Source organism: Vibrio sp. V12_P9A6T4, assembly GCF_963874835.1.
Classification (GTDB): domain Bacteria; phylum Pseudomonadota; class Gammaproteobacteria; order Enterobacterales; family Vibrionaceae; genus Vibrio; species Vibrio anguillarum.
The window spans coordinates 1-57,671 of the sequence record NZ_CAWNJO010000033.1; the positions used below are offsets into that span (position 1 = coordinate 1).

48 protein-coding genes and 1 pseudogene (1 of these 49 running past the window's edge) are annotated in these 57,671 nt (G+C 45.7%); 23 read left to right on the top strand and 26 right to left on the bottom strand.

What is annotated here, in order from left to right; genetic code table 11:
• The 7 genes from nqrF to bolA form a co-directional block, all read right to left on the bottom strand.
• Positions 1-1,130: NADH:ubiquinone reductase (Na(+)-transporting) subunit F (nqrF, locus tag AACQ42_RS02550; protein ID WP_094165949.1), on the bottom strand; the 1,130-nt coding region annotated here is incomplete at its 3' end.
• A gap of 33 nt (positions 1,131-1,163) precedes the next feature.
• Positions 1,164-1,760, bottom strand: coding sequence for an NADH:ubiquinone reductase (Na(+)-transporting) subunit E (gene nqrE / locus AACQ42_RS02555; protein WP_013856175.1), 597 nt, complete (start codon positions 1,758-1,760; stop codon positions 1,164-1,166).
• A 7-nt stretch (positions 1,761-1,767) separates the two neighbouring features.
• The gene (locus tag AACQ42_RS02560) at positions 1,768-2,400 is read right to left on the bottom strand and encodes an NADH:ubiquinone reductase (Na(+)-transporting) subunit D (protein ID WP_013856174.1); all 633 of its coding nucleotides are present in this window, start codon (positions 2,398-2,400) and stop codon (positions 1,768-1,770) included.
• A complete protein-coding gene (locus AACQ42_RS02565; RefSeq protein ID WP_013856173.1) occupies positions 2,400-3,167 on the bottom strand; it encodes a Na(+)-translocating NADH-quinone reductase subunit C in 768 nt (255 codons plus the stop codon). The genes AACQ42_RS02560 and AACQ42_RS02565 overlap by 1 nt, the downstream gene beginning before the upstream one ends.
• Complete coding sequence (locus AACQ42_RS02570; RefSeq protein WP_094165950.1) at positions 3,157-4,401, bottom strand: NADH:ubiquinone reductase (Na(+)-transporting) subunit B; 1,245 nt, start codon at positions 4,399-4,401, stop codon at positions 3,157-3,159. Before AACQ42_RS02570 ends, AACQ42_RS02565 begins: the two co-directional genes overlap by 11 nt.
• Positions 4,402-4,406: 5 nt before the next feature.
• Positions 4,407-5,747, bottom strand: a complete 1,341-nt coding sequence (locus AACQ42_RS02575; RefSeq protein WP_026027642.1) for a Na(+)-translocating NADH-quinone reductase subunit A — start codon at positions 5,745-5,747, stop codon at positions 4,407-4,409.
• Positions 5,748-6,242: 495 nt separating this feature from the next.
• Positions 6,243-6,551 (bottom strand): transcriptional regulator BolA, encoded by a 309-nt coding sequence (gene bolA / locus AACQ42_RS02580; RefSeq protein WP_026028533.1) that lies wholly within the window; start codon positions 6,549-6,551, stop codon positions 6,243-6,245.
• Positions 6,552-6,712: 161 nt separating this feature from the next.
• Here bolA and AACQ42_RS02585 point away from each other — a divergent pair, with 161 nt between their 5' ends.
• The 4 genes from AACQ42_RS02585 to AACQ42_RS02600 all read left to right on the top strand — a co-directional run bounded on the left by AACQ42_RS02585 (position 6,713) and on the right by AACQ42_RS02600 (position 10,457).
• Positions 6,713-7,843, top strand: coding sequence for a methyltransferase (locus tag AACQ42_RS02585; protein WP_094165951.1), 1,131 nt, complete (start codon positions 6,713-6,715; stop codon positions 7,841-7,843).
• Between the two features lie 24 nt (positions 7,844-7,867).
• Entirely contained in the window at positions 7,868-8,437 is a 570-nt protein-coding gene (locus AACQ42_RS02590) for a YajG family lipoprotein (RefSeq protein ID WP_094132491.1), read from the top strand.
• On the top strand, positions 8,437-8,982 hold the full coding sequence (locus tag AACQ42_RS02595) for a peptidylprolyl isomerase (protein ID WP_013856167.1): 546 nt from the start codon (positions 8,437-8,439) through the stop codon (positions 8,980-8,982). Before AACQ42_RS02590 ends, AACQ42_RS02595 begins: the two co-directional genes overlap by 1 nt.
• Positions 8,983-9,065: 83 nt before the next feature.
• On the top strand, positions 9,066-10,457 hold the full coding sequence (locus tag AACQ42_RS02600) for an AmpG family muropeptide MFS transporter (protein WP_094165952.1): 1,392 nt from the start codon (positions 9,066-9,068) through the stop codon (positions 10,455-10,457).
• A 55-nt stretch (positions 10,458-10,512) separates the two neighbouring features.
• Here the strand turns inward: AACQ42_RS02600 and AACQ42_RS02605 are convergent, their stop codons facing one another.
• The 3 genes from AACQ42_RS02605 to AACQ42_RS02615 form a co-directional block, all read right to left on the bottom strand.
• Positions 10,513-11,196, bottom strand: a complete 684-nt coding sequence (locus AACQ42_RS02605; RefSeq protein WP_017044032.1) for a ChrR family anti-sigma-E factor — start codon at positions 11,194-11,196, stop codon at positions 10,513-10,515.
• On the bottom strand, positions 11,193-11,795 hold the full coding sequence (locus AACQ42_RS02610; protein WP_013856164.1) for an RNA polymerase sigma factor: 603 nt from the start codon (positions 11,793-11,795) through the stop codon (positions 11,193-11,195). The genes AACQ42_RS02605 and AACQ42_RS02610 overlap by 4 nt, the downstream gene beginning before the upstream one ends.
• Before the next feature lie 180 nt (positions 11,796-11,975).
• Positions 11,976-12,551 carry an LON peptidase substrate-binding domain-containing protein gene (locus tag AACQ42_RS02615; RefSeq protein WP_026029151.1) on the bottom strand — a complete coding sequence of 192 codons (576 nt, stop codon included), beginning with the start codon at positions 12,549-12,551 and terminating at the stop codon, positions 11,976-11,978.
• A gap of 329 nt (positions 12,552-12,880) precedes the next feature.
• Here AACQ42_RS02615 and AACQ42_RS02620 point away from each other — a divergent pair, with 329 nt between their 5' ends.
• The 4 genes from AACQ42_RS02620 to csdA all read left to right on the top strand — a co-directional run bounded on the left by AACQ42_RS02620 (position 12,881) and on the right by csdA (position 16,471).
• Positions 12,881-13,669 carry a nucleoside-specific channel-forming Tsx family protein gene (locus AACQ42_RS02620; RefSeq protein ID WP_094165953.1) on the top strand — a complete coding sequence of 263 codons (789 nt, stop codon included), beginning with the start codon at positions 12,881-12,883 and terminating at the stop codon, positions 13,667-13,669.
• A 104-nt stretch (positions 13,670-13,773) separates the two neighbouring features.
• Complete coding sequence (gene panE, locus AACQ42_RS02625) at positions 13,774-14,664, top strand: 2-dehydropantoate 2-reductase (protein ID WP_094165954.1); 891 nt, start codon at positions 13,774-13,776, stop codon at positions 14,662-14,664.
• Positions 14,661-15,260, top strand: a complete 600-nt coding sequence (locus AACQ42_RS02630) for a DJ-1 family glyoxalase III (RefSeq protein WP_094165955.1) — start codon at positions 14,661-14,663, stop codon at positions 15,258-15,260. The genes panE and AACQ42_RS02630 overlap by 4 nt, the downstream gene beginning before the upstream one ends.
• Positions 15,260-16,471, top strand: coding sequence for a cysteine desulfurase CsdA (gene csdA / locus AACQ42_RS02635; protein ID WP_094165956.1), 1,212 nt, complete (start codon positions 15,260-15,262; stop codon positions 16,469-16,471). Before AACQ42_RS02630 ends, csdA begins: the two co-directional genes overlap by 1 nt.
• Before the next feature lie 32 nt (positions 16,472-16,503).
• Here the strand turns inward: csdA and csdE are convergent, their stop codons facing one another.
• From csdE to AACQ42_RS02655, 4 genes are all read right to left on the bottom strand, one after another.
• Positions 16,504-16,935, bottom strand: a complete 432-nt coding sequence (csdE, locus tag AACQ42_RS02640; protein ID WP_094165957.1) for a cysteine desulfurase sulfur acceptor subunit CsdE — start codon at positions 16,933-16,935, stop codon at positions 16,504-16,506.
• Between the two features lie 5 nt (positions 16,936-16,940).
• A complete protein-coding gene (gene tcdA, locus AACQ42_RS02645) occupies positions 16,941-17,750 on the bottom strand; it encodes a tRNA cyclic N6-threonylcarbamoyladenosine(37) synthase TcdA (RefSeq protein WP_017049732.1) in 810 nt (269 codons plus the stop codon).
• Positions 17,751-17,840: 90 nt separating this feature from the next.
• Positions 17,841-18,944 (bottom strand): murein transglycosylase A, encoded by a 1,104-nt coding sequence (mltA, locus tag AACQ42_RS02650; protein WP_013856156.1) that lies wholly within the window; start codon positions 18,942-18,944, stop codon positions 17,841-17,843.
• Between the two features lie 69 nt (positions 18,945-19,013).
• Entirely contained in the window at positions 19,014-19,481 is a 468-nt protein-coding gene (locus AACQ42_RS02655) for a DUF2850 domain-containing protein (protein WP_064625834.1), read from the bottom strand.
• Between the two features lie 151 nt (positions 19,482-19,632).
• Between AACQ42_RS02655 and argA the strand changes: the two genes are divergently transcribed.
• Positions 19,633-20,970 carry an amino-acid N-acetyltransferase gene (gene argA / locus AACQ42_RS02660; RefSeq protein ID WP_026027647.1) on the top strand — a complete coding sequence of 446 codons (1,338 nt, stop codon included), beginning with the start codon at positions 19,633-19,635 and terminating at the stop codon, positions 20,968-20,970.
• A 257-nt stretch (positions 20,971-21,227) separates the two neighbouring features.
• Entirely contained in the window at positions 21,228-21,407 is a 180-nt protein-coding gene (locus AACQ42_RS02665) for a hypothetical protein (protein ID WP_013856153.1), read from the top strand.
• 114 nt (positions 21,408-21,521) lie between these two features.
• On the opposite strand, the gene recD is transcribed toward AACQ42_RS02665, so the two are convergent.
• The 4 genes from recD to AACQ42_RS02685 all read right to left on the bottom strand — a co-directional run bounded on the left by recD (position 21,522) and on the right by AACQ42_RS02685 (position 32,094).
• Positions 21,522-23,648 (bottom strand): exodeoxyribonuclease V subunit alpha, encoded by a 2,127-nt coding sequence (recD, locus tag AACQ42_RS02670; protein WP_094165958.1) that lies wholly within the window; start codon positions 23,646-23,648, stop codon positions 21,522-21,524.
• Positions 23,645-27,262 carry an exodeoxyribonuclease V subunit beta gene (gene recB, locus AACQ42_RS02675; protein WP_094165959.1) on the bottom strand — a complete coding sequence of 1,206 codons (3,618 nt, stop codon included), beginning with the start codon at positions 27,260-27,262 and terminating at the stop codon, positions 23,645-23,647. Before recB ends, recD begins: the two co-directional genes overlap by 4 nt.
• A gap of 273 nt (positions 27,263-27,535) precedes the next feature.
• A complete protein-coding gene (recC, locus tag AACQ42_RS02680) occupies positions 27,536-30,979 on the bottom strand; it encodes an exodeoxyribonuclease V subunit gamma (RefSeq protein WP_094165960.1) in 3,444 nt (1,147 codons plus the stop codon).
• Between the two features lie 98 nt (positions 30,980-31,077).
• A complete protein-coding gene (locus AACQ42_RS02685; RefSeq protein WP_094165961.1) occupies positions 31,078-32,094 on the bottom strand; it encodes a TDT family transporter in 1,017 nt (338 codons plus the stop codon).
• 117 nt (positions 32,095-32,211) lie between these two features.
• Between AACQ42_RS02685 and AACQ42_RS02690 the strand changes: the two genes are divergently transcribed.
• The 3 genes from AACQ42_RS02690 to dapD all read left to right on the top strand — a co-directional run bounded on the left by AACQ42_RS02690 (position 32,212) and on the right by dapD (position 34,782).
• Positions 32,212-33,105, top strand: a complete 894-nt coding sequence (locus AACQ42_RS02690) for a LysR family transcriptional regulator (RefSeq protein WP_013856148.1) — start codon at positions 32,212-32,214, stop codon at positions 33,103-33,105.
• Between the two features lie 97 nt (positions 33,106-33,202).
• Entirely contained in the window at positions 33,203-33,502 is a 300-nt protein-coding gene (locus AACQ42_RS02695; RefSeq protein ID WP_010318120.1) for a YebG family protein, read from the top strand.
• Between the two features lie 248 nt (positions 33,503-33,750).
• A complete protein-coding gene (gene dapD, locus AACQ42_RS02700) occupies positions 33,751-34,782 on the top strand; it encodes a 2,3,4,5-tetrahydropyridine-2,6-dicarboxylate N-succinyltransferase (RefSeq protein WP_047690990.1) in 1,032 nt (343 codons plus the stop codon).
• Between the two features lie 120 nt (positions 34,783-34,902).
• On the opposite strand, the gene AACQ42_RS02705 is transcribed toward dapD, so the two are convergent.
• A complete protein-coding gene (locus AACQ42_RS02705) occupies positions 34,903-36,087 on the bottom strand; it encodes an NnrS family protein (RefSeq protein WP_094165962.1) in 1,185 nt (394 codons plus the stop codon).
• A 180-nt stretch (positions 36,088-36,267) separates the two neighbouring features.
• Positions 36,268-37,383: a GNAT family N-acetyltransferase/peptidase C39 family protein gene (locus tag AACQ42_RS02710; RefSeq protein WP_094165963.1), complete on the bottom strand. Its 1,116-nt coding sequence runs from the start codon at positions 37,381-37,383 to the stop codon at positions 36,268-36,270.
• 70 nt (positions 37,384-37,453) lie between these two features.
• Here AACQ42_RS02710 and AACQ42_RS02715 point away from each other — a divergent pair, with 70 nt between their 5' ends.
• From AACQ42_RS02715 to AACQ42_RS02730, 4 genes are all read left to right on the top strand, one after another.
• Complete coding sequence (locus AACQ42_RS02715) at positions 37,454-38,905, top strand: RimK family protein (RefSeq protein WP_094165964.1); 1,452 nt, start codon at positions 37,454-37,456, stop codon at positions 38,903-38,905.
• 66 nt (positions 38,906-38,971) lie between these two features.
• Complete coding sequence (locus AACQ42_RS02720) at positions 38,972-39,913, top strand: zinc transporter ZntB (RefSeq protein WP_017046560.1); 942 nt, start codon at positions 38,972-38,974, stop codon at positions 39,911-39,913.
• A gap of 10 nt (positions 39,914-39,923) precedes the next feature.
• Positions 39,924-40,475, top strand: a complete 552-nt coding sequence (locus AACQ42_RS02725) for a gamma-glutamylcyclotransferase family protein (RefSeq protein WP_176429700.1) — start codon at positions 39,924-39,926, stop codon at positions 40,473-40,475.
• Between the two features lie 156 nt (positions 40,476-40,631).
• Positions 40,632-41,630 carry a substrate-binding domain-containing protein gene (locus AACQ42_RS02730; RefSeq protein WP_026027964.1) on the top strand — a complete coding sequence of 333 codons (999 nt, stop codon included), beginning with the start codon at positions 40,632-40,634 and terminating at the stop codon, positions 41,628-41,630.
• A gap of 69 nt (positions 41,631-41,699) precedes the next feature.
• Here AACQ42_RS02730 and galM read toward each other — a convergent pair whose 3' ends face one another.
• The 4 genes and pseudogenes from galM to galE all read right to left on the bottom strand — a co-directional run bounded on the left by galM (position 41,700) and on the right by galE (position 46,225).
• Entirely contained in the window at positions 41,700-42,734 is a 1,035-nt protein-coding gene (gene galM / locus AACQ42_RS02735; protein WP_228209076.1) for a galactose-1-epimerase, read from the bottom strand.
• Positions 42,735-42,764: 30 nt separating this feature from the next.
• Positions 42,765-43,916: pseudogene (gene galK, locus AACQ42_RS02740) on the bottom strand (galactokinase); the annotation flags it as partial.
• A 188-nt stretch (positions 43,917-44,104) separates the two neighbouring features.
• The gene (locus tag AACQ42_RS02745; protein ID WP_094150821.1) at positions 44,105-45,157 is read right to left on the bottom strand and encodes a UDP-glucose--hexose-1-phosphate uridylyltransferase; all 1,053 of its coding nucleotides are present in this window, start codon (positions 45,155-45,157) and stop codon (positions 44,105-44,107) included.
• Positions 45,158-45,211: 54 nt separating this feature from the next.
• Positions 45,212-46,225, bottom strand: a complete 1,014-nt coding sequence (galE, locus tag AACQ42_RS02750; RefSeq protein WP_013856138.1) for a UDP-glucose 4-epimerase GalE — start codon at positions 46,223-46,225, stop codon at positions 45,212-45,214.
• A gap of 292 nt (positions 46,226-46,517) precedes the next feature.
• On the opposite strand from galE, the gene AACQ42_RS02755 reads away from it, so the two are divergent.
• The 5 genes from AACQ42_RS02755 to AACQ42_RS02775 all read left to right on the top strand — a co-directional run bounded on the left by AACQ42_RS02755 (position 46,518) and on the right by AACQ42_RS02775 (position 52,696).
• Complete coding sequence (locus AACQ42_RS02755) at positions 46,518-47,828, top strand: MATE family efflux transporter (RefSeq protein ID WP_094165966.1); 1,311 nt, start codon at positions 46,518-46,520, stop codon at positions 47,826-47,828.
• Between the two features lie 114 nt (positions 47,829-47,942).
• A complete protein-coding gene (chrA, locus tag AACQ42_RS02760) occupies positions 47,943-49,091 on the top strand; it encodes a chromate efflux transporter (protein ID WP_094165967.1) in 1,149 nt (382 codons plus the stop codon).
• 224 nt (positions 49,092-49,315) lie between these two features.
• Entirely contained in the window at positions 49,316-50,464 is a 1,149-nt protein-coding gene (locus tag AACQ42_RS02765) for an HD-GYP domain-containing protein (RefSeq protein WP_088721265.1), read from the top strand.
• A 176-nt stretch (positions 50,465-50,640) separates the two neighbouring features.
• On the top strand, positions 50,641-52,329 hold the full coding sequence (locus AACQ42_RS02770) for an AMP-binding protein (protein ID WP_013856134.1): 1,689 nt from the start codon (positions 50,641-50,643) through the stop codon (positions 52,327-52,329).
• A gap of 154 nt (positions 52,330-52,483) precedes the next feature.
• The gene (locus tag AACQ42_RS02775) at positions 52,484-52,696 is read left to right on the top strand and encodes a VF530 family protein (protein WP_013856133.1); all 213 of its coding nucleotides are present in this window, start codon (positions 52,484-52,486) and stop codon (positions 52,694-52,696) included.
• A 168-nt stretch (positions 52,697-52,864) separates the two neighbouring features.
• On the opposite strand, the gene fusA is transcribed toward AACQ42_RS02775, so the two are convergent.
• Positions 52,865-54,958, bottom strand: a complete 2,094-nt coding sequence (gene fusA / locus AACQ42_RS02780; RefSeq protein WP_017043055.1) for an elongation factor G — start codon at positions 54,956-54,958, stop codon at positions 52,865-52,867.
• Between the two features lie 162 nt (positions 54,959-55,120).
• A complete protein-coding gene (radA, locus tag AACQ42_RS02785) occupies positions 55,121-56,500 on the bottom strand; it encodes a DNA repair protein RadA (RefSeq protein ID WP_013856131.1) in 1,380 nt (459 codons plus the stop codon).
• A gap of 191 nt (positions 56,501-56,691) precedes the next feature.
• On the opposite strand from radA, the gene AACQ42_RS02790 reads away from it, so the two are divergent.
• Positions 56,692-57,671, top strand: partial view of a PilZ domain-containing protein gene (locus tag AACQ42_RS02790; RefSeq protein WP_094165968.1) — the 5' end (the start) only. It continues 1,366 nt past the right edge of the window; the window shows 980 of its 2,346 coding nt (coding positions 1-980); it begins with the start codon at positions 56,692-56,694; its stop codon lies off the right edge, out of view.

Below are 57,671 nucleotides of genomic sequence, written 5' to 3' on the forward strand. Positions count from 1 at the left end.
CACATGTAGTATTCACAATCTTCAGGCGCTTCATGGTCTTTCAGATAGTTTTCATACAATACATTGTGGATGAAACCTGTGTATCCATCCCAGTTATCTTCAGGCATTGGATCAGAAAGAGCACAGTGCCATACGAAATTCGAGTTTTCAGCTGCAAGGCCGTCAAAATCTTCAACGTAGAACATCTCACGCTTAGAGCGCGCACCATACCAATAAGACATCTTACGGGTAGATTTTAAACGCTTAAGCTGATCGAAGATGTGTGAGCGCATTGGAGCCATGCCCGCACCACCACCGATAAAGACCATTTCTGCATCCGTATCTTTGGCAAAGAACTCACCAAATGGACCAGAAATAGTACATTTATCACCTTCTTTCAGTGACCAAATGTAAGAAGACATCTGACCCGGTGGCACATTGGGATTATTAGGCGGCGGCGTAGCAATACGCACGTTTAGCATAATAATACCGAACTCTTCAGGGTAATTCGCCATTGAGTAAGCACGAATAATGTCTTCATCAACTTTTGACTCGTAGCGGAACAGGTTAAATTTGTCCCAATCGCCACGATACTCTTCTGGCACGTCAAAATCTGAATATTTGATGTGGTGTGCTGGCGCTTCGATCTGAATGTAACCACCAGCACGGAAAGGTACTGACTCGCCATCAGGGATCTGAAGTTTAAGCTCTTTAATGAAGGTGGCTTTGTTGTCGTTAGAGATAACGGTACATTCCCACTTTTTAACACCAAAAATTTCTTCAGGAAGTTCAATATCCATGTCTGTTTTCACAGCCACTTGACACGCTAAACGTTCACCCTCACGAGCTTCACCTTTAGTAATGTGATCAAGTTCAGTAGGAAGAATATCACCACCGCCAGATTTCACTTTTACACGGCATTGACCACAAGAGCCGCCGCCACCACATGCCGATGATACAAAGACACCAGAACCTGCAAGTACGCTCAGTAGCTTGCCACCTGGATTAGTCACAATAGACTTATCTGCATCACCGTTAATTGAAATTGTAATGTCGCCTGTTGGAACTAGCTTAGATTTAGCAAATAAAATTACCAAAACGAGTGCTAGAACAATCAGGGTAAACATCACTACACCAAGAATAATGTCCATTGACTATTCCTTAATTGTTGCGGTTTACCCGACTTACAGTTGAACACCAGAGAAAGACATAAAGCCTAACGCCATTAGACCCGCCGTGATGAAGGTAATCCCTAAACCACGTAAACCCGGAGGTACATCTGAATATTTCATTTTCTCACGGATACCGGCAAGAGCGACAATCGCTAACATCCAACCCACACCCGAACCGAAACCGTAAACGACGGATTCAGCAAAGTTATAATCACGCTGAACCATGAAAGATACACCACCAAAAATGGCGCAGTTCACTGTGATTAAAGGTAAGAAAATGCCCAGCGCGTTATACAAAGGTGGGAAAAAACGATCCAATATCATCTCTAAGATCTGTACCAATGCGGCAATAACACCGATAAAGGTAATGAAATTTAGAAATGTAAGATCAATATTTTCACCCAATGCACCTGGTTTAAGTAACAAGTTATAAACCAAGTTATTCACTGGTACTGAAATGGTCAGAACAACAGTAACCGCAATCCCTAAACCAAACGATGTCTTTACTTTCTTAGATACAGCAAGAAATGTACACATACCCAAGAAGAAAGAGAGTGCCATGTTTTCGATAAAAATCGATCGAACAAGCAAACTGATATAATGTTCCATAACGCCCTTACTCCTTCGCTTCTAGTTGTTCAGGTTTGAACGTGCGAATCGCCCAAATCATGAAGCCAATTAGGAAGAATGCCGAAGGTGCTAGCAGCATCAAACCGTTAGGTTGATACCAGCCACCATCTTTTACAAGAGGTAGAACTTCCATTCCAAATAGCTTGCCTGAACCAAGAAGTTCGCGGAAGAAACCAACAGTGATCAAGACAAAACCATAACCCAAACCATTACCGATACCATCGATAAAGGAAGGAATCGGTGCCGACTTCATTGCAAATGCTTCAGCACGGCCCATTACGATACAGTTAGTAATGATCAACCCTACGAACACCGATAGCTGTTTCGAGATATCGTATAAGTAAGCACGTAGGATCTGGTCAACAACAATAACCAATGAAGCAATGATCGCCATCTGAACGATGATACGCACACTGTTAGGTATGTGGTGACGAATTAACGAAACGAATAAGTTAGAGAAAGCCGTTACAAACATAACGGCTAGCGTCATAACAAACGCCGTTTCCAATTTAGTGGTTACCGCAAGGGCAGAACAGACACCAAGCACTTGAAGTGCGATTGGGTTGTTATCCAACACTGGCGCTAGAATGCTCTTTTTAATCTCTTTTGCGCTAGACATTAGTTCAAACCTCCGTCACGTACTTTTGCTAGGAATGGACCAAAGCCCATATCACCTAACCAGAAGTCGAAAGTGTGTTGAACACCGTTACTGGTCAGTGTTGCGCCAGAAAGTCCATCAACGCCATGCTCAGATCCGGCAGGAGCGCCACCTTTCACAACTTTAATTGCAGGTTGGTGGTTGTCATCAAACAATTTCTTGCCAACAAATTGAGCACGCCATGATGGGTTTTCAACTTCACCACCCAATCCCGGAGTTTCACCTTGTTCGTAGTAAGTAATGCCGGAAACGGTATTACCATCGGTTTCTACAGCCACAAATGCGTACATCATTGACCACAAACCATTACCGTGAACGGGAACAATCACTTTAGAAATTTCGTCGCCACTTTTCACTAGGTAAACAACCCCAGTATTAGCACGACGAATAATCTTCGCTTTATCTTGTTCCGCTGTTAGCTTGATAGATTGAGCTGGGTCTTTAGAAGCTTTGCGTTGATCATAGGCCGTTGCATCGCCATCAACAAAGTTCCCGGTTTTAAAATCAATCAAACGAGGTTCAATGTATTTAGCAAAAAGCTCTGGCACGCTACCAGACTCGTTAATGCCTGCAACTTCAACAATCTTGCTTTGCTTATCAAGTACTGCGTTAACTTTTTGCTTGTCACGCAGGCCAACCGCTGCTGTCGATACGATGATTGAGCACACTAAGCTCAATGCGATAACAACAAACAGCGTTTTTTTAATGCTATCGTTATTACTTGCCATAGCGTGCTAGTCTCCGCTTGATGTTCTTCTCAATCACAATATGGTCAAACAAAGGTGCAAATAGGTTCGCAAATAAGATCGCCAGCATCATACCTTCTGGATAAGCTGGGTTAACCACACGAATCATCACACACATTGCACCAATCAAAATACCGTATGCCCATTTACCTTTGTTAGTAAATGAAGCCGATACTGGGTCGGTTGCCATGAAGAACATACCAAACGCAAAGCCACCAAGTACCAGGTGCCAATGCCAAGGCATATTAAACATTGCATTTGTGTCTGAACCAATAACATTGAACAGCGTTGATATGGCAATCATACCCACCATAACACCCGCAATAATGCGCCATGAAGCAATGCCCATGTAGACAATAAATGCCGCACCAATCGCCAGTGCTAACGTCGACACTTCACCGATAGAGCCAGGAATGTTACCAACAAATGCATCCATCCAAGTAATGGCTTCGCCAGTGACCTTATTGATCAGAGCACCGTTACCACCTTGAGCCCATTGGCTTAGCGCCGTTGCACCAGAAAAACCATCTGCAGCTGTCCAAACAACGTCACCAGAGATCTGTGCTGGGTAGGCGAAGAATAGAAAAGCACGGCCGGCTAATGCTGGGTTTAGGAAGTTACGCCCGGTACCACCAAAGATTTCTTTGGCAACAACCACGCCAAAGGTAATCCCTAAAGCGGCTTGCCATAAAGGCAGTGTGGGTGGAACAATCAGAGCAAACAAAATTGAAGTTACAAAGAAACCTTCGTTAACTTCATGCTTACGCACCATACAAAACAGCACTTCCCAAAAACCACCGACCAAGAATACCGTGGCGTAGATAGGTAGGAAGTAAGTCGCACCGAGCAGCATCATACTTGCCCAACCGGCTTGCGTACTTAATGTACCGCCAAGCATTTCAGTTAGCCAATAGTGCCAGTTACCACTGATGACTGTCGCCAATTCAGCGCTAGAATACAGATGGTTAAGTGCAGTAATCGATTGGTGACCAACGTTATACATACCCCAGAACATCGCTGGGAATACCGCTAGCCAAACCATGATCATGATGCGTTTGAGGTCAACGCTATCACGAACGTGTGAGCTTCGTTTTGTAACTAAACCAGGCGTATAAAAAAGCGTTGCGGCTGCTTCATACAAGGCAAACCATTTTTCATGTTTGCCGCCAGGTTCAAAATGATGCTCGATGTCTTCAAGAAACTTTTTAAGGCCCATGAAAATTACCCTTCCTTCTCAATCTTGTCTAGGCACTCACGAAGTAGCTGACCATATTCGTATTTACCAGGACATACAAAGGTACACAATGCGAGATCTTCTTCGTCCAGTTCAAGGGCACCGAGACGTTGAGCGCTATCGATGTCACCTGCACATAGGTCACGAAGTAGGAGCGTTGGTTCCATATCTAGTGGCAACACTTTTTCATAGTTACCAATAGGTACCATCGCACGATCACTACCATTGGTTGTGGTTGTCATGTTGAACAACTGACCTGTGAATAGATGACCAAGGAAAGAGCGAGTGACTGAAAATTTGTTCTTGCCAGGCATTGCCCAACCAAGAAAATCTTTGTCACGACCTTCACGCAGAACCGATACTTGGAGGTGGTAACGACCAAGATAAGCTACAGGCCCCGCCGCTTTCACACCAGAAAGTACAGAACCAGAGATGACACGAACTTCGCCCGGCATCAATTCGTTATCCGTTAACTCTTCGAGGCTAGCACCAATCTGAGTACGGACAAGACGAGGTTTGTTGACTACGGGTCCTGCAAGCGACACCACTCGCTGTGTGTATAGCTCACCGGTTAAGAACAATTGACCAAACGCAATCACGTCTTGGTAATTGATGCTCCACGCCACATTGACTGCATTTACTGGATAGAGGAAATGCATGTGAGTCCCTACAAGACCTGCAGGGTGTGGGCCATCAAACACATGTTCTTCAACGTTTGGCTGTGAAGAGCGTGGCAAGCTAGTACCAGATTTACAGACGTAAACCTTGCCCTCAGTCAGAGTTGAAAGGATATCGAGACCAGCGACGAATGCTTCAGATTGCTCATTAATGATCGTCTCAGGTTTTGCCGCTAATGGATTGGTATCCATTGCTGTCACAAAAATAGCCTGAGTTGAAGACTCAATTGCTGGAACCTTGCTAAACGGACGAGTACGCAACGCAGTCCAAAGACCAGACTCAACTAACTGAGTTTTAACCGTTTGACGGTCAATACTTGCTAGTTGGCTAGCTTCAAAGCTATCGAACGTGATTTGCTCATCACCTGCCACTTCAATCACAACGGATTGTAGGACACGTTTGGCGCCACGATTGACTTCGATAACCTTACCGCTTGCTGGTGAAGTAAATTTAACACCCGGATTCTTTTTATCTTCAAAAAGAATTTGAGCTTTCTTTACTTCATCGCCTACGCGAACATGCATGGTAGGACGCATGCCAACGTACTCTTCGCCAAGCAAGGCGACTTTAGTGATGGTCTTACCATCATTAATCACCTGGGAAGGAGTTCCTGCAATAGGAAGGTCCAAACCCCTTTTTATTGTAATCATACGCACTTGCACTATTTTATCGGGAAAAAGATTCTTTTAATTGCGTAAGTTCAAGGCTTGTTTATCTTTCATGGTCGTTCTTGATAAGAGGCCAAATGAAAGTTAAACCAGCCTTAGACACGACATTTCTGTGTCCGATTTTGGCTTGTTTTAAACGCCAGAACCGCAACATCCTTTTAATAACCTCATCACAAGTATGGTATGAGATCCATTAGGTGCAATAGTCTAGCATTTTTTCGGAACCTGATGCCATGACCAATCCTCTGATAAGTCGTTTTATTTGGAAGGATTTGAATCATAAAGGCTAGCGAATAGTCATAACTTTGAAGCATCGCACAAATAACCTATTCCTTACCCCTTATGAGTATTTATTTTTATTCACTACCTAAAACAATTTCTCTCAACTTGTTCATCTCGTCAATTTGTTTAAATACTGTTAACATTCCGCTCAAAAACAGAACAAGAGAACGGCATATTCAGACGGTTCTGAACGAGTTATTTTCCACCGCCCATACACATAGGACTATCAGGTACGCCACTAATTTGCGCCTGCCACTCTTGTGGTGTGTAGGTATGAATCGAGAGTGCATGAATGTGGTTCGCTAACTCTTCTGCCAACACTTGGTTAACCTGTCGGTGACGGCCAATCAAACGCATTCCTTCAAAACGGTCACTCACCACAATGACTTTAAAATGGCTTTCCGATCCTGAAGGCACATTGTGCATATAGCTTTCATTTTCGACTTTCAAATAATCAGGGTGAAATGCTTGATGCAATTTTTGTTCGATTATGGGTTGGATCATACCGTTGCCTTTCTTCCTCAAATAAGAGCATGAGAACATATACGAGTGTAAAGAGATTTAAGTTTAACTAGCCTTATAGAATAGCGAAAGGTTTTGGTTCCTTGTTTCTACGCCATTTGAGACAATGCATCCGTAATTCTCACTACGACCTATAAAAAATTATGAAAACAGAGTTGGCACTGCATGATCGAACGTTGAGCTTGCACCGTTTCCCACATCGTTCAAACGAAACATTACAAGCTTGGGATGCGGGCGATGAATATGTGATTAATCATATTGAAGCGTTGAATTTAGCAATAGGCAAACGCATCCTTATTTTAAACGATCACTTTGGCGCTCTATCGTGTTGGTTTGCAGATAAGCATCACGTCACCATGATGAGCGACTCTTTTATTTCGCAACAAGGTACGTTAAACAATCTTCAGCGCAATCAGTGCCGCAACGTGCAATTGCTCTCAACAATGGATGCCATCCCTGAATCGGTCGATCTGGTGCTTTTTCAATTGCCCAAGAGCAATCGCCACTTGGTTTGGCAATTAAGCCAACTCCGTCAGTCCCTTGCCCAAGATTGCCCTGTGATAGCGGTCAACAAAGCGAAAGAGATCCACACATCAACCTTAAACTTATTTGAAAAGTATTTAGGTTCAACAAGCACTTCTCTTGCATGGAAAAAACACCGCCTCGTTTTTTCAGTACCGAACGTATCACCGATTGAAACGGTGGAACCCATAACTGAATGGGCCGTAGAAAGCGAATCCATCCGTCTAAAAAACCTGCCGAATGTCTACTCAGGTGAGGGATTGGATCTCGGCGCACGCTTTTTTCTACAGCATCTTCCACAAGATCCTAAGTTACAGCACATCATCGACCTTGGATGCGGCAACGGGGTGTTATCAATCAAGATGGGCCAACTCAATCCTCAAGTACGAATGACCTGCGTTGATGAAAGCTTGATGGCCGTCGAGTCTGCAAAGCTAAATTTGCTGGAGAATTTAGGAGAAGATCGCAATATTCAATGCATTGCGAATAACTGCTTAGATGGTTTTCAACAAGAGAGTAGCTGTTTAGTATTGTGTAACCCACCATTCCATCAACAACAAGCTATCACGGATCACATTGCTTGGCAGATGTTCTGTGATGCAAAGCATGTTCTTAAAAAAGGGGGACGATTATTAGTGATCGGCAATCGCCACCTCGGCTACGATGTAAAACTAGCAAGATTATTTGGCCAAGGGCAGGTAAAAACTGTCGCGACCAACCATAAATTTGTTATCTTACAAGCAACTAAATAGGCAAGGATAAGAAAGGAAATGACCATGAAAAAACTGGTTCTCGCAGCCTCAATCGCATTACTCACCGCTTGTGCCGCACCTCAGCAACAGCAAATCAACTTTATGCCTACTGCAACGACCAGCAAAAATACGGTCGTCAACAATAAAGCCTTTACTCTGGTTAGCAAAGATATTCGATCGGCGCAATATGTGGCTTTAGTCGATAGTGGCCGCTCTAATATTGAGCCAATTCATGCCAAACAAAATGTTCGCATTGCGGTTGAGAATGCGTTGGCAGAACAATTTAGCTCTCAAGGCTATCGCTTAACAGTGAACAGCGAAAACAATGTCACCGTTGAAATTGCAGAAGCACTAGTGACGGTAAAACACAGCGTCATGTCGAATGAAATGGATGGCAGTGTCACGCTTGAAATCACCGCGGAAACACCAAAAGGCAAATTGGTGAAAACGTTCAACGGAACGGCAAAACGTTCCGGTACACTCAGCGCTTCAAATGATGAGATTGAAATGGTACTCAACGATGTCATGAACTTGGTACTTAAAGAAATTGCCAATGACAGCGAACTTAATGGTTATTTACAGGAGCGCTTTTAATGTTACGTTCTCTCGTTACGACATTAGCGCTCGTCAGTTGCACTGCGTTTTCGGCGCCCAACGTCCTAATTGAGACGAACTTAGGGTCATTTACTGTTGAACTTAATACAGAGAAAGCGCCAACGACTGTCGCAAACTTCGTAAAATATGTTGAAGATGGCAGTTATGTTGGCAGCCAGTTCCACCGCGTTATCCCAGGCTTTATGGCACAAGGCGGCGGATTTGATGCGGATTTAAAACAACTCACCACTTACGCTCCCATCAAAAATGAAGCGAGCAATGGGTTGACTAATGACACCGCGACGATCGCAATGGCCCGTACCAATGATCCTAACTCAGCTACTCGCCAATTCTTTATTAACTTGGTCGATAATGATTTTCTCAACTACAACGCTCGCCCACCGGGTTATGCAGTCTTTGGTAAAGTCACGCAAGGGTTTGATGTTGTGCAAAAAATGGCTCAACAGCCGACCAGCACGAAAGGGCGAATGCAAGACGTCCCCATCGAACCAATCGTTATTACGAATGTCACACTAGAACAATAACCATACCAACGCCGATTTATCGGCGTTTGATTTTATTGGGTCGCCTTTCGACCTAAGCTGCTTTACTGACAAGGATTCGCTGTATGCCATCAACCTCCTCCTCTCTCACTTGGATGGAAACTATCCGTAGCTATCTTGATAAACGCCTATTGTGGGTATTTATGATGGGGTGTTCGAGCGGTTTTCCGTGGGTTTTGATTGGTTCGAATATGTCAGGATGGCTAAAAGATGCAGGCTTAACCACCGCTGCAATTGGTTATTTTGGCAGTGTCTTCGCAGTTTACGCGATTAATTTTCTATGGGCCCCATTGGTGGATCGCGTCAAATTACCCATTCTGACGCCATTATTAGGTCAACGCCGCAGTTGGGTATTTTTGTGCCAATCGATCATTGTGATCTGTACGTTGCTGATTGCGGGTGTCAATCCAGCCCAAAATTTGATGTTTACCTCAATGCTTGCCTTGGGCATTGCGATCGCTTCTGCCACTCAAGATATCGCGATTGATGCTTTTCGTATCGATACTTTCCCCAAATCACAAGCCAATAAGCTGCCACAAGCCTCCGCCATGGCCATCATGGGGTGGTGGACTGGATATTCTCTGCCGGGCTATCTCGCTTTTGTAAACGCCGATAGTATCGGTTGGAATGCCGTTTATTATGGCATGGCACTCTGTGTCGGCCTGTTAATGCTTTTCACGCTCTTGGTGGGCGAACCAAAAACACATCGCGAAGCACTACAGCATCAAGCGGAGCTGCGACACAATCAGGTAGTTGGTTCGAAAGTCGTCGCGTGGTTCACCGTTACCGTAATCGAACCATTTCTCGATTTCTTCAAACGCAATGGCGCGCAAGTAGCACTAACCCTGCTGTTGTTTGTCTTTTTATTCAAGATTGGCGAAGCTTTTCTTGGCCGAATGTCGATTCCATTTTACAAAGAAATTGGCTTTAGCAACGAACAAATTGGCCACTACTCGAAGTTAATTGGTTGGGGAGCAACCCTATTCTTCACTTTGATTGGCAGTATGTTTAACGTGCGATTTGGTATTGTTCGCGGCTTGATGATTGGCGGCATCGCGATGTCTGCCAGTAATTTGATGTTTTCGTGGATCGCTCAAGTTGGCCCTAATGAGCATCTGTTCTTGGCGACCATTATTGTCGATAACTTTACCACTGCGTTTTCCACCGTGGCCTTTGTTTCGTTTCTTACTGTGTTAACAGGGCAGGCATTTTCAGCAACGCAATATGCGCTATTGGCCTCTCTAGGAAACTTTGGCCGCACCACGCTGGCTTCCTTTAGCGGGGAGTTGGTCGACTATCTCAATAATTGGTCACTATTCTTTATTATTACCGCACTGATGGTAGTACCAAGCCTTATCATGCTCTACTCACTGCGCCATTATTTTGCTGATTTACTGCAAAAAGCTCGGCAGAGAGACATCGATGATATTGCCAAGCAAGGCGTTGATAAGCGTTAGATGAAAAAAAGGTCGTACAATACGACCTTTTTTAATTTGATGTGCCCGCTATAGACTACGGATAGAGACCTTTACCAAATAAGTTAAACACTCTCGCAACACCTTGCGTAAACAGCATCGGTTCAGTTAGCACCGTTAAGCATAAACAATCTTCATCCACTTTGGTAAAAGGGCTGTGTTTAATACTCGCATCTCTTTGAATGAAATCACCCACTTGATAATGTCCATCTTCATCACTGAAACCACCATGGAGCACCAAGGTCGACTCAACCCCTTTGTGTGTATGCTGAGGGATCTGCACGTTGTGATTGATGTACATCAGGTTCATGCGAGAGTCTTCAGCAATATCTAGGTGGGCACTAAAAACTTTACCACCATAGCTGCGCCACTCGCCTTTGAAACGAATCAGTTGGCTCAGCGTACTAGGCAGCATCACAACGCGATCATTGACTTTAATTTCTATCGGCTCAGGCTTACGCAAGGTCGATGGGTGTAGAGTATCCAGTGCTGTGATCGTTTCAAACATCTGGTTTAAATGATCATCATTAGAAACGGCCATTCTTTGTTGCGGCAACGATTGGCTCAGCAATGCTTCGGCGGCCCGAGTTTCTAAGTATTGAACCTGTTGACGACACTGAGTACAAAGTTCAAGGTGAGTGGCAATCATAATGCCATGCGCCGCATCAATTGAACCATTGGCATACTGCTGCAGTACTTCGTTGCTTGGATGGTGGCTCATAATTGCTCCGCTTGAATAGAATGTCTAAGTTTTTCAACGGCTAGTCGTAAACGCGATTTGACAGTACCGAGAGGAATATTGAACATCTCCGCAACCTGCTGCTGGGGCAGTTCTTCAAGATACACCGCCTTCACGATGGCTTGCTGAGCTTCAGGCAACAACGCCACAAACTTTAATATTTGCTCTTTTAACATGTCATGTTCAGGACAATAATGTTCAACCAAATCAGGTGGGCAGTAGTCAGTTGGCCAAATATCATCGGCATAAACATGTAACTCTCGTCCGCGCTGCTTACGCAGGAGATCAAAACACAAATTGCGTGCAATCGTGTAAACCCACGTCGAAAGCGAACTTTTTCGGTTATCGAATAGATGCGATTTCTGCCACACCGTGGTCATGGTTTCTTGCACCATTTCTAACGCCACTTGCTCACTGCCTACATGCTTAAACGCAAACTGTTGTAAACGAGGAGAGAAATAACGAAACACTAAGGCAAACGCCTGCTTATCACGTTGCTTGACACGTTCCATGCATTCAGCCCAGTCTTGCTTAGTGTAGCTTGGGCTTAGCGACACACTATGCTGAGAATCACTGCTCATGCTGCGCTCTTCCTTTAGGAGTAACCGTTGTTATTGGCATACAGTAGCCATAAACCTTTATACGTGAGTAAACCTTTATACGTGAGTAATGCATACATCGATCACTCGTCGTATTCTTTTTTATGCAGAGCCACTACTACAGAGCGACTTCTCGTTTAAGTTTACTGCACGCTTTCAAAGTTAGTGTGAGACTTCGATTACCTGCAATAAAAAGTCAACCGCACTGTGCGCGTCATCCTGCCTCATTAAATCATCAAATTGTTGAATCGAGATAGGGAGCAGCTCTAGCCATCGCTGCGCCACCCAACTGGCATCATCAAAAAAACAGTGCGAATAGAGCTCGCCAAGCTGAGGGAATTGCTGATAAACCGCTTGTAGCTGGTGGCTTAAATACCATTCGTGAGGTTCTAAATCTCTTACTGGCCAACTGGGCAATGACGTGACCTGAGCAACTCGCAGGCCATCAAATTCGCTCACTACTGACTCTATTTTAAAGCGCTCCATTCCCATCACGGTTAATCCTAACATCCCATTGTCGAGCGCTTCAAAATCAACAATCTTAACCAACATCCCAAATTTAGATAACTGATTTGCTTTATTGCCTTTTTTGTTATCAATCAAACAAATCCCAAATGTAGAGTCAGACTGGCTGGATTGAGTGACCATCCTCTTATACCTTGATTCAAAGATCCGTAGCTTCATTTTCCCTTCTGGTAAAACGATTGAAGCTAAAGGAAACAGCATCAATTTCTTCATCATTCATCACTCTTCATCATACCCGTCAATAAATACGTTGAAGATTACAAAACGATCACTAACTAAAAATGTTGGTTTATCGATTTGCATAAAACAATACCAAAGCAAACGTTTAAGTGATTAAAATCACATTAAAGATGCAAGCGAACGAAATATTAATTTAGTTCCGAGCAAATATTCATTAACGTGACCGTAGTCACTAAGTTTGTTCACTTTTGCATTCGCAATCACTTTTAATTGAGATTTTTATCGTTATTATTCGGGCCAATTGAACGCACATCAGAAATATACGTGTGCTGAATTATGACAAAACATAGAGAGTCCCCCTTATGCGTAAATCACTTCTAGCTCTAGGCCTAATGGCTGCAACTTCTGCTCCAGTTATGGCCGCTGACTATTCAGATGGCGACATCCATAAAAACGATTACAAATGGATGCAATTTAACCTAATGGCTGCAATCGATGAATTACCAGGTGAGTCATCGCATGATTACCTAGAGATGGAATTTGGCGGCCGCTCAGGGATTTTTGATCTGTACGGTTACGTTGATATCTTTAACCTGCTAAGCAACCCAAGCAGTGATAAAGAAGGCGCCGAAAAAATCTTTATGAAATTTGCACCTCGTATGTCACTAGATGCACTTACAGGTAAAGATTTGTCTTTCGGGCCAGTGCAAGAGTTGTATGTCTCTACGCTAATGGAATGGGGTGGTAAGTCTGGCGTTAACACTCAAAAAGTGGGCCTTGGCTCTGATGTGAATGTGCCTTGGTTCGGTAAAGTTGGTTTAAACCTGTACGGTACTTACGATTCAAATAAGAAAGATTGGAATGGTTTCCAAATCTCAACCAACTGGTTCAAGCCTTTCTACTTCTTTGAAAACGGCTCATTTATCTCTTACCAAGGTTACATCGATTACCAATTTGGTATGGAAACAGACAAAGGATACGCAACATCTAGCAATGGCGGCGCTATGTTTAACGGTATCTACTGGCACTCAGACCGCTTTGCTGTGGGTTACGGCCTAAAAGGCTACAAAGATATCTACGGTATCAAAGATACTGATGGATTCAAATCAACTGGCTTTGGTCACTACCTAGCTGTGACTTACAAGTTCTAATCGAACCTAAGTTTTTGGCTAAATGGCGCTCTCAAGCGCCATTTTTATTGCTTTCCATTTCTACCTCATTATCCTTGGCGCAAAGTTAACAATGGAGAGGTGTTATGAATATCGTCGTGCTTGGGCCGGGCGCGGTTGGGTTGCTTTGGGCGACAAAGCTGCATGCTGCTGGACACCGCGTTTCATTATGGGGCAGACAACCTCAATCTTCACTTTCCATTGCTTTAGATAAACAGGCGTCTATTACCCTGCCCTGCAATGATCACAGCGCGCTCTGCCATGCTGATCTCTTACTGATTACCGTTAAGGCTTGGCAAGTCGAGCAGGCGCTCACTCCGCTGCTAAATACTCTAAATCGTGACACCATTTTGCTATTTATGCACAACGGCATGGGCGCGCTTGATTCGATGCAAGATCCACTGAATGACTTTCCTATTGTGCTTTCAACCACCACGCACGGTGCACTCAAGCCGTCAATGAACCAAGTGTTGCATACTGGCAAAGGCGTAACTCAATTAGGGGCTTACAACGCCCAAGGCAAGCAGTGTCAATTTCTAGTGGATGTACTTCAGCATGCATTGCCAGACGTAATGTGGAATAACACGATTGAAGAAGCACTGTGGCATAAGCTTGCAATTAACTGCACGATTAACCCGCTCACCGCGTTAGAGCAATGTCGCAATGGTGAGTTAGCCGATGAACGCTTCCAACGGCCGCTGGAAAATATTGTTGCAGAAGTCGCCGATGTCATGAGCGCTGAAGGCTTTGCGATCACTCAATCATCACTGCTTGCTAAGGTTAAGCAGGTGATTCAAGCCACAGCAGAGAATTATTCGTCAATGCATCAAGATATTTTCTATCAACGTAAGACTGAGATAGACTTTATTACGGGCTATTTACTGAAGAAAGCAGAGCAACATCAGCTCGCAACACCAGAAAATAGTAAGCTATATCACGCCATTCAACAGATAGAACACCGCTGGAAAAGCCAATGAGTAAACGAATTTTAGTCCCGATAGCAACGGGCTGCGAAGAGATGGAAGCGATCACCGTGATTGATATGATGGTCAGAGCTGGCTATCAAGTCGTGGTTGCCAGTGCTAATCTCGACGGGCAATTGATGATGAAAGCCTCACGCGGAGTGACATTAACCGCAGACTGTAAACTGCAGGATGTGATCGATGAAGAGTTTGACGTGATTGCGCTGCCCGGTGGCGTTGGAGGCGCTGAGATCTTTCGTGACAATCCAGTGCTAATCGAAATGCTCAAGCAACAGCATAACCATGGTCGATGGTTGGCGGCTATTTGTGCCACGCCAGCCTTAGTTTTGCAACATCATCAGCTTTTCCCGCAAGCGATCATGACAGGGCACCCGGCTTTTCGCGATCATATCCCCACTGATTTATGGCGAGATCAACGCGTAACCATCGATACAAACCATCAATTAATCACCAGCCAAGGGCCGGGAACAGCACTTGAGTTCGCGATGGAGATCATCATATCACTCTCAGGTAAAGCACACGCATGGTCAGTTGCACAGCCAATGGTGACACAGGCAGCATTGAATTATCACAAGTTAGGTGAGCAATAATGTTTGACGTGCAGACCATTCGCGACCAATTCCCCGCGCTCAATCAAGCCGTGGATGGCGAGACTCTGATTTATCTAGACAGCGCCGCTACCACGCAAAAGCCGCAAGTGGTGATAGATGCCATTAGCCATTACTACAGTACGCAAAATGCCAATGTACATCGTGGTAGCCATCGCTTAACGGCCAAAGCGACCAGCGATTTTGAAGCGGCGCGTGACGCTATGGCTCAATTTATTGGCGCATCATCTCGCAAAGAGATTATTTGGACTCGCGGAGCGACCGAAGCGATCAACCTGATCGCGCAGACTTACGCACGTAATACATTGCAAGCCGGTGATGAGATTCTGGTCAGTGAAATGGAACACCACGCCAATATAGTGCCTTGGCAAATCGTCGCGGCTCAAACCGGAGCAAGCGTCGTCAAAGTCCCCATCACGCCAGAGTGCCACTTTGATCTTGAGGCTTTTCAAACACGATTATCGAGTAAAACCAAAATTGTCGCCCTAGCCCATACCACCAACGTAACGGGTACGCGCCAACCGATTGAAACTGTGATTAAACTAGCGCACCAAGTCGGCGCGGTGGTCGTGATTGATGGCGCGCAAGGAATTGTGCATGAAACTGTCAACGTGCGCGAACTCGACGCCGACTTTTATCTCTTTTCTGGGCACAAGCTTTACGCTCCCGCTGGCATTGGCGTTCTGTACGGAAAATTAGCGCTGCTTGAAACAATGCCTCCATGGCATGGCGGCGGCAAGATGGTAGAAAAAGTGTCGTTTGAAGGCACAACATTTGCCGAACTGCCGGGGAAATTTGAAGCAGGCACACCGAATGTCGCAGGAGCGATAGCCCTTGCCAAAGCAATCGAATGGTTACAAAACTGCAATCGGACGACCGTAGAAACTCACCTGCATAGATTGCAAGCACGTACTTATCAAGCCCTGCAACAGCTCGATGATATTCGCGTAATCGGCTATCAACCGAATGCCAGTATTCTCAGTTTTGTGATGGATGGCGTTCATCATCAAGACATAGCCACCTTACTCGATCAGCAAGGCATCGCGGTTCGCTCTGGCCATCACTGCGCTCACCCATTAATGGATGCGCTCGGATTAACTGGCACCGTGAGAATTTCGTTTGGTATTTACAATACCGAACAAGAGGTTGAACAGTTGATCGCCGCCATCACTAAAGCGGTTGATATGCTGTAATAATTCCCCCTTTCATCAAAAGGGGGAGATGCTCAGCTTGGATCGATATTTTTTATCTTATCGACAATGGCTTTAAGGCCATTACCACGTGAAGGACTTAAATGGGCAATCAAGCCTATTTTTTCAAAATAAGCATCCACATCAAACGCTTGAATTTGTGCGTAGGTCTTGCCGTTGTACGCAGCAAGGACTAAAGCAATTAAACCACGCACAATCCGCGCATCCGAATCGGCACAGAAAGACCATATTCCTTGGTGCTCCTGCCCCACTAACCATACTTGACTCTCGCAGCCTGCAACACTGACTTGCTGCGATTTCAAAGCATCAGGCATCGTGGGCAATAACTTCCCCCACTGGATCACTTGTCGATAGCGATCTTCCCAGCCAGTAAAATTTTGCATGGTCGCCACAATGTCATCAGCGCTAATCTCACGATCAAAGGGGGAGGCAGGAAAAGGAGTCATTAACGTTACACCTTATGTTTCTGAATTAACTTTTCAACAATGCGCGCTACGGCAACAAAACCAAAGGTTGCGGTAACAACCGTCGCAGCGCCAAATCCGCTGGCGCAATCCATCCGCTTTGGCCCTTCTGCGGTTGATTTCACCGCGCACACACTGCCATCGGCTTGCGGATATTTGAGCTGCTCTGTCGAGAACACGCAATCAATACCAAACTTACGCGCAGGGTTTACAGGGAAATTATGGCGATGACGAAGCGTATCTTTGAGTTTTTTTGCCAATGGGTCTTGAATCGTTTTGGTTAAATCCGCGACCTTGATTTGAGTTGGATCAACTTGACCACCCGCACCACCGACGGTAATCACTTTAATTTTATTGCTACGGCAATAAGCCAGTAGTGAAGCTTTCGCTTTTAAACTGTCTATCGCATCAAGCACGTAATCGAACGTTTGACTCAAATAGCGGTGCTGGTTATCTGGCGTGATAAAGTCATCAATTAAGTGCACCACACACTCAGGGTTGATGAGCTTGACCCGCTCGGCCATCACTTCAATCTTACTTTGCCCAACCGTACCGCTCATCGCATGGATTTGACGGTTGATGTTGGTGACGCACACATCGTCCATATCAATCAGCGTTAACTCGCCAATGCCGGTGCGCGCCAATGCTTCGACTGCCCACGAGCCAACGCCACCGATACCAATCACACACACATGCGCAGCACGCAGTATTTCAACCTCACGATTTCCATAAAGGCGACGAGTGCCTCCGAAGCGTTGGTTGTAGCTATCTGAAGCGGGGGTATCGAGTTCACGCATAATTAAAAGTCCGATTGAAAGCGATAGAAAAATAAAGAGTGCGATTTATACGCACTCTTTATTTAAAAGTCTAGGTCGAAACCTGTGTCACTATTGTAGCTTTTCAGGCGGCAATGCCCAAGGCGCTTGTGTGGCTGAGTTTTCTAACCCCAGTTTCCAAACGCGACCAAAATGTTTGTAATGCCCAGCTTCCGTTCCGGCGCGCTCGCCCATGCCATGGTACAGATCGAGGTGGTTATCTTTTACCGCGCCGCCCGTATCTAGCACAATCAACATTCTCAACTGATGAGCGCCACTCCATGTACCATCTGCATTGAGCAGCGGCACTTCTGCTAAAATAGGTGTGCCCATTGGAAAGATGGAACGATCTCCGGCCACCGATGCCATCGGCAGGAGTGGAATACCAGCAGAGCCAGTGACAGGGGCTGCCGCTTTGGGCGCAAAAAAGACATAGGAAGGATTTTGCTCTAGCAGCTCTCTCACCGTCGGTTCATCATTGGCTAGCACCCATTCCTTGATCGCTTTGAGTGACATTTTCTCTCGTGTCACTTCACCTCGTTCAATCAAGACTTTGCCAATACTGATGTAGGCTTTGTTATTCTTACCTGCGTAAGCGAAGTACTCAAGCGTATCGTCATCTTCAAAATGCACAAAACCACTGCCTTGCACCTCCATAATGAAAGGGTCAATCAGGTTCGCCGCATAACCTAACTCAAGCCCTTTTTCAGCTAACGCACCATCATAAATTTGCGCACGCGTTGGGCAATCGGCCGAACATTCAGGCAAACCAAATACGGGATATTTGAATATTTCATCCGGTTGATGGCGAAGCTCCATCACCGGAGAAAAATAGCCAGTGAAAAGCACATTACCTTTTTTATCGCCACCACCAAGCTGCGCCGCTTGTATTCCAAAATTCGCCAAATCTTGTGGATCACCACTTTGCAAAATCCATTCACTGATCTGTTGATACAAAGGTTGATAAATCGCTGCCATCGACGCCGAGCGAGTCACCACTTGTTCGCTCTGTTTGGAAAATTGCGTAAAGTCACGTGGCGTATTGGACTGCACCGTGTCTACTTTGTTGAGCGCTTTAGAGAAATCACCATCCAAATATTGCTGAGCACGGTCGGTCGGTTGAGCACAACCAAACAGCAGCAGTACTGCCGCAAGAGGAAAAATTTGCTTAATCACAGAAGTTATCCGTTATTTGAGTTGCTAAAAGCATGACAAACTCGCGCCTAAACCGCAATCAGCGAATTGTTAACGGAGGTTTTTTTGGTATTTTCCTGACAATCGGAAGGTTGGATTGTAGTGCGACGACGACATTTGTGTCATTTCGGTATTGTTATCATCACGCATTTTGTAACGATAGCTCGTATCACCAATCTGGTATTCTAAAAAATGACCATCAAACTCAAATGAAGTGGTGAGTACTCGGCCACTACTGATCACGCCTGCTTTCCCCAATTCAATTCGTTTGGCTGAATAAGGGGCAACATACTGCTCAACCCAAACCCCATACACCTCATCTTTTGGCGAAAAATAGTTTTCCAACCGAGTAAAGAGATCACCGTATAGCGACGCTACGGAAAACAAGCCAATCATCACAACCAGCATCAAGCCTCGTTCAATGTACTTACGTCTTCGCAAGTTTGTGAACTGAGGCGTAGCCGTAAGGCCTACGTTTTTTGTCATTTTCATGCGACTCAACTCGTTGGTTTTGGCCATATTTCGCCTTTATTGGCAAGCAGTCTAACGTGTCCTAAATCAGAGATAAAATCGGCGATTGAATAATTGCACCAAACTCAAAAAACCACTTGCCGACACGTGAATAAAAAGTCATTATTTGAACATATTTAAACACCAAGGTGCTCTCAGAGTGAAAATTCGCAGTACAGCTCTCGTTAAAGGATTTAGACAATCTGCTCCCTATGTTAACGCTCACCGTGGTAAAACCATGGTGATCATGCTCGGCGGTGAAGCGATTGCCGATAAAAATTTCGCTAATATCATCAGCGATCTCGCACTGCTGCATAGCCTTGGTGTCAAAATTGTTTTGGTGCACGGTGCTCGCCCACAAATCAATCAAATTCTGGCGACACATCATTGCTCCACTCCTTATCACAAAGGCATTCGGGTCACTGATGAGGAAGCGCTCAGCTTAGTCATGCAAGCCGCGGGGCAGCTCCAACTCGCTATCACAGCACGCCTTTCAATGAGCTTAAATAACACGCCAATGGCAGGAACTCAGCTCAATATCGTTAGTGGTAATTTTGTTATCTCTCAACCATTAGGTATAGATGATGGTGTCGATTATTGCCACAGTGGCCGCATTCGCCGTATTGATATTGAAGGCATCAACCGTATGCTTGACCAAGGTTCGATCGTGCTACTGGGGCCTATTGCGAGTTCCGTCACTGGCGAATGTTTTAATTTGCTCTCTGAAGAAGTAGCCACACAAGTCGCAATACGCCTAAAAGCAGATAAGCTGATCGGTTTTTGCTCAGAGCAAGGCATTATCGATGAGCAAGGCAACGCAATTGCTGAACTGTTCCCATCTGATGTTGAACGGATAATGCAGCGTATTGAAGCAGATACCGACCAAGTTCAGGATAATAGCTCAGGTACCTCACGCTTTCTGCGAGCCGCCGTTTCAGCGTGCCGCGCAGGTGTGCCACGTAGTCACTTAGTCAGTTACAAACAAGATGGTGCTTTGATCCAAGAGTTGTTCTCTTTTGACGGGATCGGTACTCAGATTGTCATGGCAAGTGCCGAACAAGTCCGTCAGGCACAGATCGATGATATCGGCGGAATTTTCGATTTAATCCGCCCGTTAGAAGAACAAGGAATATTAGTACGGCGTTCACGTGAGCAGTTAGAGCAAGAGATCCACAAATTCACGATTATTGATAAAGATGGCTTATTGATTGGTTGCGCCGCGCTTTACCCTTACCCAGAAGAGGGCATGGCAGAAATGGCGTGTGTCGCTATTCACCAGGAGTATCGGGACGGCAACCGCGGTTTATTGTTACTCAATCACATGAAGCAACAAGCAAAATCGATGCGTTTAGATCGCCTCTTTGTTTTGACAACGCACAGTTTGCATTGGTTTAGAGAACAAGGTTTTTATGAAGTCGGTGTGGAATCGTTACCGATAACTAAACAGAGTTTGTACAACTATCAACGCCGTTCAAAAATTTTAGTACTGACGCTCTAACGTCAGGATATTGTATTTATTCGTTAAGTTATGGTGAATAGTTTATCTTTGTTCAAGTGCAAACGTTTTCATTATTTTGTATACAAAATAAGCGCTTTATTTAACTTAATATTATGTGTAGAATCCGCCGACATCATTAATGATGTACATTTAATGAACAACACAGGAACTTGGCTTTATACCGATTGGTCAGATACCAGTAGGTCGGCTTGCACGGATTGCTTTTACTACGACACGTACTTAAGAGCAAAAATTCTATGAAAACTGTTATTTGTAACTCACTTCAAAGCTTTTGGGATATGGCTGATAACCAATTCCTTGAAGGCCAACATGTGCATTGCGTATTTCCCGTTAACGACAAGCTACGAGTCTTTATACTCAGCTCGCAAGATCGTTATAAAATCAGAAACATCTCTTTTACTCATGCTTTCGCATAGCAGCACACCAAATCATTAATTGAGCTTCCCCTAAACAACGGAATGAATTCAACATACCATGTAAACTTCAAACTGTGTGGGGACTGCTCAAACTCGTTTATTCCAGTTGCTGATTTACGCTAGTCTCTTGTCTAATCTCGTAACTAAGCCGCTGGCTCGCTGCGTTTTTATCTTGAGCCCTCGTTTCATCGTTCCCATGTCAGCAAAAAGCATCAACTGCTTCTTGGCGCGCGTAATGCCAGTATAGATAAGCTCTCTGGTCAATATCGGGCTAAAATCAGGCGGTAAAATCATCAGTGTTAGATCAAACTCACTGCCTTGTGATTTATGGATGGTCATCGCATAGGCTGTTTCGTGCTCTGGTACGCGGCTTGGTAAAATAGCTTTCACGCTGCCATCTGGCAGCTCAAAATACACTTTCAAACGCGGTTCTTGCTCGCTCGTATCAAGCATGCATATGCCGATATCACCATTATACAAACCCAGCCCATGATCGTTACGCGCCACCATCACGGGTCGGCCGTGATACCAAATCTCATCTTGAGTATTGATCAACTTACGTGCGACCAGCGCACGTTCAATACGTTGATTCAAACCACTTACCCCAAAATCCCCTTCACGAATAGCGCAAAGCAAACGGCATTGATTAAAGCAATCCAATACGGCTTTGGCTTTTTGGGCTTGAGTTTCCGCAGTATAAGCACCAGAACTCTCGATGCGCGTGAGATAACGGCCATACTCCTTAACTAAGGTTTTCAGCATTAGGTTATAGCTTTCACTGCTGAGTGAGTGGTGCGTAATATCAGCATAATTACGTTTTAACACCTCATCCACCATAGCCACTTGCCCAGCATTGATCGCTTTTGCTAATTGACCGATGCCTGATCGGACATCAAAGCGGTAGCTTTTTTGCAGCATGCATAAACTGTCTGAAATCGGGGTTGCGTTAGGGTGTGAATGAGTAATCAAGGTTTGATAACCCGTTAACTTGGCTAAGTGTTCGCTGTGCGCTCGGCTGTAGCCTAAGATCAAAAATGAACAAATGTCCCCCAGCACAGCGCCCGCTTCGACTGACGCAAGTTGGTCTTTATCACCCAGTAAAATCAAGCGCGCGTGTTTGGGTAATGCCTCGATTAACTTGACCATCATAGGTAAATCGACCATCGATGCTTCATCAACCACCAATATATCCAAATGCAGCGGGTTACGCTGATGGTGACGAAACTCAACACTGTTAGGTATGACGCCCAATAAACGGTGAAGAGTGCTCGACTCGGTGGGAATCGCCGCTTTCAACGCCGGCTCAACCGCCAGTTCAGCCACCGCTTTACCGATCGATTCCGTTAAACGTGCCGCAGCTTTACCCGTTGGTGCGACCAATTTAATGGTGGGCGTCTCACCTTGCTGTTGGGCTTGGGTAATCAAAGCGGCTAGTAATTTGGTAACCGTGGTGGTTTTCCCGGTTCCAGGCCCACCAGAAATAACGGCAAAGCGGCGTGTCAGTGCCACTGCCGCTGCGACTTTTTGCCAGTTGATGCAAACGCTTTGCGGGATCAGCGTCTCTAATGCTTCGAGTTCTTTCACCGTACGTGCTTGGCTAATGACTTGATCAATCTCATTCCAATCAAGTTCATCGGCGTTGACCACATCCAGAAAATCACACACTTGTTGCTGGCGTGCTGATGCATTGGCTGTCTCTGGCAATTGGCGAAGCGCATGGAGCAGAAAGTGGTATTGACGCGCAAACAGTGTATCGAGCAGCAATTTTAGCTTTTGGACATCAGTAGGCTTTAGGCTCATGGGTGTCCCAAAGCTGATTAAACGCTGTGCTAAGGTAACTTCATAATGCCAATAACGGTGTAGATATAAACGTTGCCCATCAAACATTAAAGGCACCGCTTCCCCTTGTTGTCCGACTAAGTCTGAACGGTTGAGTAGCCAAGGCCAATCAATCGCCAATAGGTGCTGATTGACCGCCAATGCTGCCTCACCAAACAAGCCTAACTTAGCCGCGAGATCAACACCCTGCGCCGTTGAAGCATCCACTAAAGGTAAGCAGATATGTCCCTTGGCCAATTCAGCACTGACCACCGCGGCAATAAATCCGAGCGCTTGGCTATGTTCAGCGCCAAGTTGCTGCTGGCTTTTTTGTTCGATAAAAAGCGCGAATTGGTAATCTAACTGACGCATAGTGCCTTTTTCCGCTAACTGCTTAAGCGTTGTCATTAGCGTACTGCTCATAAATCTAACTCCATTTGCCCTGCATCGGTCGCGCGAGTATCTACGGTTTCTCCATCAATCAATCTGTCCATCTCATCAAGCAGTTCAAAGCTCGGTTTGGTTGAGAAAATCCCATGCTCAGACTCGCCATCCATGCCGCGCAAAAAGAGATAATAGACTCCGCCAAAATGGCGATGGTAGTCATAGTTTGCTAGACGACTGCGTAAGAATCGATGCAGCGCCAATGCGTAGAGTTGATATTGTAAATCATAGCGATGCTCTGCCATCGCCGCTTTCAAACGCTCGCCATGATAGGCGCTCACATCATCCCCCAAATGATTCGACTTCCAGTCCAGCACGTAATACTTTCCTTGATGCTCAAACAGCAAATCAATAAAGCCCTTCAGCATGCCCTGCACAGTGTAAAAACCAAGATCTCCGGCTTTGGCCGACAGTGGATCATGGCGTTGAATGACACGGTTCAATGCAGGAGCGCTCAGTACTTCTATCGGTAATAGAAATTCCATTTCAACCAAGCGCTGAGTGGCGGTTTTTTGGTTCAAACGCAACGTTTTGCCATCTAAAGGTGTCTGTAACACGGTATCGACCAGCGTTTGTAATACTGGTAACCATTCAATATCGATTTGTTCTCGCACCAGTAAATCAAGTATCACTTTTTGGTTAGCATCGCTGCTAGCAGGCTCAGTAAACTCTACCTCTTCAAAGAGAGAATGCAAAAAAGTACCGGGCGTTGCACCGCGTGGAAAAGTGAAAATGGAACGTTCTGGCTCAACCAGTAAAGCTTCCGCTTGCTCATCAGCAGAGTCGATATCAAAGCCTGAGACTTCTAAACTCGCGTCGTGGCTAGCGTGTTTCACACCTTGTTTTACCAACCCAGAATAGCTGGTCATTCGCCAAAAACGGTCAATCTGCGCTTGCAGTGTTTTGGCACTCAATACCGGCGTCTCGACGCTCAACGCTTTAAACGGCTCTGGTTGCTCTGCTGGTGGCTCAGAGACACGAATGGATTGATTGGATTGAGCGTGCAACGCAGCGTTAAGATCGGCAATGCCTGCGGCTTGACCATTTTGCAGTAGATAGCCAATGGCACTTAAATGCACACCGGTTGGCTCTTTGGTGGAGCGGCCATTACGCAGCGGCGCAATGCCGATAAAACAGCCATACACAGCACGAGTCAGCGCTACATAAATCAAGCGCAGATCTTCCGCAAGTCGCTCTTTATCTGCTTGCTTGAGAGAAGCTTCACTGGCGGTAATATCCAGCACAGTTTCCTCATTCACGGCATCATGATATTTGCCTTCACTTGCTTCACGGTAGCTAACCACAAACGGCAGAAACACTAAGTCGTATTCCAAACCTTTCGATTTGTGAATAGTGACGATCTGCACTAGGTTGCGTTCGGATTCCAAGCGTTGAATTTGATCATCACGGCCCCCTAGGCCATGCTCGGCGTCACTGATAGCTTGTGCCAGCCAGCGCAGCAAACCGTGATCGCTATCAATCTCTTGTCGCGCTTGCTGTAGTAGCTCACCGATGTGCATAAAATCGGTCAGTGAGCGCTCACCTTGCGGCTCTTCCAACCAACGTTCAGCGACGTGACGTTTACTCATCACACTGCGCAACATAGGAAGCACGCCGCGCTCAAGCCACAATTGGCGATATTGTTTAAATTCGTTAACCGCGTTTTCCCATACCGATTCGTCGTTGTTTAAATCATCCAAGCTGGCAGCATCTAACGCGAAAAGTGGTGAGGCCAAACAGGCCCGCAAGGCGCGATCATGTTCAGGAGTCAGTACTGCTTGCAATAGACGCTGTACATCTTGTGCTACCTCGCTGCTAAAAACACTATCGCGGTTCGAGAGATAAACACTGGCAATGCCTTGCGTGGCGAGCGCCTCTTTCACCATACGACCTTCATTACCCGTCCGTACTAAGACTGCGATGTCACCGGCTTGCACGCTCTTTTGCCCTTTAGCAGTATCAAAGTACGCTTGTTGATGCTGCGCGGCGCTCAAAATTGTCTGAATTTGGCTGGCGCACGCTTTGGCCATGCATTGCAGGTATTCGCCTTTTGGCAACGGGCTGTCTTGCGCTTCTTGCAGCCAATAGGTGAGCGCAGGTTGTACGGTTCCGTTAAGCCACCATTGACGCTGCTGCGCATTTGGGCTGGCTTCAACGGGTAAAAAGGGAATGTCTTGGTCGTAGATAAAAGCACTATCAGGCGTACTAAAAATCTGATTGACGGCATTGACCATATTCGCGCTAGAACGCCAGTTGGTCCCCAAGGTGTAGTGTGCGCTCACCTGTTTACGCGCTTTGATGTAGGTAAAAATGTCTGCACCACGAAACGCGTAAATCGCTTGTTTGGGGTCGCCAATCATAAACAAACCGCATTCAGCCTTAGGCAGATAAATACGGCTAAAAATACTGTATTGCAGTGGATCGGTATCTTGGAATTCATCGATCATCGCAACGGGGTAAAGGCTGCGAATCCGCTCAGTCAGTATGCCCAGCTCATCATTATCTATCGCGGCAGAAAGCTGAGTGAGCAAATCATCAAACGATAACCACTGCTTTTGTGCTTTCGCTTTGGCAAGCATGGCTCGGCAATGAGTAATAGCGTGCGCCAGCAGCGGCGCTTCTAAGCTGATGGGTTGTTGCAAAAAGAGCTCAATGGTCGTGAACAGCGCATGTTGCGGGGGTTGACCTTTTTTCGACTTAGCTTCCAACGCGCTTTGTGCAAACTCTTGTAATTCACTCGGTAGGTTCAATTCATGCTGTGGGTTGCTTGCCCACAACGCTAACCCTTCTAGCCGTTTCAGTAACGCTTTCTTGGTTGCTGCATGCAAATCTGAAGCTTCAATGCACGGCGGTAAATCATCGCATGAATCAAGCCACTGCTTTTTTAACGACTCTATGCGTGACAGGCACGATTGATAAAGCGCGCTTAAATCGCCACTCATCGCTTCAACAGAGAGCGTTAGCGCCGAGCCAGTTAAATAGCCACTGATTTTTTCAAGCAGCGCCGCTGGTGATGACCATAAACGGCGCACTTCCGCAGCAAGCTGAATCGACAACGGATAGAACTGACGACGCCAATAATCCGCGACCACTTGCGCTTTTAGATGACTTTCATCGGTCACAAATTCGTTATTAAAACGGCTTCCCGATTCAAACGCATTTTGGGTGAGCATACGCTGGCAAAAACCGTGAATGGTATAGACTGCCGCTTCATCCATCTGCCGTTCCGCTTGCAGTAATATTTGCGCCGCTTGCTTGTGATGACGGGTTTGCTCAAGTAGCGGTTTGATAACAGGGTCATCACTGAAACCGCGCGAAAAAGCGATACGCGCCTCATGAATGCGCCGCCGAATACGGTCGCGAAGCTCAGCAGTGGCAGCTTCAGTAAAAGTAACCACTAGAATTTGATCGACCGTCAGTGGCACTTGATGACGTGACTTTGCATCACCATGCCCAAGTAACAGGCGCAAATACAAACCTGCAATGGTGAAGGTTTTACCTGTGCCCGCCGACGCTTCGATAAGCCTTGCACCGTGCAGCGGGAACGTAAGGGTATTTAATGGTGTTGTGACCGTAGCCGGGGTCATACTCATAAACAGTTAGCCTTTGAATACGCAAGCGAATGTGATCGCGCTTGAATAATGGTATGAATAATCAAAATAAGTTTATAAATTAAGACGTTGTGAGATCTTTCTCACGGTTCGCCAAACGGGCAGCCTTTACTATCCGCGCCACGTGTTTCGTCAATCTCACGATGATGCGAACCAACCAAATCATGGTCCCTCTGACCTGTGGCCGTACAGAAAACGCCCTACACAATAATGATTGACTGGCGGCCACTTTACTTTCCAAGCAGTTATCCATCGCTAAACATCCTGCGCTACTTGAACCCACAATCGTGGTCCTTGCATCACCAACGTGGCCAATAAACGCACCTGCTCAGCTAAGGCTTCATTCCACTGCGGCCAAATCCGCGCGATGTAAACATTGCTTCCTTCACCGTGGCTCATGTAACTTTCATTAAAGCTATCAGCCATTTTCTTGAGCGATTTATCGCGATCATCAACCCATTGACCACGGCTGAAGCCAGCTTCCACACAGGCTAACGCGGTTTTTGGAAAGTAAGCGAGCGGCGCTGTCATACCTTGATAAAACAAACCCACCAGTTCTGCGAGCAACGCTTTGGCTTGTTTGGTATCGGGCATGGGCGGATAAATAAAATGCTGCACACCTTCTTTACGATCGTAGCCCATCAAATGAGTAGGTTGACTTTCGCCCATCGCCGCTAGTGAGAGATGATCAATCCACGCGGCTAAATAGTCCTGCGCGCGAATCGAACCACTGCGGTAGCGCACTAAACCGGATTGATAGCGCTTAGTCAGCCACCCCGTCAGTTGTACGTTTTTGCCTTCACCAAACAATTCAAATCGCAGATCGATCTCTTGGTCATCAAGTGGCGAATGGCATAAGAAAGCGATTCTTTGCGCCAATTCTTGTGCTTGCACGCGATTAGTTTCAAATTCCAAGGCTCCAAAAGCACCAATCGGTAACTTTCCTTGCGCGCGCTGCTGGTCAATGAATCTCTCAAGGGCATGCGGTGAATTGGGTTGATCAAGCAGCAACTCTAGCAGTTCATCGCGTAACTGGTAGCTCTCCAAGCCGTTTAAGGCAAAGGGTTCATCATCTTCCATTACCGGTAACGGAGGCTCGAACGTCACTTTAAGGCGACGGTTAAAGAAATATTGCACAGGCAAACGCCAAAACCGTTGCAGCTCAACCAGATCTAAACTGACAGGAAAGCTCGCCCCTTGTAAATAATCGCTTAGGGCGAGATTAAACTCACCACTGGCTCGCCCTTGCCGACTGGCGGCAGGTAGCCACTCTTTGGCATAGCTACCAGTTTTACTCAAAAAAGCATTAGGGCTAAAAGGCACCATGGCGTGAGTGGTCGTTAAAGCACAGGCTAAATTTTTGGCCGATTGATCGCTGCCAAGCGCTTCATCCCCGACCAAACAGTAATTTTGTTGGCAATACTCTAAAAGCTCAGAGACCAACACTGAAGGAACGCGTTCGGTATTATCTTGAATTGAGCGTCCGACGTAGCTGATGTACAAAGTTTGCTGCGCCGAGAGCATCGCTTCTAAGAACAAATAGCGGTCATCGTCACGCCGCGAGCGATCGCCAGCGCGGGTGCGACCGTTCATCAAATCAAACCCTTCGGCTGGCATAGTGCGCGGGTAAACGCCATCGTTCATTCCTAGTAAACAAACGGTTTTAAAAGGGATGGAACGCATTGGCATTAAAGTACAGAAATTGACTTGTCCCGCCAGAAAACGCTGGCTGATGCGCGTACCTGACAATTTGTTTTGCAAATATTGAGTAATAATACTTGGCGCAAGTGCTTGCTCATAACCGGCCTCGGCCAGTTGATCTTTTAACTGCGACAAGGTGTCACGAATCGACTTGAGTGCGAGCTCCCCTTCCAACTCAACCTTGAAAAAAGCGCCAAGCATCTCACCGATCAAGCGACGCCACTCGTCCACGCTTTGGGTCTGCGCTAACTGCTCGCGGTAATGGCTCACTTGCTGAATAAAGTGCGCTAATTTACCCGCCAATTCAGCGTTAATGCCTTGCACTTCATTATAAGGAGCGAGCGTCACTTCGCCTTGCGTAAATAAACCCGCTGAGGCAGGCATGGCATAACCAAGTAACATGCGCTCAACCCCGAATTGCCAAGTATTTTGCTCGGTCTGCGGCAACTCAAATTGTTGCGCGGTGCTAGCATTAAGCCCCCAGCGAATACCTGACTCTTCTACCCACAATTTGGCTTGCGCAAAGTCTTGCTCATTAAGCTCAAATTTTGCCATCATCGCCGGAGTTTCAAGCAGCTCTAATAACTCTGACGCTAGGCAGCGAGAATCGGGTAAATGCACTAATTGCATAAATGCCGCTAAGATCGGGCTCTCTTGATCTGCCGTACGGTCTGAAATGGAGTAAGGAATAAAGCGCTCACCCGGCGCGTTACCAAATACTGCCGCAATGGCTGGGCTGTAAGCATTGATGTCCGCCACCATCACAATAATATCGCGCGGTTTCAGTTCAGGGTCAGCATCAAACATTGCCAGCAATTGATCATGCAACACTTCCACTTCTCGCATCGGGCTATGGCAAGCATGAAGAGTGAGCGATGGATCATCCAAAGCAATCACTTGTTTGTGGTCGCTACTGTCCAGTTGACTATCATCTCGATGCTCTTGCAAATGTAAGATGTCGGCCTGCAACTGATGCAATAAGTTATCGCGTGGCAGATCAATAAAAAATTCGTGCTCTTCATTTTCCGTTTGGGAGAGTAAAAAAAGATTATCGCGCCCAAGTTTCCCCATCGAGGCTAATAACTCATTGCCAACCGCAGCTTCGGTATGCAATTCATCCACGAGGTTAGCTTCAATGTCGCCTTTAAGCGGCGAGCGTTGCCCTTCAAACTGAATCTCATCACCTTGTAAGGCGAACGTTTTACGTTGCTGACTGTGCAGTCTGGCGAGCGTTTTTCTATCTCGAAGATCGCCCCAATAATGCTGACAAGGGTTGGTAAACATCAAGTGAACATCAATCTGCTCGCCCAACGCTTTGAGTGCATCCATATAACGAGGCGGCAGTGACGAAATACCGAAAATAAACAAACGTTTAGGCAGTTTGGTTAAATCAACCGAGCCACGCGCAAGCTGATCAATAAAACTTTGATAGAGATTGGCACGATGGTAGTGCGACTGGCCTTGATCTAGCGTGTATTGATATAAGGCTTGCCATAATATCGGCTGCCATGGATGCTCATCACCAATCTCGCTCACATCATCGCCCGCCTCCCACTTGGCAATCCAGTCGGGGCGGTAGACTAAATAACCATCAAAAATATCGGCAATTTTCTCGGCCAACTGATAGAGCTTGGAATGGTCATCATCCTGTTCAAGATAACGCTGCAGAGGAGCAAAGGGGTCGAGCGTGAGCAAGGTTGGCAACAGATGCATCAGTTTCCACGTCATCGCTTCTTTGTTAAAAGCACTGCGCTTAGGCACATCAGGTAGCACTTTAGTGAACATGTCCCAGATAAAGGTCGCCGGTAGAGGAAACTCAAGGTTCGCCGCCACACCGAGCTCTTTCGCTAAGGCCATTTTGAGCCATTGCGACATCCCCGGGCTTTGCACCAAGATCTGCTCTTTCTCAAAGGGGTTGGCTAACGGCGCACTTTTGATCAAATGCACGAGTAGGATCTTTAAGGTATCGACTTTATTGGAATGGTAGACAGTAAACAAAATGCACTCACGCTTTTCTTGTCACAATAAGGACTGAGATTAGCATAAGTGCATTCTATACTTGAGAATTTTATGTTTTGAATTGCCTAAACTGCAGGCTATTTCATTTCACAGTTCAATGCGTGTTCATCTTGCTCTTCTAGCTCATTCATGCTGCTGAGTAGCACGCGATGAGGTTGATAGAAATTTAAGTAACGAATAGCAACATAACCCACCACAATAGTTGCCACAATCAACTCTAACCCAGCTAACCAATGCACTTGCTTTACATACTCAGCACTCACCCCAACGGTTTCCATCCAATGTGTGAGTTTAAATAGCGCCGTTGCACCAATCACCATTGGGAAGGTAAACGCTGCGTAGCCTGGGCTAAAAGGCAAGCGTAATAATTTAAAGAATGCTAAGTAGATAATCGTTGTCATTAACACGGCAATACCAAATAAAATGCCGATAATCACTGGCGATGGGTTAGCCGTGACAGTTAAGTAACCAGCCAATGAGAGGCTCGCTGGTGCCGCCAAAATAGCCATGGTTGGTTTTGCTGCATCTGGTACTTCATGTGTGAACATGAAACGGTAAATCATCATCGGCAGCATCACCGCATAAGCGACTAAACCGAACATCATGGTTGCATTTACGATTGGTGCAAGTGCTGGGTTTCCAGAAAATGCCACATCGGCCACAATAATACCCACAGGTGGAACGAACCAACTTGGCACCATGTGGTGAAGTTCAAAAGACTGCGCGCGATGGTACAAAAAACTGACCAAGAAGATGATGTGCAAACCCACAGCAAATAGCCATAACGCATCACCAGCCATTGGGTAAAAATGGCCTAATGAATTGGAAACCACCATTGTGCCCATCGCAAAAGTAGGCACAACACTGCCCACAACCGGATGAGCGAGATCTTGGCGTAATAAGTGGCCATGAAAGAGAAATTTAAACGCAAGAACCACCAGCAACACGCTGGCAATAACGGCCCCACTTAATTGTCCATAACCTTGTAATGGTGCAAAGTTTTCCCAACTCCAACCCAAGCTTGCGATGCCTAGAGCTAAACCCGCCATAGGGGTTGGCGCACCCATAACTTTCGCTTTTGCTGCTCGAATCATATTGACCTCTCATCAGAACTAACAAAGTAGTTGTTCAATGTCGCTATCATACGCTTGCCTTTTGTTCTGATATATCTAAATATATAGAACACACGTTCAGATTAATTAAACAAAATTATGGCTGCCAATATTTCTCTTAAGCAATTGAAAGTATTCACTTCAATTACGCAACACAAAACCTTGACCCAAGCTGCAGAGGCGCTGTTTTTGTCAAAAGCGGCCGTGAGCATGTCACTGTCTGAACTGGAAAAACAGCTTGGGCATGCGCTGTTCGATAGGGTCAATAACCGTTTAATCCTCAATCAAGAGGGACAAAAACTGTTGCCGCTCGCCGATGAACTGCTAAGCCGTGCGAGCAACATCAACCAACTGTTTGACAGTGAGCAAACCCTCGCAGGCCAATTGCGCATTGGTACCAGTGATACGATTGGCAACCATGTTGCGCCTTATCTACTCAGTCAATTTCGCCAGCAAACCCAACACATCTCGCAAAGTTTGTTTATTTCCAACTCGGCGCTGATTTGCCAAAAGTTGGTCGATTACGAACTGGATCTTGCGTTGATTGAAGGAAAAACACTGCACCCAGAGCTGATTTCAACGCCTTTTTCACACGATGAAATGTGTATTATTTGCGCACCCGAACATCCACTCACAATGATAAATCAGCTCACCCTAAATGATTTCGAACAGAGCCAATGGGTATTGCGCGAAGCGGGTTCTGGCTCGCGAGAGTTTTTCTTACGGGCTATCGCACCACGACTTGAGCAGTGGCATGAAGCCTTTGAATTGAATACCACTGAAGCCTTAATCAACAGTGTTTCGGCAGGGTTAGGTTTGGGTTGTTTATCCACCCTTGCTGCGCATTCAGCACTGCAAGATGGCCGGGTTAAAAGACTCGATGTTCCGCTGGACATGAAACGCCGTTTTTGGCTATTGGTGCATAAAGAAAAATACCAAAGCCCACTGCTCAAACACTTTATTGAATTTTGTTATCAATGGAACAAAGAGTAGCCATCCACCTCTCACTTTTTCCTGCTCACCTAGACTTCATGGTTTAAAAACTGTATAAACAGCCAGTAGAATTAATGACTAAGTTAGAGGATTAACCATGGCTGTAATCGTCAAGTACGTGGTGGAACGCAACGGAGAAGAAAAGATGACTTTTACCTCTAAAGCAGACGCTGACGCTTATGACAAAATGCTCGATATGGCAGATGAGCTTTTCGAACTGTTAGGGAAAAGTGAGTTGCTAGAAGATGAAGCCAAGCAAGAAGCTTTGGCGATGTTCTTAGCGCAAAATAAAGAAGAAGTGCTTTACGCACTTGGCGCAAAGCGCAAGCCTGCACCGGCTAAGCCTAAAAAAGCCAAAGCGGTAAAAGACGAAGCACCAGAAGAAGATGCAGCTTAAGGCGATTAAACGCTTAACTTAAGATAATAGAACGTGAAAAGACCGCTGCTTCGTCAGCGGTTTTGTATTTCTGTCTAAAGAAATACATCGCTAAAAAGACAAAAGGTATCGTTTTACGGACTTTCTCCCCTTTTGCCCTTTCCTACCCCTGCCTCACTCTTTATGATGCTTGATAAATCGAGTGCGCCGCAATGATGCTCAACCTACGCTGGCGAGCGCATCAATAGTGACAACATGGAGATATCAAAATGGCTTACTTTGCACTTGCCTTTGGCACGGCAACCAAAAACCGTGATGGAAAAATTATTGAAGCGTTTTTTCCAGCGCCAATTCTCAACCCAAGTGACGCACTAGTGAGCGAGCTTGCTCAAGTCTCTGGTTATGGCGAAGGCAACCAGTATCTCGACATCTCAACCGAGCAAAGCGCCCAACTCGCCGCGATATTTGCTCAACATGATCAGGCTAACAATGCCAGTTTTGCCGATAAAGCCGCTAATGCCTCACAACCACTGGTGCTGGTTATTTTAGCTTCCGACCAACAACCTCAATCAGTCGCTGAAGGCTTTTTGAAGCTACAACTGATTTCACACCGTTTAGTGAAACCACACGGTACTGTGCTTGATGGTATTTTTGGCCTGCTGCACAACATCGCATGGACCAATGAGGGTCCTATCGATCTACCTGAACTAGCGGATCGTCAAATTGAAGCTCGCCTTGCAGGCCGAGCTTTAACGGTAGATTGTGTCGATAAATTCCCGAAAATGGTTGATTACATTGTCCCAGCGGGCATCCGTATTGCGGATACCTCGCGCGTTCGCCTTGGCGCGCACGTGGGCGAAGGTACCACTGTGATGCATGAAGGTTTTATCAACTTCAACGCTGGTACAACAGGCGTGAGCATGGTTGAAGGGCGTATTTCTGCGGGTGTGGTTGTTGGTAATGGATCGGACATCGGCGGTGGCGCTTCTATCATGGGTACGCTTTCTGGCGGCGGTAAGGTCGTGGTCTCTATCGGTGAAAACTCACTGCTTGGCGCAAATGCAGGCTTAGGTTTCCCACTCGGCGATCGCTGCACAATAGAATCAGGTTTGTACGTAACTGCTGGCACTAAAGTGCGTATGCTCGATAACCAAGGCCAAGAAGTGGAGATCGTTAAAGCACGTGATTTAGCTGGTGTATCGGATCTACTTTTCCGTCGCAACTCGATCACTGGTCAAATTGAGTGTTTAGCCAATAAATCAGCCGTTGAACTGAACAGCATGCTGCACAGCCATAACTGATCCAGTTTTTCTGATAAAACGGCTTGGCGATGTGCCAAGCCTTTTTCTTTTGCGCGCTTTCTACTGCTAGGCTACTTTCTACTTTTTTATTTTGCTACTTCCACGTTACGGGCCAAACCGTTATCCCGGGTGGCCATCGACTCTCGGCGTAAATAACATCGTGCCGAATTTCCACACAAACAGAGTAAAAGCCAATATCCAGAGTGCGGCGCTGATATTCACCATCAAAAAGAGTTGTGCTGGGAAAAACGCCACACCGAGGCTGCGTACCAATGCCGACATCATCAAAGCCGCAAACGCAATACTCATTTTAGGCCCTTGATAAATCGCCCTGCCGGTATGCCCCATGGTCACGCGTGCAATCATCGATAAAATCAAGCCTGAGATGGCTCCAATGGCAAAGAGATGGATCAGGTTATGAGTGACATATACATCATCAATTAACCCGCGCAGTAATAAGCTCAAAGGAATGCAGGCATACGCAGCGTGCAGCGACCAAACCAGAGGCTCACTCAATGTTAGCCATGGTTTCCAACGCATCCAACGTACCCACTGCGCTAACCCAGCCAGTAACATGATAGGCTGACCAATCTGCACCATCGTCAGCGGGAAGAAACTCAAAATAAACAAGGCCGCAATGGGCGCATTGGCTAACCAATCGAGCCATACCCATGGCTGTGCTTTTTCAAAGTTAAAACGCCTTGCGCTGAAGAAAGGGATCACGCGTGCTCCCATGACTGATAGCAACAATGTGAACCACCACAACATCGCCTGCCATACCGCCGCCGAGCTAAAGGGCGGCATTCCTTTAATGGTGGCATAACTCGCAAAGTTCGCGCCGATCGCTAAAAGAAACAGCGGCACAAAAAAGAGATTTTTCCAGCCTTTCGCTTGCACTACTCGGCGGCCAATTTCATAGGCCGAAGCCGCCAAAAAAAGCGCTTCGACAGAAGAGATGACCCACAAAGGTGTCGGCGTCCACAATAAGATTCGAGGCGCTAGCCACAAGGCGACTAACACGGCTAAGCGATAATGTTTCGTGCCATTAATGCCAGTCCAGTTCTGTACGGCAGTCAATAGAAAACCGACCACAATTGCCATAGCAAAACCAAACAGCATTTCATGTACATGCCACCACAGCGCAGGAACTTGCAATGCCGATGGCTGACCGGTTTGAAACATCCAGACCCATAACGTCACCGCTAAAACGGCATATACGCTACCAAGTAGGAAAAAGGGACGAAAACCAAGGCGCAACCAAGCGGGTATGCGTTGTTCTACTTTTATATCGGTAATATTGAGCACTGTGACCTCTTACGGCGGTGGTGGATATCATGACAGACGACCAACACCACAAGCACAATTCAAGCCAATAAAAACACCCAATAAAAACAATAAAATAAGAAATATCACTCAAAAAAAAGAGTCATAACAACTCAAGAAAAAACAGTCATTATGACTCAACAAACTCATTTAAACTCTATCCTAACCAGTGGTTACACGCATAGCACTGCGGTTCGAGCTAATCACCACACAAGCCGTCTGTTTTTGTTTACCAAAACCGATGATTTGTGACAGCGCTTTTTTGCCGACCGGAATGAAAGCCGAAGCCATCGCATCCGCTTCTGTTTCTGCATGTGGATCGTGAATAAAGAAGAATTTATCGCTCATACCACTGAGTACGATCCAATGCGGCTCTTTCTTACCATCGAAACGATAAGTGCTGATGAGTAGCAGCACACATGATCCTTCCGTCACCCACGCTTCCAGTTGCTCTTGACTCGGTGGTGCATCAATCATCGCCACATCTTGATGAGTAAGCTGCTCACAAAAATCAAGATGAACCAATTCGATAACTTGTTTTTTATTGGCATCTCGCACGCTATCAATAAAAGGCGTGCTTTTGGATTGGCTCCACAGCTCCACATGATAACCGCGTCGACTAGCAGCCAATGCTAACCCTTGACCACTGCACCCACCGTGCCCTGCCGCCATAAAAATCGTTGTTGCTTCTCGCCACAGTTGCAGCTCAGCGGTACGACTCGGCTCAAACGATTTAGACAAGCAAGAAAAGCTCATCAGCAAGCATGCCGCACCGCAAGTAAATGGCGTAGTCTGAACATAAAGTGGCATCGGTAATTGCACCTTAGGCCCTTGTGGCGACAAGCGTTTTTGCATCCGGCGTCCATTACACAAATCATCGTAATAATGGATAAGAAATTTCAGGGTTTTATAGCCCATTTTTTCATATAAATTTATCGCTGCCGTATTGTCTTCACGCACTTCTAATCGTAATGTAGTGGCACCTTGATCAAGAGCAGCACGCTCGCATTGCTCGACCAAATTTTGAGCAATCCTCCGGCCTCTGAAATCAGGTTTTACGGCAATCGAATACAACCTTGATAGCTGTGTACCTTGATGAAATAGTAGCAATGCATATCCAGCCAGCTCTGTGCCGGCATCGGCCACAAACAACACCGCTTGGTTGGAATGTAAAAAACGCTTCATTTGACGTGGAGAGATTTTATCTCCGTCAAACAGCTGTTGTTCTAACGCATTAAGAGCAGTGAGATCAGCACTTTTCGCAAGACGAAAGTCCATACGACGTCCTTAAGTGGTTGGCAAGATTGCGGCTCAATATTATTCCTATTGATTAAGGAAAAGAATAGCAATGGCAAACCTTTTGATCGTGACCGACCAGTCCAGTGACTGGCAACAATATTTCCCCTCAGAGCAAGTGGTAAGTGTAGACCAATACCTCAACAGTAATGGCACCCATACTCATCGCAGCCTGCAAGTGGTCAACCTGTGTCGCGATTATGGCTACATGAGCAGCGGCTATTACTGCTCGCTGATGGCAGAGGCACGCGGCCACCGCGTTATCCCTCGAGTGATGGCAATCAACGACATCAATCAACCCTTTTTACTCTCTTCTGGCTTATTGAAACTCAATAAACTGTGCGCCCAAACCGATTTTATACAGTGCAAAATTTATTTTGGCCGCACCGCAGAAAAAGGCTTGGATAAACTGGCTCGCCGCCTGTTTGAACAGTTTATGGTGCCCGTTATTGAGTTGGAAATGAACCGCGTTCAAGGGCAGTGGCAAATCAGCAAAATTGGCCCTTTCCCATTCCAAGATTTGAACGACCAAGAGCAAGATTTCTTCGTCGAATCATTAGAACTGTTTTCAACCAAAGTTTGGCGTAAACCGAAGCAAGAGAAAAAGTACCGTTACGATATTGCCATGCTGGTGGACGAAGAAGAGAAAATGCCACCTTCTGATCCCTCAGCATTAAAACGTTTTCGCCGCGCCGCAAACCGTTTAGGAGTCAACCTAGAAACCATTTCACCGGATGACTTATCGCGTTTGGGTGAATTTGATGGCTTGTTTATTCGCGCCACCACGAACATCAGTAATTACACTTACCGCTTTGCAAAAACGGCTGAGAAAATGGGCTTGGTGGTGATGGATGATTCTGAATCGATCATGAAATGCACCAATAAAGTGTTCTTAACTGAGTTGTTGCAACGCAACAAAGTGCCTGCGCCAAAAGGCGTGATTTTGCAAAGTTTTGATGAGCAATGGAAAAGCAATGTCATGCAGGAGTTGAGCTTTCCCATGGTATTAAAAATTCCAGATGGCGCATTTTCACGTGGCGTGGTCAAAGTACGCAACGAGCAAGAGCTGGAACGCGAAGCCGGCGCACTGTTTGAAAAAAGTGCTCTGATTTTGGCACAAGCCTTCATGCCAACTGACTTTGACTGGCGCATCGGTGTAATGAACCGCCAAGCCATCTTCGCCTGCAAATACATGATGAGCCGCGGCCACTGGCAAATTTATCAACATCACAACAGTGGCCGAGTCTCTTCTGGCGGCTTTGAAACCTTGGATTTAAAACAAGTACCTAAAAACGTGGTTGATGTTGCCTTAAAAGCGTCAAACCTTATCGGCAGTGGCCTGTACGGCGTTGACTTGAAAGAGATTGATGGCCAAGTTTATGTAATTGAAGTGAATGATAACCCTAGTATTGATCACCAAGTTGAGGATGCGTTTTTAGGCGATCTTCTTTACGATAGGATCATGACTGAGTTTCTGCGCCGTATTCAAATGCGCGGCTTCTGATCTCAATTGGTATAATCTACTGCTCCTCAATGCAGAGTCATTGAGGAGCAAGTTATAAGGATATTCATGGAATTTTTGATCGACCAGTGGCATTTTTCTGCATCCGCTCCGCAGCAAAAACTCAATAGTGCTTCACTGATTGAAGCCGGGAATTGGTATCACTGCCAACGCGATATTCCCGGTTTAAAAGAGTGGTTGCTGCAGTATCAGATCCCCACTTCAATTGTCGACAGCCTCTTAGCAGAGGACACTCGCCCACTGTTTGAGCAATACGATGATGATAACTTTTTACTGATTTTGCGTGGCGTCAACATGAACGACAACGCCAACCCAGAAGATATGTTGAGCGTTCGCATTCTCTATTTCAATGGCGCGCTATTTTCAACCCGAAAAATCCCGTCAAAAGCCGTCAATGTAATCCGTGACCTACTGCAGGCCGGGCAAGGCCCGCAAACCCTTTCAGATGTACTCGTGCAGATCATTGATGGTTTAAACAAAAACATCGATAACTACTTAAACAGCATTGAAGCGAAAATCACCCAATACGATAACGAAATTGAACTCAGTGACGAGCTGATGCAGACGCATAAAGCGCTGCTCAAAATCAAACGTTTTATCAAACCTCAGCAATACGCCATCGATGATTTCAGTGATTCCAAAGTATCGCTGGCAAATGATAAAAACTTGCGTCTGCGCCATAGCGTTAACACCATCACGCGCATTAATGAAACCCTCGATTTTTACCTTGGAGAGCTCGAACTGATCAAAGGGGAATTACGTCAATATCATGCAGAGAAGATGAACCAAAACACCTATTTATTCTCGGTGATTGCGGCGATCTTTCTACCAACAAGCTTTTTAACTGGCTTACTTGGGGTTAATGTCGGCGGTATTCCCGGCACTGAATCCCCCGTTGCTTTTGCTCTCTTTTGCATCGCACTGGTTGGTATTTTTGGTTTAGAGTTTTGGATTTTGCATCGGTTACGTTTTTTCAATAAGGAGTCGTAATTCACTGATGATGTATATTTTTGGTTATGGCAGCTTGATCAACTCCGCTTCTCGCCAGTTAACAGGGCAAACAGGAAGAGCTATTCCCGTGGTCGCGCATGGTTTAGTTCGTTACTGGGGAAAAATTGATGAGAGCTACATATTGTCACCTTTGGTGGTGAATGAAGGACAAGGGCAAGTCAACGGCGTACTGCTGGAGATCGATGAAACCGCTTTGGCAGAATTTGACCGTCGAGAGCGTGGTTATGAGCGAGTGCCCCTCAACGCTAATCAAATCGAGAGTGATGACGCTTTTAACCTCCAATGTCCGATTTGGGTTTATGTCAAAGAGGCACCAGAGCCTCCCTGCGAGCGAAGCCCTATCGTACAAACCTATGTCGATACCGTGCTGGCTGGTTGTTTAGAGTTTTCAGAAACCTTTGCGCGCCATTTTATTGAGCACACGGTAGGCTGGCAACATCCGCTGATTAACGATCGCCTCGCGCCGAAATACGGTAATTTAGCAGGGGTAGAACCCTGTCATCATGCGATCATTGATGAGCTGATGGCTACGGTCCGTTAGCGCCTTAGCTTTTATTCCAATTTTAAACGTTTACATTAATTAGAAGCCTTGATTTACCTGTATAGAAAGTCGTAATTATCACATTGATTGCATTGTTCGTTTGCCTTATTTACACCACCATTGTTAAATACAGCGAGCAATAGCAAGAGGTGTAATATGGCTACCATCAAAGATGTAGCTCGCGAAGCCGGTGTGTCAGTGGCAACGGTTTCACGAGTCATCAATAAATCCCCTAAAGCGAGTAAAACATCGATTGAAGCGGTCACCGCCGCAATGAGTTTACTTGGCTATCGGCCTAACGCCGCCGCACGAGCTTTAGTCAGCCAAAGTACCGACACCATAGGCGTGCTAGTCAGCGACGTTTCCGATCCTTTTTTTGGCATGCTCGTGAAAGCGGTCGATAATGTGGCTCATGACAATGGCAAGCATTTGTTGATTGGCAATGGTTATCACCGTGCTGAAGAAGAGCGCCAAGCGATTGAACTGCTGATCAACAGCCGTTGTGACGCTTTGGTGATTCACTCGAAAGGTTTATCGGATCAAGAATTGATCGACTACGCTGCCGAAGTGAAATCGATGGTATTGATCAACCGTCATATCCCGCAACTGGCTAACCGCTGCATCTCATTGGATAACTACAAAGGTGCTTATTTGGCGACTGAATTTTTAATCCGCCACGGTCATAAAAAAATCGCTTGTATTGGCTCTTCTCATTCGATTGAAGACGCTACAGATCGCGTAGCTGGTTATCAAGCCGCATTGAAAGATCACGGTATTGAGATCGCTCCTAATTACATCGAGTTGGCCGAACCACACAGCGAAGGTGGCGAGCAAGCGATGACTCACTTGCTGATCCGTTCGATCGACATGACTGCCGTGGTCGCCTACAACGATAATATGGCAGCGGGCGCGTTAAATGTGCTTGAGGAAAATGGTGTAAAAAGCCCTGAGCAAATTTCAGTGATCGGCTTTGATGATGCGTTGATCGCACGCTACATTCGCCCAAGGCTGACCACCATCCGCTACCCAATCGAGATGATGGCTGAAAAAGCCGCTAAACTGGCACTCCAATTAGCCCGTGGCGAAACGATAGAAAAAGAACCGATGATTTTCTCACCGACTTTGGTGCGTCGAGATTCGGTAGAAAAAATCTGACGCACTCAGGTTGCACTTTCACTCGCCACTTTGGGCATCAATACTCAACACATAAGCGACGCACCCACCTTAAACGTCAAATTGGTAAATGGTGGTATGAGTATATTCTTGCCCTGGCAGAGTAATACAGCTGGGTTGCTGCCATTCGGGATGATTGGGGGCATCCGGCAAGTATTGAGTTTCTAATGCGACCCCCGCATAGCCTTGATAAACCCCACCGCGCCGATTGGGCGTCCCCGATAGCCAGTTTCCACTATAAAGTTGTATGGCTGGCTTAGTCGTAAATACGCTCATGGTTACCTTTGCATCTGGTGATTTCAGTTGCGCGGCGCACACGGTTAAATCAGCTTTATCAGGCAATAAATAACTGTGGTCATACCCTTTGCTTGCTTGTTGCTGCTCATCTTTGAGTAAGTCACGACCTATTGATTTTGCAACGCGAAAATCAAAGCCCGTGTCGATGACAGATTTTGGCCCTGACAATGGGATTCCATGTGGATCTGTGGGTAAAAATTGATCGGCTTTTATAGAAAGTGAATGATCTAAAATCGTATGATCACTCTCTGCGCCTAGCAAATTAAAATAGGCGTGGTTGGTTAAATTAAGCGGCGTTGGTTTATCTGTGGTCGCTAAATAGCGGAGGATCAATTGATTCTGATCGTTCAGTTCATAGCTCACGGCAATGTCAACATTACCGGGAAAACCTTGGTCACCATCCGATGAATGGATTGAAAACGTCACTTGTTGAGCACTTTTGTGAGCAATAGTCCAACGACGCTGATCTAACCCTTCAAGACCACCATGCAAACTATTTCCAGCTTGGTTGGTCGTCACTTGATAGCGTTGATCATTTAATTCAAATTGGCCTTTAGCGATCCGGTTGGCATAACGTCCCACAGTGACGCCCATATAGCTTTGTTGTTTCTGGAAGTCGCTCATGGTGGAAACACCCAGCAGAACTTCTCTGCGTTCCCCATCCTTAAGCGCCAACTCACAACTGAGCCATGTTGCACCAATATCCATTAATACTACGCGGCTACCAATGCGGTTAGTCAAACTGACAAGTTGTGCCGGGCGGCCATCATAAGCTACTTGCTGAGTCATAGTGTGAACAAGTGAAGATGTGCAGCAAGCCTCCACTAGACCAGCGCCCTCTTTTGCTTGGCAGACGTAAATCGACGCTTTGAGGCCAGTCGCCACTTCATATTTCTCATCGACAGCCGCTTTCACTGCATCAACCAATGTCGGTGGGACAAGTGCCACAATACAGCCACCAAAGCCGCCCCCAGTCATACGCACACCGCCTTGGTCACCAATCACCTCTTTGATGATATCAACCAAGGTATCAATCTCTTTGACCGTAATTTCAAAATCATCACGCATCGATGCGTGTGATTGAGCCATCAGCTCGCCCATGCGCTTCATGTCGTGGGCTCGCAGCGCTTGGGCCGCTTCAACAGTACGGTCATTTTCAGTAATGATGTGACGAGCACGTTTAGCCACCAACTCATCAAGCTCAGAAACTTTTTGGTTAAACTGTTCAATGCTTACATCACGCAGCGCTTTGACGCCAAAAATACGCGCAGCCTCTTCACACTGCTGACGGCGAGTATTGTATTCGCTATCTACCAAGCCGCGTTTTTTATTGGAGTTGACGATCACGACAGCCATCTCTTCAGGCATTGAAACCGCTTGTGTTTCTAAGCTACGGCAATCTAAAAGTAGCGCGTGGTTTTCACGACCTTGCGCCGAAATCATTTGATCCATAATGCCGCAATTACAGCCGACAAATTCGTTCTCGGCCTGTTGGCCATTTAGTGCAATTTCCGCTTGAGAAATATCCAGTTGATAAAGTTCTTTAAAAGTTTGACCGATCACGACCTCAAGCGCAGCCGAAGAGCTAAGCCCCGCTCCCTGTGGAACATTACCGCTGACAGTAATATCCGCCCCGGTAAACGAGTACCCACGCGCAAGCAAACATTTCACCACGCCGCGAATGTAGTTCGCCCACATTTTGTCTTGTTGGAAAGTAATCTCTTGGGTGAGGTCAAACTCATCAAGTGCATTGCCATAATCAACAGACACGATGCGTACTAAATTATCTTCACGCTTGGCAGCCGCTACCACGGTTTGGTAGTTAATTGCGCAGGGGAGCACAAAACCGTCGTTATAGTCGGTGTGCTCACCAATCAAATTTACACGGCCTGGCGCTTGGATGATATGACTAGGCGCGTAGCCCAACACTTGCTCAAAAGACGCTTTCACATTTTGGATTAAATCAAACATTTGCATTCCTAAACTCATAAACTGGTTTTCATTTCTCATTAACCACTTAGCGCTATGAAAAAACTTTGTTAAGCCCAAGTCGTTGGAGGCGCAGCGAGGTGATAAGTAAATTCAGCCAATGAACATAGATTACCTATGTTCTTAGGGTGCGTTTACGCAGCAACAAGGCTACAACTTCACAGATGACGTTACTGCTCTTTGTAGTGAACATCACTTAGCTCGCGCAGACGCTGCGCCGCTTGTTCTGCGGTTAAATCTCGTTGGCTTTCAGCCAACATTTCATAACCCACCATAAACTTACGAATCGAGGCACTGCGCAGCAGTGGTGGGTAGAACAGTGCATGCAGTTGCCAATGGTCAATGTTCGTACCCTCTTCAAAGAAAGGCGCGTAATGCCAGCCCATAGAATAAGGGAAAGAACATTGGAACAGGTTGTCGTAACGGCTGGTCAGTTTTTTAATCGCAACGGCGAGATCGTCACGTTGCGCATCACTCAACTCACTCATGCGACGGATATGCGTTTTTGGCAGCAACATGGTTTCAAATGGCCATGCAGCCCAGTAAGGCACAACAGCCACCCAATGCTCTGTTTCCAGCACAATACGTGAGCCATCTTTCAGCTCAGCTTGCACATAATCCACCAGCAGGTTACTACCCTGTTGTTGGTAATACGATTTTAGGTTGTGCTCCTTGCGTTCAATTTCATTGGGTAAGAAGCTATTAGCCCAGATTTGGCCGTGTGGGTGAGGCTGGGAACAACCCATGGTTTCACCTTTGTTCTCAAATGCTTGCACCCAAACGTACTCTTTACCTAACTCTTCGATTTGATCGTTCCACGTATCAATCACGCTGCGAATGTTGCCCACGGGTAACTCTGGCAGAGTTTTGCTGTGATCTGGAGAGAAACAAATCACTCGGCTCAAACCACGCACACCTTGAGTTTTGAATAGAGGGCTATCGGACTCCGGTGCATCTGGTGAATCCACCATCAGTGCTGCGAAGTCGTTGTTGAATACGTACGTACCTTGGTAGTCTGGGTTGACATCACCAGAGATACGCTCGTTTGTCGGACAAAGAAAACACTTCTGATCATAACTTGGCAGTTCATCTACCGCTGGCTTTTCATCAGCCCCGCTCCAAGGGCGTTTGGCGCGATGTGGTGAGACTAAAATCCACTGCCCCGTGAGTGGGTTGTAGCGACGATGTGGATGATCCACTGGGTTAAATTTAACATTCGACATATTGCTTACTCAATTATGCTATTTGATAGTCCGGCGCGTCACGCCGGATAAAAACTAGTACCCTTGCGGGTTATTGGATTGCCAATGCCATGTATCAGCAGCCATTTCATTGATACTGCGCGTCGCCTTCCAAGCCAGATCTCGCTCCGCTTTTGTGGTACTAGCCCAACACTCGGCAATATCACCCGGGCGGCGTGGGCAAATCTCATAAGCAATAGGAACACCACTTGCTTGAGCAAAGGCGGAAACTATCTCTAACACACTCGATCCGTTACCCGATCCAAGGTTGTAAATATGCCTTCCCGCTTTCATCGCAACCGTATTTAAAGCGGCCAAATGGCCATCGGCTAGATCCATCACATGAATGTAATCACGCACACCCGTACCATCCGGTGTAGGGTAGTCGCTACCAAATATGGATAACTTCTCGCGGCGACCTACCGCAACTTGGGCAATAAACGGCATCAGATTATTCGGCACACCTTGCGGGTCTTCGCCCATAGTGCCCGAAGGGTGAGCCCCCACAGGGTTGAAGTAACGCAGTAAGGTCACACTCCAATCTGGCTCAGCAACCACTAAATCCGATAGGCACTGCTCAATCATATATTTGCTACGACCGTAAGGATTGGTGGTTGATCCGGTTGGAGAATCTTCAGTTATCGGCACGATTTCAGGATCGCCATACACTGTCGCCGATGAACTGAATACAATACTTTTCACTCCAGCTTTACGCATACTGCGCGCTAGCACCAACGAACCATTGACGTTATTGTCATAATATTCGAGCGGTTTTATCACGGATTCACCGACGGCTTTTAAACCTGCGAAATGAATCACAGCATCAATATTATGTTCAGCAAATACCTTATCGAGAAAGGCCTCATCACGGATATCACCATGATAAAACACGGGCGTTTTATCTGTCAGTGCATGGATACGGCTTAATACTTCAATCTTCGCGTTAGATAAGTTGTCAACGATAATGGGGTCGATACCCGCTTGTATCATTTGTACACAGGTATGACTTCCGATATAGCCCATGCCGCCCGTCACTAATACTTTCACCATACTCTCCTATTGGGATACCGATAGAGGTTGATTCTCGCTCTTGAAAAAGTCTAACAGCCTTACTCGCTTTCAATCTGTGATCAAAACACCACAATGTAAACGTTTCCACGAAAACTCTAAAACAATTCCCTTCACTTAACTGATTTTATTTAAATTACGTATACAATACGCACAGGTAGGCTCTAGTGAGATATTTTGCTGCCCACCACCTTGCACCATCATCTTCTCTAGTTCGACTTACCTTGCTGAGTTTTAGCCCATGACCCAAAGCCGTGTAGAACTGAATAACCGAATGAATATCGTCACTTTGACTTGGCCGATCTTTATTGAGATTTTATTACGGACGGCGATTAACACCAGTGATGTATTTATGCTGAGTAGTTATTCAGACAAGGCTGTATCAGCGGTTGGGGTTATCACTCAAATCAATTTTTTCTTGCTGATTGTCTCAATGATGGTCAGCAGTGGTACAGGGATCCTAATTGGGCAATACAATGGCTCTGGCCGCCAAAGTGAATCGGCACATGTTGGGGTGGCCAGTTTACTGCTTGGATTAATCATTGGCTCATCGCTCAGTTTAGCCGCTTATTTGAGCGCTAATTCAGTCATGAATGCCTACGGCTTAGAAGCGCAGGTCGCACAATATGGCTATGAATATCTGGTTATCAGTGGCAGCTTTACAGTAAACGTTACCATCGGCATTGTACTGGCGACGATTTTGCGCAGTAACGGCTACTCCAAAGCGCCGATGTTCATTAATTTATTTGCCGGATTATTGAATATAATCGGTAACTATATTGCTATTTTTCAACCCTTTGGACTGCCCGTCTACGGTGTACAAGGGGTTGCGATATCAACAGTGTTCAGCCAAATTGTCAGCACTATTTTGCTGTACTACACCGTTAAGTACTACCACATATCACTACCGGTGAAAGAGTGGAAAATCATCCCGAAGCCGCTATACCAGAAGATCATCAAGATCGGCATGATGAATGCGGGAGAGATTCTTTCCTATAACATGATGCAACTGACGGTGATTTTTTTCGTTGTAAAAATGGGCACGGCTTCACTGGCCGCGTTTACTTATGCGCAAAATATTGCCCGTCTCGCCTTTGCATTCTCAGTGGCTCTTGGGCAAGCCGGGCAAATTCAAACTAGCTACTACATTGGTAAAGGTTGGGTGGATGAGATTCTGACTAAAGTACAACAATATTTTGTGGTTGGCTTTCTCGTCTCCAGCACATTGACGATCTCAATTTATCTACTGCGCGCTGACATCATCGCCCTCTTCACTTCTGATCCTGAGATAACGACCTTGGTCGCGGGGTTAATTGCTGGCTCCATTGCAATGGAAGCCGGGCGCACGTTTAACCTAATTTTTATTGCCGCACTCAAAGGCGCAGGAGACATTCGCTTTCCAGTGCAGATGGGCATATTAAGCATGTGGACTTTTGGCGCAGGTTTAACTTACTTATTTGGCTTACATTGGGGATGGGGAGTTATGGGTGCATGGGTGGCCATTTCGGTGGATGAATGGTTTAGAGGCATCATCATGTTTAGACGTTGGCGATCTAAGGCTTGGACTAAGTTTAAACTCAGTTAACCCATGCCTGTCTGTTTATCGTTTTTCTGCGGTTTACAAATGGTTAAGGATTAAATTTGAATCTGCTCAAACATCCTTTTAAAGTAGCGAAACAACGTCTCTTTAAGAGTGCTTATGCACATGTTTACTATTTTCAAAACTTTTTTTCTGCTTGGGTGGATAAGCTTTGGTGGGCCAGCCGCTCACATTGGTTATTTCCGCAATACATTCGTTGAAAAATTAAAATGGATTGAAGATAAAGAATACGCACAGATCGTTGCCTTAAGTCAGTTTTTGCCAGGGCCTGGTTCAAGCCAAGTTGGGTTTGCACTAGGGTACCATCGTGGTGGCTTACTGGGTGGATGCGCCGCTTTTGCTGGTTTTACACTCCCTTCGGTTTTGATCATGGTTGCCCTTGCCATCGCCAGCAGCCAATTACTACAAACCCCCTTATTTCAAAACGTGATTCACGGCTTAAAACTGCTAGCCGTTGTGGTTGTCGCGGATGCCACATGGGGAATGTATAAAAACTTCTGTAAGAATCGCTTAACCGTTGGGTTGTGTGTGTCCACCGCTGTGATGCTGATTGTTGCACCCAGTATTGGAACGCAAATCGGAGTTCTCATTGCGGCAGCGCTGATCGGAGTGAAATGGCTCCCTAGTCAAGATTTAGCTACTGAACGTTCATTTGTCCCCGCTTTCGTCCCTTTCGCTCTCTTTATTGGCTTACTGGTCGGTTTACCTTTTGCCGCCCACTTGATGCCTGAAATCGCTCTATTTAACCACTTTTATCAAGCGGGTAGCTTAGTGTTTGGCGGTGGGCATGTCGTACTTCCATTGCTGCAAAATTTAGTTGGCGACGCGCTTGACCCGGATCTATTTTTAACAGGATATGCCGCAGCACAAGCGGTTCCTGGTCCAATGTTTACCTTCGCCACTTACATTGGCTACGCTCTACTACCACAAGCGCCAATCTTAGGCGCAACGCTGGCGACCATTGCCGTCTTTTTGCCGGGGTTTTTGTTACTGCTCGGCGTGCTTAAAAATTGGCAAGCCTTAGCAAACTATCGATCAGTATCAGGAGCAATCAACGGTGTTAACGCCGCCGTCGTTGGTTTGCTGCTCTCAGCCTTATATCACCCTGTATTTACAAGCTCGGTCAGCAATCATCTAGATATGGCGATCGTTCTGATCGGTTTTTACCTACTAAAACAGCTCAAACTGCCTATTGTCTGGCTGGTTATATTCTTTATGCTCAGTGGTATTGCACTTGGATTAAACTGAAATTGGCCATACGCCTTGTGACTAAAAATGGCGTCAAATAGCCGTATCTATCTAGTGACTCAGCGTCATCCAGCGGCTTTCCAGTACCACCTCATATTGCTTGGTTATATAACCCATTTTTTATTTAAATTTCACGCACGCATCGCTTATCTGTTCTAAACTTATCAATTAGAAGAGCCTCTCCATTTCAACCTTGGAGACCCTGTAGCGCAGAGGAACACGCGATGGATACGCATAGCAAAGGTTGCGAGCACGCCTATTTTCCACATGTTGGTCCACTCAATAAGCAACTGGCTAACATACACCAACGAATGCAAGTCAAAGTCCCAGAGATTGACCGCATCTCTTTTGCGCTATACGACCATCATCATGATAATTTGAAAACCTACGCCGACAGCACCTTTCACGGGGGCGAGCTTATACATTACGAGTTTCCACTTGCTGAGCTTCCAGTCCTTAAGCAATGCGCACAAAACGGCCAGAGTCGTAGCGTTGAAAATATCCCAATCCAATTGAAGCCAGACTATCCTCATACTCGCTGGCTAATTGAGCAAGGTTATTGTTCATCACTGGCGATTCCGACTTACCACCAGCAAGCATTTATTGGCTTTATTTTCCTCAACTCGTGTCAAAGCCATTTGTTTACCGAACAGGTAAGGCAGAATGTAGAACCTTTTATTGAGATGATTCGCTTTGCAGTTTGCTCTGAATACGATTTAGTCCACACTATTTTAGAGACTGTAAATTTGACTCAAGCGCGCTCCCCAGAGCATCAACTAGAATCGAAAGAGCATAAAGAACGTATTAGCTGTTATGCCAAAGTCATCGCTACTGAGGTTGCTGACATTTATCAACTGGATGATGAAACCATTGATAACATTATCCAGTTTTCGCGCTATCACGACATAGGCAAACTTGCCCTACCGACAAGCTTATTACTTAACCCAAATACATTAGATAAACCAGAGCGTGCTCAACTGTATAGCCACATAGAAAAAGGGATTGAAATCATTAATCAAATTATTGATGACATAGGTACACCTGATCACCCTTGCATATCCATATTAAAAGAGATCGTCGCTTATCATCATGAGTTTTTGGATGGCAGTGGCTATCCTTACGGCCTAATGCAAGACAATATCCCGATATCGGCACGCATTATTGCTGTTGCCAACGTCTTTGATGCCTTAACAAGCCATCGTCCATACAAACAAGCTTGGTCTGTTCCTTTTGCCCTTCTCGAACTGGAAAAAATGGTCGTGAGCGGCAAGCTTGATAAACACTGTGTCAATGCCCTTCGCTATCATCAAGATTACTTAAAACATGTGATTGATATTCACCCAGAAATCGACCCGAAGGATAGATTCAACTGAACAGAAATAAACGTCACTCTGAGTTAATAGTGTCAAAATAAGAAAGTGAATCCAGCGCGCAACTTTAACGTTTAGTAACTACAATCTTCTTTTACCTAACCATTCCACCATGCTAAAGTTAACAAAACGTTAACATAAGAATAATAATATTTTTGCCAATAACATGGAGTTAGAGAATGATTCAGCCTAACGAGTTAAGCAAAGCAACTTGTGCTCTCCCACCACCGAATGAAATGATCTTGAAATGGGCAGCGGAACGCCCCAACCAAGTTTATTTAAGACAAATTATTAACCGAAAATTTGTTGAATACACCTATGCTGAAGTCGCCGACAAAGCACTCAGGCTCGCCTCAGCGCTACAAGCGCTAGGGGCAAAACCCCAAGATAAAATTGCACTCATTTCCAAAAACTGCGCTGAATGGTTTGTGTGTGATCTCGCAATGATGCTCGGCGACTTTGTCAGTGTTCCCATTTTTCCAACGGCTGGCGCCGATACCATCGAATACTGCCTCACCCATAGCGAAACAAAAATAGTCATTGTGGGTAAACTCGATAACGGACAAGCCACCCAACAAGTATTGAGCCATTTACCAGATATCATCAGTATTGCGCTACCCTATGATTCAGCTCCCACTTGCGATCACCTGTTTACAAAATTGATTGAGCACTATCCGCCAAGCACAGAACGCCCTGTACATCATGACAATAAGTTGATGTCTTTAGTCTATACATCGGGTACGTCGGGCTTGCCGAAAGGGGCTATGCTGACCTACGGTGCATTTAGCTGGTCAGCTCAACAGCTTATAAACCACATTGGAATTCAAGAAAACGACCGTTTATTTTCCTACCTCCCTTTGGCTCATATTACTGAACGTGTTTATATTTTTGGCTCTTCCATCATGGGTGGGGTACAAACGGCTTTCCCTGAATCATTAGACACCTTTATTGAAGATGTCAAAATGCAGCGCCCGACGCTCTTTATCTCAGTACCAAGGTTATGGACTCTATTTCAGCAACGCATTCAAGACAAATTACCGCAGAAAAAGCTCAATTTTCTGCTAAAGATCCCTTTTGTAAGCACGCTGATTAAGAAGAAACTTGCTGATGGCTTAGGGCTTGATCAAGCACGTGTGCTTGGTTGTGGCTCGGCTCCCGTATCACCGGCGTTATTAGAGTGGTATCACCAAATTGGGCTGAACATTACCGAAGCTTGGGGCATGACAGAATCTTTTGCTTATAGCACCCTGAACTACCCGTTTAGAGCCGACAAATTGGGGTCGGTTGGACGAGCAGGCCCAGGAATCGAACTTAAAATCGCTAATAATGATCATGAGATTATGGTGCGTGGCCAAGGACTATTTTCTGGCTATTATAAAAATGACATTGCAACTCAAGAGTCATTTGATAAAGAAGGATGGCTACATACTGGCGATATCGGTTTTATTGATGCTGAAGGTTATCTCACCATTCAAGGGCGCAAAAAGGACACCTTTAAAACAGCCAAAGGCAAGTTTGTGGCTCCCGTACCTATCGAAAATAAACTGTTCGAATACACTCGAGTCGAGATGATGTGTCTGATTGGCTTAGGGCTTCCCGCCCCTATTTTGCTAGTTGTTCCACATAATTTCCCTCATTTTGATCGCGTTCGTTATGAGCGTACTACTCAAAAAGTCATTAAGCGGATGAATGAGGAATTGGAATCGCATGAGCAAATCAAAGGCGTGCTAATGATAAAGGAGCCATGGTCAATCGAAAATGGTGTCCTCACTCCTACCTTAAAAATCAAGCGGCATGTATTAGAACAGAAATATCATGAAATGGGGCACAATTGGCCAAAAGGACAACTGGTTGTTTGGGAAGAGTAATCCATTCTAATGGAGCAGGTTGGACTTAGCCTCTAACCTGCCAATACACCAAGTTTTCACACTAACAACCTCCTATATTGCCTAATATTTTGTCCTAATTTAACTCCTGTGCCTGCTATACTTAGCTTAAATAACGCTATTGAATAATTGAATCATGACACAAGATAATAACCCGCTGCATGGGGTCACTTTAGAAAAACTACTCACGGATCTCGTTGAATACTATGGCTGGGAAGAACTCAGCTACATGGTCAATATTAACTGCTTTAAAAAGGATCCGAGTATTAAATCAAGCTTGAAATTTTTACGTAAAACTGAATGGGCACGTATTAAGGTTGAAGAAATCTATATCAACCTTAAGGGCTAACTAAACGATATGAATTGAGTAGTATAAACTACCTTCTCCCAGCAGTTTCCACTGTTATCGGTTCTGCTTTTATCGGTTTTTATGCCCTTTTCTATTTCGTTGTTACATAAAAAAGCCCCACCAGCTTTCACTGGTGGGGCTTTTTACGTTCAGCTTAGCTTTTAAGAATTACTTCTTATCTGCTTCTTTACGTGCTTTAACGTCAGCAATAACTTGCTCTGCAACGTTTGCAGGACATGCAGCGTAGTGTGAGAACTCCATAGAGAACTGACCACGACCAGATGTCATTGTACGTAGGTGACCGATATAACCAAACATTTCAGATAGAGGAACGTTCGCTTTAATACGTACACCTGTTACGCCAGCTTCTTGATCTTTAATCATGCCACGACGACGGTTAAGGTCACCGATAACATCACCAACGTGATCTTCTGGAGTAAACACGTCAACGTGCATAATTGGCTCTAGAAGTTGAGCGCCAGCTTTAGGCATAGATTGACGGAATGCACCTTTCGCTGCGATTTCAAATGCGATTGCAGATGAGTCAACTGCGTGGAAGCCACCGTCGAACAGTTCAACTTCAACGTCTAGTACAGGGAACCCAGCAAGAACACCTTGGTCCATCATAGACTTAAAGCCTTTCTCTACCGCAGGCCAGAATTCTTTAGGTACGTTACCACCAACAACTACTGATTTGAACGTGAAACCTGAATTTGGCTCACCTGGTTTGATACGGTAGTCGATCTTACCGAACTGACCAGAACCACCAGACTGTTTCTTGTGCGTATAGCTGTCTTCAATTGCTTTAGTGATAGTTTCACGGTAAGCAACTTGAGGAGCACCAACGATAAGATCAATGCCGTGTGTACGCTTAAGGATATCAACTTTGATATCTAGGTGAAGTTCACCCATACCTTTTAGGATGGTTTCGCCAGTTTCTTCATCAGACTCAACTTGGAATGATGGATCTTCTGAAACCATTTTACCTAGCGCAATACCTAACTTCTCAGAACCGCCTTTGTCTTTAGGAGCAACAGCGATAGAGATTACAGGCGTTGGGAAAATCATTGGCTCAAGAGTACATTCGTGTTTAGGATCACATAGAGTGTGACCAGTTTTCACGTTTTTCATACCAACGATAGCGATGATATCACCCGCTTGAGCGGAATCAAGTTCGTTACGATCGTTCGCGTGCATCTCAACCATACGGCCAATACGCTCAGTCTTACCAGTAGCACTGTTAAGAATGGTGTCACCTTTCTTCAGTTTACCAGAATAAATACGGATAAACGTTAGGGCACCAAAACGGTCATCCATGATCTTGAACGCAAGTGCACGGAATGGTTCGTCAACAGAAACTGTTGCAACTTTACCAGTAGGCTCACCTGTTTCAGGATCAGTCAGATCTTGAGGTACAACTTCAGCTGGAGCTGGAAGATAATCAACAACGGCATCTAGTAGAAGTTGCATGCCTTTGTTTTTGAATGCTGAACCACAGAATGTAGGGAAGAACGCTAATTCACGAGTACCTTTACGGATACAAGCTTTTAGTTGCTCAATAGTTGGCTCTTCGCCTTCCATATAAGCCATCATTAGCTCGTCGTCTTGCTCTACTGCAGTTTCGATTAGCATTTCACGGTATTCTTCAACTTGCTCTACCATGTCTGCTGGAATTTCTTTGATTTCGTAGTTTTCTGGCTGACCTGAATCATCCCAAACGTAAGCTTGACGGTTTAATACGTCAACAACGCCAACGAATTCGTCTTCACGACCAATTGGAAGAGTCATAACAAGTGGGTTTGCGCCAAGAACTTTCTTCACTTGTCCTACAACGCGGAAGAAGTCTGCACCCATACGGTCTAGTTTGTTTACGAAGATCAGACGAGCTACTTCTGAATCGTTCGCGTAACGCCAGTTAGTTTCTGACTGAGGTTCAACACCGCCAGAACCACAGAATACACCAACACCGCCATCAAGAACTTTCAGAGAACGGTAAACTTCAACTGTGAAGTCAACGTGCCCAGGAGTATCGATAACGTTAAAACGGTGATCTTTCCAGAAACAAGTCGTCGCTGCTGATTGAATTGTGATACCGCGTTCAGCTTCTTGATCCATGAAATCCATGGTAGAAGCGCCATCGTGTACTTCACCTGTACGGTGGATTTTACCAGTAAGCTTAAGAATACGCTCAGTGGTAGTGGTTTTACCGGCATCAACGTGCGCGAAAATACCAATGTTTCTGTATTTTGATAAATCTGCCATTGTCTTACTCTGTTAATAAGGTATAAAGTGCGCGCAGAGTATATCACAATCTGTCAAGACTGATACCCTTGCATACGCTTGCTTGAAAAAAAATATAGTACGGTTACGAACTGTCGGTGAAATATAGGTCATAACCGTAAAAGAGGCGAGTTTAATTAAGATTTATAACTCATCAAATGCTTCAATTGCTTCAGATAATTTCTTCACACCGTGCAATTGCATGCCCGGTATTCCACCTTTAGGCATATTCGCCATCGGAATAATTGCTTTCTTAAAACCATGTTTAAATGCTTCATTTAATCGCTCTTGACCACTAGGTACTGGGCGAATTTCTCCGGCCAAACCGACTTCGCCAAACACGACAACATCTTTAGCAAGTGGTTTATCTCTGAAGCTTGAAAGCAGTGCCATGAGAAGTGCTAAGTCGGCGCTTGTTTCCGTCACTTTAACGCCACCAACCACATTAACAAACACATCTTGATCGGACATTTGTAAGCCACCGTGCTTGTGAAGCACTGCCAACAATAAAGATAAGCGATTTTGCTCAAGCCCAACGGCGACTCGCCTTGGGTTCGCTAATTGTGAATAGTCAACCAGTGCTTGGATCTCCACTAGCAGTGGACGCGTTCCTTCCCATACAACCATCACCGAACTGCCCGAAGTATCTTCTTCGCCTCGCGAAAGGAAAATGGCAGAAGGATTACTCACTTCACGCAAGCCCTGTCCCGTCATGGCAAAAACGCCGAGTTCATTGACCGCACCAAATCGGTTCTTGTGACTGCGTAATGTACGAAAACGACTATCAGTCCCTCCGTCGAGCAATACCGAGCAGTCAATAATATGCTCTAGCACTTTTGGACCAGCCAAAGAACCGTCTTTAGTAACGTGTCCGACTAAAAATACGGCAACGTTGTTTTGCTTAGCGTAGCGTGTGAGCGTTGTCGCAGACTCGCGCACTTGTGCCACCGTACCGGGAGAGGATTGGACGTCAGCCACATGCATCACTTGAATTGAGTCTATGACCATGATGCGGGGCTGCTCTTTTTCAGCGATTTGGCAAATGCGATCTACATTGGTTTCCGACAGCATTTTAAGCTTATCTTTAGGTAAACCAAGACGAGAGGCTCGCATCGCGACTTGCTGAAGCGATTCTTCACCCGTGACATACAAAGCAGGCATTGACGCCGCGAGCTGACACATGGTTTGCAGTAATAAAGTCGATTTCCCAGCGCCAGGGTTACCACCGATTAAAATCGCCGCGCCGGGTACGACACCACCACCCAATACACGGTCCAACTCTTTAAAGCCGCTAGAAAACCGTGGGACTTCCTGCAGATTAATATCCGACAGCACTTGGACTTGTGATTCCGTTACTGCCCCAGCGTAACCACCTAGTCGCTCATTACGTGCAACCTGCGGCGATGCTGCCAAGCGTACTTCGGTGATAGTATTCCATGCACCACAAGCACTACATTGACCTTGCCAACGCGGAAAATCTGCGCCGCAATCATTACATACATAGGCGCGTTTTGCTTTTGCCATGCTTCCTCAACAATTCCTGTTTCTTGTTGGTAACCTATACTTTTCAAGCTTAAAGATTAAACTGTTAAGTAATCATGAAGTGATATAGGTTGATTTACGTTTAAATAAAGGTTGAACCTTCGCAACAGATAACTAAAGATTATGATAACGATGCCGATTAATCTTTAAGACGGACACTCTAACAGAAAAGTATGCAGCAATCTGAAATTCTATCAATCGCAGAGCGTTTGATCCCAGCTTACCGTTTACCTGATTTTGAATACCTTCTTTCACAAATGACAGAAGATGAATCACCGTCGGCAAAATTACTGGTCAAAATGGAGCTCAATCGCATCATGGCTCCTTGTGTTAAAAGTATTGACTTGCGAGGTCGGGTACAAGGGGAATGCCGAGAATATGAATTAGATGGCCGCAAACATTGGTTCGACGATGTGGCCTTTAACGCGTATCACAAAGGGGTCAAAAAATTTGGTGCGTACACGGAAGGTGTATGGGAAGCATTAAACAATACGCCAAACAACTTCCGTGTGATGCAACAACGTGGTGCCCAAAACCCACAAAAAGACGGTGGTGGCAGTACGTTTTTTGAGGCTGAGCCAATTAAGCTTGGTTATGATCTCAAGCGTCAAGAAAATCGCTTAAAAGTCACCTCACAAGTTGAGATTCACCTACCTAGTAAACAGCTGGTCAATGGCCTCAGTGTTGATCTATCCGTTTCGGGTGCAAAATTTAAAGTTCCCGCCGCTTTTAACTACAAGCTCGGTGAGGTGATCAAAGTCTATTTTTCCGAACTCAACAAAACGTCAGAAGTGGTTGGACTGCACCACGCCATTGAATATCGTATTTTAGGTATTGATGAGTCTTACGATAACGATGCCGTGAAATTTCTGCGTACACTAAAACTTTCCGACACTAACATCATCGAAAAAGTGATTACTGAATCGCTGCAAAATAACACTCAAAAAGCGCGCCACGATAACCAAGATAAACTAATCCGAGCTCGAACCCGTGGTTACGAGCACACCTATTTAAAACACACCTGTAACTTACCAGTGTTTTTTAGTGGCAGTGAATTGAAGTTGGTGCTGCTGACTGAAAATAACCAACCGATCTGGCAATACTGGCACGACGAGCGTAATCAACAAGCACTCGGTTCGTTATTCAATAAAGA

Excerpts from the sequence above, each read along its gene's own strand:
- nqrE (WP_013856175.1), bottom strand. The coding sequence starts at position 1,760 with ATGGAACATTATATCAGTTTGCTTGTTCGATCGATTTTTATCGAAAAC.
- AACQ42_RS02560 (WP_013856174.1), bottom strand. The coding sequence starts at position 2,400 with ATGTCTAGCGCAAAAGAGATTAAAAAGAGCATTCTAGCGCCAGTGTTG.
- AACQ42_RS02565 (WP_013856173.1), bottom strand. The coding sequence starts at position 3,167 with ATGGCAAGTAATAACGATAGCATTAAAAAAACGCTGTTTGTTGTTATC.
- AACQ42_RS02570 (WP_094165950.1), bottom strand. The coding sequence starts at position 4,401 with ATGGGCCTTAAAAAGTTTCTTGAAGACATCGAGCATCATTTTGAACCT.
- AACQ42_RS02575 (WP_026027642.1), bottom strand. The coding sequence starts at position 5,747 with ATGATTACAATAAAAAGGGGTTTGGACCTTCCTATTGCAGGAACTCCT.
- bolA (WP_026028533.1), bottom strand. The coding sequence starts at position 6,551 with ATGATCCAACCCATAATCGAACAAAAATTGCATCAAGCATTTCACCCT.
- AACQ42_RS02585 (WP_094165951.1), top strand. The coding sequence starts at position 6,713 with ATGAAAACAGAGTTGGCACTGCATGATCGAACGTTGAGCTTGCACCGT.
- AACQ42_RS02590 (WP_094132491.1), top strand. The coding sequence starts at position 7,868 with ATGAAAAAACTGGTTCTCGCAGCCTCAATCGCATTACTCACCGCTTGT.
- AACQ42_RS02595 (WP_013856167.1), top strand. The coding sequence starts at position 8,437 with ATGTTACGTTCTCTCGTTACGACATTAGCGCTCGTCAGTTGCACTGCG.
- AACQ42_RS02600 (WP_094165952.1), top strand. The coding sequence starts at position 9,066 with ATGCCATCAACCTCCTCCTCTCTCACTTGGATGGAAACTATCCGTAGC.
- AACQ42_RS02605 (WP_017044032.1), bottom strand. The coding sequence starts at position 11,196 with ATGAGCCACCATCCAAGCAACGAAGTACTGCAGCAGTATGCCAATGGT.
- AACQ42_RS02610 (WP_013856164.1), bottom strand. The coding sequence starts at position 11,795 with ATGAGCAGTGATTCTCAGCATAGTGTGTCGCTAAGCCCAAGCTACACT.
- AACQ42_RS02615 (WP_026029151.1), bottom strand. The coding sequence starts at position 12,551 with ATGAAGAAATTGATGCTGTTTCCTTTAGCTTCAATCGTTTTACCAGAA.
- AACQ42_RS02620 (WP_094165953.1), top strand. The coding sequence starts at position 12,881 with ATGCGTAAATCACTTCTAGCTCTAGGCCTAATGGCTGCAACTTCTGCT.
- panE (WP_094165954.1), top strand. The coding sequence starts at position 13,774 with ATGAATATCGTCGTGCTTGGGCCGGGCGCGGTTGGGTTGCTTTGGGCG.
- AACQ42_RS02630 (WP_094165955.1), top strand. The coding sequence starts at position 14,661 with ATGAGTAAACGAATTTTAGTCCCGATAGCAACGGGCTGCGAAGAGATG.
- csdA (WP_094165956.1), top strand. The coding sequence starts at position 15,260 with ATGTTTGACGTGCAGACCATTCGCGACCAATTCCCCGCGCTCAATCAA.
- csdE (WP_094165957.1), bottom strand. The coding sequence starts at position 16,935 with ATGACTCCTTTTCCTGCCTCCCCCTTTGATCGTGAGATTAGCGCTGAT.
- tcdA (WP_017049732.1), bottom strand. The coding sequence starts at position 17,750 with ATGCGTGAACTCGATACCCCCGCTTCAGATAGCTACAACCAACGCTTC.
- AACQ42_RS02655 (WP_064625834.1), bottom strand. The coding sequence starts at position 19,481 with ATGGCCAAAACCAACGAGTTGAGTCGCATGAAAATGACAAAAAACGTA.
- AACQ42_RS02665 (WP_013856153.1), top strand. The coding sequence starts at position 21,228 with ATGAAAACTGTTATTTGTAACTCACTTCAAAGCTTTTGGGATATGGCT.
- recD (WP_094165958.1), bottom strand. The coding sequence starts at position 23,648 with ATGAGCAGTACGCTAATGACAACGCTTAAGCAGTTAGCGGAAAAAGGC.
- recB (WP_094165959.1), bottom strand. The coding sequence starts at position 27,262 with ATGAGTATGACCCCGGCTACGGTCACAACACCATTAAATACCCTTACG.
- AACQ42_RS02685 (WP_094165961.1), bottom strand. The coding sequence starts at position 32,094 with ATGATTCGAGCAGCAAAAGCGAAAGTTATGGGTGCGCCAACCCCTATG.
- AACQ42_RS02690 (WP_013856148.1), top strand. The coding sequence starts at position 32,212 with ATGGCTGCCAATATTTCTCTTAAGCAATTGAAAGTATTCACTTCAATT.
- AACQ42_RS02695 (WP_010318120.1), top strand. The coding sequence starts at position 33,203 with ATGGCTGTAATCGTCAAGTACGTGGTGGAACGCAACGGAGAAGAAAAG.
- dapD (WP_047690990.1), top strand. The coding sequence starts at position 33,751 with ATGGCTTACTTTGCACTTGCCTTTGGCACGGCAACCAAAAACCGTGAT.
- AACQ42_RS02710 (WP_094165963.1), bottom strand. The coding sequence starts at position 37,383 with ATGGACTTTCGTCTTGCGAAAAGTGCTGATCTCACTGCTCTTAATGCG.
- AACQ42_RS02715 (WP_094165964.1), top strand. The coding sequence starts at position 37,454 with ATGGCAAACCTTTTGATCGTGACCGACCAGTCCAGTGACTGGCAACAA.
- AACQ42_RS02720 (WP_017046560.1), top strand. The coding sequence starts at position 38,972 with ATGGAATTTTTGATCGACCAGTGGCATTTTTCTGCATCCGCTCCGCAG.
- AACQ42_RS02725 (WP_176429700.1), top strand. The coding sequence starts at position 39,924 with ATGTATATTTTTGGTTATGGCAGCTTGATCAACTCCGCTTCTCGCCAG.
- AACQ42_RS02730 (WP_026027964.1), top strand. The coding sequence starts at position 40,632 with ATGGCTACCATCAAAGATGTAGCTCGCGAAGCCGGTGTGTCAGTGGCA.
- galM (WP_228209076.1), bottom strand. The coding sequence starts at position 42,734 with ATGACTCAGCAAGTAGCTTATGATGGCCGCCCGGCACAACTTGTCAGT.
- AACQ42_RS02745 (WP_094150821.1), bottom strand. The coding sequence starts at position 45,157 with ATGTCGAATGTTAAATTTAACCCAGTGGATCATCCACATCGTCGCTAC.
- galE (WP_013856138.1), bottom strand. The coding sequence starts at position 46,225 with ATGGTGAAAGTATTAGTGACGGGCGGCATGGGCTATATCGGAAGTCAT.
- AACQ42_RS02755 (WP_094165966.1), top strand. The coding sequence starts at position 46,518 with ATGAATATCGTCACTTTGACTTGGCCGATCTTTATTGAGATTTTATTA.
- chrA (WP_094165967.1), top strand. The coding sequence starts at position 47,943 with ATGCACATGTTTACTATTTTCAAAACTTTTTTTCTGCTTGGGTGGATA.
- AACQ42_RS02765 (WP_088721265.1), top strand. The coding sequence starts at position 49,316 with ATGGATACGCATAGCAAAGGTTGCGAGCACGCCTATTTTCCACATGTT.
- AACQ42_RS02770 (WP_013856134.1), top strand. The coding sequence starts at position 50,641 with ATGATTCAGCCTAACGAGTTAAGCAAAGCAACTTGTGCTCTCCCACCA.
- AACQ42_RS02775 (WP_013856133.1), top strand. The coding sequence starts at position 52,484 with ATGACACAAGATAATAACCCGCTGCATGGGGTCACTTTAGAAAAACTA.
- fusA (WP_017043055.1), bottom strand. The coding sequence starts at position 54,958 with ATGGCAGATTTATCAAAATACAGAAACATTGGTATTTTCGCGCACGTT.
- radA (WP_013856131.1), bottom strand. The coding sequence starts at position 56,500 with ATGGCAAAAGCAAAACGCGCCTATGTATGTAATGATTGCGGCGCAGAT.